At 63.2% G+C, this 56031-nt stretch carries 57 protein-coding genes and 1 tRNA gene (1 of these 58 only partly in view); 38 read left to right on the top strand and 20 right to left on the bottom strand.

Going from position 1 to position 56031, the window contains the following annotated elements:
* Together radC and map are read right to left on the bottom strand one after the other, a co-directional pair.
* A partial coding sequence (gene radC / locus CK228_RS29015; protein WP_095790040.1) for a DNA repair protein RadC occupies nt 1-728 on the bottom strand: 728 nt, incomplete at its 3' end.
* Nucleotides 729-786: 58 nt separating this feature from the next.
* Nucleotides 787-1614: a type I methionyl aminopeptidase gene (map, locus tag CK228_RS29020; RefSeq protein ID WP_095772828.1), complete on the bottom strand. Its 828-nt coding sequence runs from the start codon at nt 1612-1614 to the stop codon at nt 787-789.
* Nucleotides 1615-1655: 41 nt separating this feature from the next.
* Between map and CK228_RS35020 the strand changes: the two genes are divergently transcribed.
* From CK228_RS35020 to CK228_RS29045, 6 genes are all read left to right on the top strand, one after another.
* Nucleotides 1656-1850, top strand: coding sequence for a hypothetical protein (locus CK228_RS35020; protein WP_143750633.1), 195 nt, complete (start codon nt 1656-1658; stop codon nt 1848-1850).
* Between the two features lie 64 nt (nt 1851-1914).
* The gene (locus CK228_RS29025; protein ID WP_095772827.1) at nt 1915-2211 is read left to right on the top strand and encodes a DUF982 domain-containing protein; all 297 of its coding nucleotides are present in this window, start codon (nt 1915-1917) and stop codon (nt 2209-2211) included.
* Between the two features lie 210 nt (nt 2212-2421).
* Complete coding sequence (locus CK228_RS36090) at nt 2422-2685, top strand: DUF6074 family protein (RefSeq protein ID WP_095790041.1); 264 nt, start codon at nt 2422-2424, stop codon at nt 2683-2685.
* Nucleotides 2686-3266: 581 nt separating this feature from the next.
* Complete coding sequence (locus CK228_RS29035; RefSeq protein ID WP_179296078.1) at nt 3267-4493, top strand: pilus assembly protein TadG-related protein; 1227 nt, start codon at nt 3267-3269, stop codon at nt 4491-4493.
* A 5-nt stretch (nt 4494-4498) separates the two neighbouring features.
* Nucleotides 4499-4939, top strand: coding sequence for a TadE/TadG family type IV pilus assembly protein (locus CK228_RS29040; RefSeq protein WP_179296079.1), 441 nt, complete (start codon nt 4499-4501; stop codon nt 4937-4939).
* A gap of 166 nt (nt 4940-5105) precedes the next feature.
* Entirely contained in the window at nt 5106-5459 is a 354-nt protein-coding gene (locus tag CK228_RS29045) for a TadE/TadG family type IV pilus assembly protein (protein WP_095772824.1), read from the top strand.
* A gap of 32 nt (nt 5460-5491) precedes the next feature.
* Here CK228_RS29045 and CK228_RS29050 read toward each other — a convergent pair whose 3' ends face one another.
* Nucleotides 5492-6028 carry a J domain-containing protein gene (locus CK228_RS29050; RefSeq protein ID WP_019858477.1) on the bottom strand — a complete coding sequence of 179 codons (537 nt, stop codon included), beginning with the start codon at nt 6026-6028 and terminating at the stop codon, nt 5492-5494.
* Nucleotides 6029-6072: 44 nt separating this feature from the next.
* Between CK228_RS29050 and CK228_RS35505 the strand changes: the two genes are divergently transcribed.
* The 3 genes from CK228_RS35505 (at nt 6073) to CK228_RS29065 (ending at nt 7781) form a co-directional block, all read left to right on the top strand.
* Nucleotides 6073-6234 (top strand): hypothetical protein, encoded by a 162-nt coding sequence (locus tag CK228_RS35505; RefSeq protein ID WP_179296081.1) that lies wholly within the window; start codon nt 6073-6075, stop codon nt 6232-6234.
* An 873-nt stretch (nt 6235-7107) separates the two neighbouring features.
* Entirely contained in the window at nt 7108-7308 is a 201-nt protein-coding gene (locus tag CK228_RS36095; RefSeq protein ID WP_245318119.1) for a nuclear transport factor 2 family protein, read from the top strand.
* A 161-nt stretch (nt 7309-7469) separates the two neighbouring features.
* The gene (locus tag CK228_RS29065) at nt 7470-7781 is read left to right on the top strand and encodes a hypothetical protein (protein WP_095790043.1); all 312 of its coding nucleotides are present in this window, start codon (nt 7470-7472) and stop codon (nt 7779-7781) included.
* 69 nt (nt 7782-7850) lie between these two features.
* On the opposite strand, the gene CK228_RS29070 is transcribed toward CK228_RS29065, so the two are convergent.
* From CK228_RS29070 to phaC, 3 genes are all read right to left on the bottom strand, one after another.
* Nucleotides 7851-7925: transfer RNA gene (locus CK228_RS29070), tRNA-Glu, on the bottom strand.
* Between the two features lie 440 nt (nt 7926-8365).
* Nucleotides 8366-9622, bottom strand: a complete 1257-nt coding sequence (locus tag CK228_RS29075) for a YcbK family protein (protein ID WP_095790044.1) — start codon at nt 9620-9622, stop codon at nt 8366-8368.
* 216 nt (nt 9623-9838) lie between these two features.
* Entirely contained in the window at nt 9839-11674 is a 1836-nt protein-coding gene (phaC, locus tag CK228_RS29080) for a class I poly(R)-hydroxyalkanoic acid synthase (RefSeq protein ID WP_095790045.1), read from the bottom strand.
* Here phaC and CK228_RS29085 point away from each other — a divergent pair.
* The 8 genes from CK228_RS29085 (at nt 11662) to recJ (ending at nt 18964) form a co-directional block, all read left to right on the top strand.
* On the top strand, nt 11662-12168 hold the full coding sequence (locus CK228_RS29085) for a hypothetical protein (protein WP_179296082.1): 507 nt from the start codon (nt 11662-11664) through the stop codon (nt 12166-12168). The genes phaC and CK228_RS29085 overlap by 13 nt on opposite strands.
* 45 nt (nt 12169-12213) lie before the next feature.
* Nucleotides 12214-13431 (top strand): LL-diaminopimelate aminotransferase, encoded by a 1218-nt coding sequence (locus CK228_RS29090; protein ID WP_019858471.1) that lies wholly within the window; start codon nt 12214-12216, stop codon nt 13429-13431.
* Between the two features lie 38 nt (nt 13432-13469).
* A complete protein-coding gene (locus CK228_RS29095) occupies nt 13470-14783 on the top strand; it encodes a homoserine dehydrogenase (protein WP_095790046.1) in 1314 nt (437 codons plus the stop codon).
* A 125-nt stretch (nt 14784-14908) separates the two neighbouring features.
* Nucleotides 14909-15268, top strand: coding sequence for a hypothetical protein (locus tag CK228_RS29100; protein WP_095772817.1), 360 nt, complete (start codon nt 14909-14911; stop codon nt 15266-15268).
* 69 nt (nt 15269-15337) lie between these two features.
* Nucleotides 15338-15505 (top strand): Thivi_2564 family membrane protein, encoded by a 168-nt coding sequence (locus tag CK228_RS29105; protein ID WP_010909767.1) that lies wholly within the window; start codon nt 15338-15340, stop codon nt 15503-15505.
* A gap of 203 nt (nt 15506-15708) precedes the next feature.
* Nucleotides 15709-16692: a class II fructose-bisphosphatase gene (gene glpX / locus CK228_RS29110; RefSeq protein ID WP_095790047.1), complete on the top strand. Its 984-nt coding sequence runs from the start codon at nt 15709-15711 to the stop codon at nt 16690-16692.
* 73 nt (nt 16693-16765) lie between these two features.
* Nucleotides 16766-17002, top strand: a complete 237-nt coding sequence (locus tag CK228_RS29115) for a DUF6434 domain-containing protein (RefSeq protein ID WP_095790048.1) — start codon at nt 16766-16768, stop codon at nt 17000-17002.
* Nucleotides 17003-17182: 180 nt separating this feature from the next.
* Nucleotides 17183-18964 (top strand): single-stranded-DNA-specific exonuclease RecJ, encoded by a 1782-nt coding sequence (gene recJ, locus CK228_RS29120; protein WP_095790097.1) that lies wholly within the window; start codon nt 17183-17185, stop codon nt 18962-18964.
* A 12-nt stretch (nt 18965-18976) separates the two neighbouring features.
* Here the strand turns inward: recJ and CK228_RS29125 are convergent, their stop codons facing one another.
* From CK228_RS29125 to folE, 4 genes are all read right to left on the bottom strand, one after another.
* The gene (locus CK228_RS29125; protein ID WP_095790098.1) at nt 18977-19543 is read right to left on the bottom strand and encodes a dihydrofolate reductase family protein; all 567 of its coding nucleotides are present in this window, start codon (nt 19541-19543) and stop codon (nt 18977-18979) included.
* A gap of 159 nt (nt 19544-19702) precedes the next feature.
* Nucleotides 19703-20674, bottom strand: coding sequence for a patatin family protein (locus CK228_RS29130; RefSeq protein WP_095790099.1), 972 nt, complete (start codon nt 20672-20674; stop codon nt 19703-19705).
* A gap of 84 nt (nt 20675-20758) precedes the next feature.
* A complete protein-coding gene (hisI, locus tag CK228_RS29135; protein ID WP_095790100.1) occupies nt 20759-21220 on the bottom strand; it encodes a phosphoribosyl-AMP cyclohydrolase in 462 nt (153 codons plus the stop codon).
* Between the two features lie 90 nt (nt 21221-21310).
* On the bottom strand, nt 21311-21946 hold the full coding sequence (gene folE / locus CK228_RS29140; RefSeq protein WP_095772815.1) for a GTP cyclohydrolase I FolE: 636 nt from the start codon (nt 21944-21946) through the stop codon (nt 21311-21313).
* Nucleotides 21947-22186: 240 nt separating this feature from the next.
* Between folE and CK228_RS29145 the strand changes: the two genes are divergently transcribed.
* Both CK228_RS29145 and CK228_RS29150 read left to right on the top strand, forming a co-directional pair.
* The gene (locus CK228_RS29145) at nt 22187-22633 is read left to right on the top strand and encodes an iron-sulfur cluster assembly scaffold protein (RefSeq protein WP_095790049.1); all 447 of its coding nucleotides are present in this window, start codon (nt 22187-22189) and stop codon (nt 22631-22633) included.
* Between the two features lie 2 nt (nt 22634-22635).
* Nucleotides 22636-23130: a cell envelope integrity protein TolA gene (locus CK228_RS29150; RefSeq protein ID WP_142876303.1), complete on the top strand. Its 495-nt coding sequence runs from the start codon at nt 22636-22638 to the stop codon at nt 23128-23130.
* Between the two features lie 55 nt (nt 23131-23185).
* Here the strand turns inward: CK228_RS29150 and CK228_RS29155 are convergent, their stop codons facing one another.
* Nucleotides 23186-24073 (bottom strand): LysR substrate-binding domain-containing protein, encoded by an 888-nt coding sequence (locus CK228_RS29155; RefSeq protein ID WP_095790051.1) that lies wholly within the window; start codon nt 24071-24073, stop codon nt 23186-23188.
* A gap of 323 nt (nt 24074-24396) precedes the next feature.
* On the opposite strand from CK228_RS29155, the gene yidD reads away from it, so the two are divergent.
* A complete protein-coding gene (gene yidD / locus CK228_RS29165) occupies nt 24397-24771 on the top strand; it encodes a membrane protein insertion efficiency factor YidD (RefSeq protein ID WP_095772810.1) in 375 nt (124 codons plus the stop codon).
* Between the two features lie 150 nt (nt 24772-24921).
* Nucleotides 24922-25749 carry a class D beta-lactamase gene (gene blaOXA, locus CK228_RS29170; protein WP_095790053.1) on the top strand — a complete coding sequence of 276 codons (828 nt, stop codon included), beginning with the start codon at nt 24922-24924 and terminating at the stop codon, nt 25747-25749.
* Between the two features lie 5 nt (nt 25750-25754).
* Here blaOXA and CK228_RS29175 read toward each other — a convergent pair whose 3' ends face one another.
* Nucleotides 25755-26591 carry a class I SAM-dependent methyltransferase gene (locus CK228_RS29175; protein WP_095790054.1) on the bottom strand — a complete coding sequence of 279 codons (837 nt, stop codon included), beginning with the start codon at nt 26589-26591 and terminating at the stop codon, nt 25755-25757.
* Nucleotides 26592-26860: 269 nt separating this feature from the next.
* Between CK228_RS29175 and thrS the strand changes: the two genes are divergently transcribed.
* Nucleotides 26861-28837, top strand: a complete 1977-nt coding sequence (gene thrS, locus CK228_RS29180; RefSeq protein ID WP_095790055.1) for a threonine--tRNA ligase — start codon at nt 26861-26863, stop codon at nt 28835-28837.
* An 82-nt stretch (nt 28838-28919) separates the two neighbouring features.
* Nucleotides 28920-29858 (top strand): GNAT family N-acetyltransferase, encoded by a 939-nt coding sequence (locus CK228_RS29185; RefSeq protein ID WP_095790056.1) that lies wholly within the window; start codon nt 28920-28922, stop codon nt 29856-29858.
* A gap of 24 nt (nt 29859-29882) precedes the next feature.
* Here CK228_RS29185 and CK228_RS29190 read toward each other — a convergent pair whose 3' ends face one another.
* Complete coding sequence (locus CK228_RS29190) at nt 29883-30845, bottom strand: hypothetical protein (RefSeq protein ID WP_095790057.1); 963 nt, start codon at nt 30843-30845, stop codon at nt 29883-29885.
* A 154-nt stretch (nt 30846-30999) separates the two neighbouring features.
* Between CK228_RS29190 and CK228_RS29195 the strand changes: the two genes are divergently transcribed.
* Entirely contained in the window at nt 31000-31584 is a 585-nt protein-coding gene (locus tag CK228_RS29195) for a nitroreductase (RefSeq protein ID WP_095790058.1), read from the top strand.
* A complete protein-coding gene (locus tag CK228_RS29200; protein WP_095772803.1) occupies nt 31585-32193 on the top strand; it encodes a flavin reductase family protein in 609 nt (202 codons plus the stop codon).
* A gap of 18 nt (nt 32194-32211) precedes the next feature.
* Here CK228_RS29200 and CK228_RS29205 read toward each other — a convergent pair whose 3' ends face one another.
* Nucleotides 32212-32922 (bottom strand): TetR/AcrR family transcriptional regulator, encoded by a 711-nt coding sequence (locus CK228_RS29205; RefSeq protein ID WP_095772802.1) that lies wholly within the window; start codon nt 32920-32922, stop codon nt 32212-32214.
* 145 nt (nt 32923-33067) lie between these two features.
* Here CK228_RS29205 and CK228_RS29210 point away from each other — a divergent pair, with 145 nt between their 5' ends.
* Both CK228_RS29210 and CK228_RS29215 read left to right on the top strand, forming a co-directional pair.
* Nucleotides 33068-33742, top strand: a complete 675-nt coding sequence (locus CK228_RS29210; RefSeq protein WP_095790059.1) for an isoprenylcysteine carboxylmethyltransferase family protein — start codon at nt 33068-33070, stop codon at nt 33740-33742.
* 164 nt (nt 33743-33906) lie between these two features.
* Nucleotides 33907-35808 (top strand): hypothetical protein, encoded by a 1902-nt coding sequence (locus CK228_RS29215; protein WP_095790060.1) that lies wholly within the window; start codon nt 33907-33909, stop codon nt 35806-35808.
* A gap of 19 nt (nt 35809-35827) precedes the next feature.
* Here the strand turns inward: CK228_RS29215 and CK228_RS29220 are convergent, their stop codons facing one another.
* Both CK228_RS29220 and CK228_RS29225 read right to left on the bottom strand, forming a co-directional pair.
* Nucleotides 35828-36709, bottom strand: coding sequence for a CoA ester lyase (locus CK228_RS29220; RefSeq protein ID WP_095790061.1), 882 nt, complete (start codon nt 36707-36709; stop codon nt 35828-35830).
* Complete coding sequence (locus CK228_RS29225) at nt 36709-37161, bottom strand: MaoC family dehydratase (RefSeq protein WP_095790062.1); 453 nt, start codon at nt 37159-37161, stop codon at nt 36709-36711. Before CK228_RS29225 ends, CK228_RS29220 begins: the two co-directional genes overlap by 1 nt.
* Before the next feature lie 154 nt (nt 37162-37315).
* Between CK228_RS29225 and CK228_RS29230 the strand changes: the two genes are divergently transcribed.
* Entirely contained in the window at nt 37316-38440 is a 1125-nt protein-coding gene (locus tag CK228_RS29230; RefSeq protein WP_095772797.1) for a DUF2336 domain-containing protein, read from the top strand.
* Here the strand turns inward: CK228_RS29230 and CK228_RS29235 are convergent.
* Nucleotides 38437-40503, bottom strand: a complete 2067-nt coding sequence (locus CK228_RS29235) for an FUSC family protein (protein ID WP_095790063.1) — start codon at nt 40501-40503, stop codon at nt 38437-38439. The genes CK228_RS29230 and CK228_RS29235 overlap by 4 nt on opposite strands.
* 44 nt (nt 40504-40547) lie before the next feature.
* Nucleotides 40548-42605, bottom strand: coding sequence for a DNA topoisomerase IV subunit B (parE, locus tag CK228_RS29240; RefSeq protein ID WP_095790101.1), 2058 nt, complete (start codon nt 42603-42605; stop codon nt 40548-40550).
* Between the two features lie 239 nt (nt 42606-42844).
* Between parE and cpaB the strand changes: the two genes are divergently transcribed.
* From cpaB to CK228_RS29290, 10 genes are all read left to right on the top strand, one after another.
* Nucleotides 42845-43771, top strand: a complete 927-nt coding sequence (gene cpaB / locus CK228_RS29245) for a Flp pilus assembly protein CpaB (RefSeq protein ID WP_245438137.1) — start codon at nt 42845-42847, stop codon at nt 43769-43771.
* A gap of 90 nt (nt 43772-43861) precedes the next feature.
* Nucleotides 43862-45247, top strand: coding sequence for a type II and III secretion system protein family protein (locus CK228_RS29250; RefSeq protein WP_245318128.1), 1386 nt, complete (start codon nt 43862-43864; stop codon nt 45245-45247).
* Nucleotides 45248-45251: 4 nt separating this feature from the next.
* On the top strand, nt 45252-45521 hold the full coding sequence (locus tag CK228_RS29255) for a hypothetical protein (protein WP_095772793.1): 270 nt from the start codon (nt 45252-45254) through the stop codon (nt 45519-45521).
* 35 nt (nt 45522-45556) lie between these two features.
* Nucleotides 45557-46771 carry a response regulator/pilus assembly protein gene (locus CK228_RS29260; protein WP_095772792.1) on the top strand — a complete coding sequence of 405 codons (1215 nt, stop codon included), beginning with the start codon at nt 45557-45559 and terminating at the stop codon, nt 46769-46771.
* Nucleotides 46768-48189: a CpaF family protein gene (locus tag CK228_RS29265; RefSeq protein ID WP_095772791.1), complete on the top strand. Its 1422-nt coding sequence runs from the start codon at nt 46768-46770 to the stop codon at nt 48187-48189. The genes CK228_RS29260 and CK228_RS29265 overlap by 4 nt, the downstream gene beginning before the upstream one ends.
* Before the next feature lie 4 nt (nt 48190-48193).
* Nucleotides 48194-49159, top strand: a complete 966-nt coding sequence (locus tag CK228_RS29270) for a type II secretion system F family protein (RefSeq protein ID WP_095790065.1) — start codon at nt 48194-48196, stop codon at nt 49157-49159.
* Between the two features lies 1 nt (nt 49160).
* Nucleotides 49161-50126 (top strand): type II secretion system F family protein, encoded by a 966-nt coding sequence (locus tag CK228_RS29275; protein WP_095790066.1) that lies wholly within the window; start codon nt 49161-49163, stop codon nt 50124-50126.
* A 102-nt stretch (nt 50127-50228) separates the two neighbouring features.
* Entirely contained in the window at nt 50229-51053 is an 825-nt protein-coding gene (locus tag CK228_RS29280; RefSeq protein ID WP_095790067.1) for a hypothetical protein, read from the top strand.
* Between the two features lie 160 nt (nt 51054-51213).
* Nucleotides 51214-51687, top strand: a complete 474-nt coding sequence (locus CK228_RS29285) for a tetratricopeptide repeat protein (protein ID WP_095790068.1) — start codon at nt 51214-51216, stop codon at nt 51685-51687.
* 174 nt (nt 51688-51861) lie between these two features.
* A complete protein-coding gene (locus CK228_RS29290; RefSeq protein ID WP_095790069.1) occupies nt 51862-53037 on the top strand; it encodes a GGDEF domain-containing protein in 1176 nt (391 codons plus the stop codon).
* 5 nt (nt 53038-53042) lie between these two features.
* Here CK228_RS29290 and gcvP read toward each other — a convergent pair whose 3' ends face one another.
* The gene (gene gcvP / locus CK228_RS29295; protein ID WP_179296083.1) at nt 53043-55856 is read right to left on the bottom strand and encodes an aminomethyl-transferring glycine dehydrogenase; all 2814 of its coding nucleotides are present in this window, start codon (nt 55854-55856) and stop codon (nt 53043-53045) included.
* A gap of 15 nt (nt 55857-55871) precedes the next feature.
* On the bottom strand, nt 55872-56031 hold the end of the coding sequence (gene gcvH, locus CK228_RS29300) for a glycine cleavage system protein GcvH (RefSeq protein WP_095773081.1). Its footprint extends 209 nt past the window's final position; the window shows 160 of its 369 coding nt (coding positions 210-369); its start codon lies off the right edge, out of view; its stop codon occupies nt 55872-55874.

The following is a 56031-nucleotide window of genomic DNA, read 5'->3' on the forward strand; positions in this document are numbered from 1 at the left end:
CCCTTGCGCCCGATGATGATGTGGTCGTGCACGCCGATGCCCAGCCGTTTGCCCGCTTCGATGATCTCTTTCGTCATCTCGATGTCGGCGCGCGATGGCGTCGGATCGCCTGACGGGTGGTTGTGCACCAGGATGATCGCGGTGGCCGACAGGTCGAGGGCGCGCTTGACCACTTCCCTGGGATAGACGGGCGTGTGGTCGACAGTACCGGTCTGCTGCACCTCGTCGGCGATCAGCGCGTTCTTCTTGTCGAGGAACAGGATGCGGAATTGCTCGCGCGCCTCGAAGGCCATGGCCGAGCGGCAATAGGCGAGGAGCTGCGTCCAGGACGAAAGGACTTCACGGCCGTGCACCTCGCCATGCGCCATGCGTTGCGCTGTCGCGGCGACAACCTTCAGGTCGAACGCCACCGCCGGGCCGATGCCCTTGACCTCCTGCAGCAGGTTGACGGGCGCGCCAAGCACTTCGGCCAGCGTACCGAAGCGCGCCAGCAATGCCTTGGCGGCCGGTTTGGTGTCGGCGCGCGGGATCAGCCGGAAGAGCAAGAGCTCCAGAAGTTCATAGTCGGGCAGGGCGTCTGGACCCGCCGAGGCAAAGCGCTCGCGCAAACGGTCGCGGTGGCCGAGATATCCAGGCTTTTCAGCTGGAATGGGCCTCGCCTTCGCCGCGGGCCGAACCGGCACCTCGGCGAAGAAACTCCGCTCGTCGTCGTCGCTGGCCTTCCCCATCAGCCCCCGCATCCAGCCAATCAGTCGGGCAAGGCGGTCGCCCGACGTATTAAAAATATCAGGCCGGCAGGCCGGGCCGGTCGAGGTTCTTGGGCGAGAGCGTGAAAATCTCGCAGCCGGTGTCGGTCACGCCGATCGTGTGCTCGTACTGTGCCGACAGCGAACGGTCCCGCGTCACCGCCGTCCAGCCATCCGACAGCACCTTCACATGCGGCCGGCCGAGATTGATCATCGGCTCGATGGTGAAGATCATGCCGGGCCGCATCTCGACGCCCTCATTGGCGCTGCCATAGTGCAGGATGTTGGGGGCGTCGTGGAAGAGCTGGCCGACGCCATGGCCGCAGAAGTCGCGCACCACCGAGCAGCGCTCCGCTTCGGCAAAAGTCTGGATGGCGGCGCCGATGGCGCCGGTGCGGGCACCCGGCCGGACGGCGGCGATGCCGCGCATCAGGCATTCATGGGTGACCTCGAGCAGGCGTTCGGCCGCGCGCTTGATGGTGCCGACCGGATACATGCGCGAGGAATCGCCATGCCAGCCATCGAGAATATAGGTGACGTCGATGTTGACGATGTCGCCATCCTTCAGCGGCTTGTTGTCTGGAATGCCGTGGCAGACGACGTGGTTGATCGAGGTGCAGGACGATTTCGTGTAGCCGCGATAGTTGAGCGTCGCCGGCAGCGCGCCGTGATCCATGCCGAACTCGAAGACGAAACGATCGATGGCGTCCGTGGTGACGCCGGGCGCGACCATCGGCACCAGCGCGTCCAGGCAACGGGCGGTGAGGTCACATGCCTTGCGCATGCCGGCAAAACCGTCCTCGCCATAGAGGCGGATCTGGCCGGTGTTTCTGAGAGGGGCCGTGGCGGCGTCGAGATAGGTGACCATTTTGTCCGTATGGGAAGAGTGAGCGCTGCAGGAGTTCTGGCGTGGGTATTCCGCCAGATTTGGCACTTGAGGGCAAAAGGTTCAAGGAAGAACTGGCTGATGCGGCCTTGGCCGGCGGGATATTCGTCTCGTCGGGCCAATTTCTATCGGTTTTTGCACGGTTGCTTTCCTTTCCGGCCATCTTGCGCAGCAAAAACGGCCGTTTCCGCAGTGGCGACACATTTGCGTGGCACTGAGCGGGCATAGCAACTTTTGACGACGAACGGCGCTGCCTGGGCGACGGGTTCGGGAGATTTGCGGATGGATAGATTGCAATTCGAGGTGCCGGTGCGCATTGCGCAAGGCCCCGGCTTGCCCGTCGAGGAGATTTACAGCGTCGAGCAGGCGCTGGATTTCCTGCAGGACTGGCCGGCGCGCCGGCAGGGACCGGTTTATCAGAAAGCCTTCAATGCCTGCTTCGGCGCCACGGTGGACGTGGTCAAGACCGAGGATGCCTGCCGGGCGTTCATGGCGTTCTGCCGTGTCACCGGACTGATGGCCAGCGACATGATGGCGCCGCGCAAGCGTGGCGGCGAGGCAAGCCTGCAGCGGGCCTGAGGGCTGCTTCGCCTGTTCCGATCGACCAACTCCGTTTTCTCAACCAACTTGCCTTGAATGTGCGTGGTGATCTCGTGCCTCGATCATCATCTGCATTTCCTCGCACGATGATGCATCGACAGCGGCGTTAAGCTTCCGTTTCCACCTTGGCGGCTACGCCATTGCTTGTTCAGCAATGGTTGATTCGTTGCGTCAGTTCAGGTTTGGAAGATGTCCCCAGAAAAAGTCCGTGCATTCCCGATCGACCGTCAGCTGTTCTTGGTCAGGGAAGTTGCAGCCAGCCTAGACAATCTGCATGGCGAGCCTGCAGCCTCGTTCTGGAGGGCTAAAGCGGCCGAGTTGCTTGACCTGGTTGTCGGGTCGGGCAGGGACAGAGCAACCGCAAGTGATGAAGTGCGCAGGTTTTTCCTGGCCGTACAGAGAGAGCTTTCGGCTGGATTGGCGACTGAGTCGACTCCAGTTCTTTCCGCCTGAAGAAAATATTTCTTCCAGGCAGCATCAGGCTGCACCTTCGTTGTCCAGGGGCGGCCGAGGACGCGGTCACCGTCAACGGGCGGAGATGGCGTTCGATGACGCTGACATCGAAGCGACATTGCGCGACCTTGATACATCAAAGTTAAATGCGGAGAATTCGCTTCGCTGCTAATAATAAGGTGGCGGGGGCTGCTCGGGAGGAGCGCCCATGGAAATACGGGACCTCGTTGCCAAGATATCAGTTGGGCTGCTGAAGCGCCGTGGCAATGCCCTATCGCTGTCCATCAAGCCGAGACGCGCATCCTTGGCGGACATTCCCATTAAATCGCGGCAAAAGCCCGCGCATCGCCCACCGCCTCCGATTCGTCCAGCCAGCAACATGTAGTTCGAAGGCTTTTGCCCAGGCGCAAGGTGCCGAACCGTGCTGACGTTCCAGCGCCGTGAGTTTCTTGCTTATCGCGACGTCTGCATGCACTGATCAGCCGACGGCCCACTGTTTGAAGCCAATCGAAGCCCTCATCAAAAAATGAACCGAACTTTTTAGCCGTTCCTTCATATATGCATGCTTTCTAATTTAAGTTATGATTTTCAATTGCTTCGCCCGAATTCGGATCATGGCGACCGGTATACGCCGGAGCACACGGGCGAATGTTGCCACCATCTTCGCCCTCAGCCTGCCGATCGTCGTCGGCGCGGCCGGCTTTGGCGTGGAGACCTCCTACTGGTACTACAACAGCCTGAGACTACAGGCGACGGCCGATGCCGCGGCCTATGCCGGCGCGCTTGAACAGATCTCGGGTTCCGACAAGCCGACGATCGTCGCGGCCGCGACGCAGTCGGCAGCGACGAACGGGCTGGGCTCGGGCACGATCATCGTCAACACGCCGCCGGCGTCCGGGCCGAATACGGCGAAGAAGGCGGTCGAGGTCATCGTCTCTCAGAACCTCAACCGGATGTTCACCTCGATCTTCACGCAGAGCCAGGTTCCCGAACAGGCGAGGGCGGTGGCCCTCATCACTGATGCCTCGAAGGCCTGCATGACCGCGCTCGACCAGACCGCATCGCAGGCTGCATCGTTTTCAGGCAATACCACAGTGAAGGTCACCGGCTGCGTGGTGATGTCCAATTCGATCGCTCCGGACGCCATCAAGCTCCAGGGCTCGGCGAGCCTCCAGGTCGATTGCCTGATATCGGCGGGCGGCGTGTCTCTCAGCAATCCCGTCACCACGGTCTGCGCGGCCCCGATCACCCAGGCGCTGCCTGCGGCAGATCCATTTGCAGACCTGCCGGTTCCGGCGGCCTCGAACCCATGCCAGAACGACAACAAGGCGACGCTGAGCCCAGGCACCTATTGCAGCGGCATGACGCTGAAGGGCAATGTCGCCCTCTCGCCCGGCGTCTATGTCGTTCAGGGCGATCTCAAGATAAACGCCAACGCGATCATCACCGGCAGCGATGTGACCATCTTCATGTCGGGCAGTTCGACCGTCAGCATGAATGGCAACGCCTCCGTGAAGCTCAGCGCGCCGACCTCGGGTATCTATTCCGGTGTGCTGTTCTACGGCGACAGGGCCGGCAACAGTGCATCCAGCACATTCAATGGAACAGCGGATTCGCTGCTAACCGGGGCCATCTACTTCCCCAAACAGCAAGTGAATTATCTTGGCAATTTCTCGGGCAACAGCGGCTGCACCCAGGTCGTCGCCAATACGATTCAATGGTCCGGCAGCACGACCATCAACCAGGATTGCACGAGCCTCGGAATGCGCGACATTCCGGCGGCGCGGTCCGTGGCGCTGGTGGAGTAGCCTCCGTGGAGCCCCGATCTGTGCCGATCCTGAGCGATAAAACGGGCGTTGCAGCGGTCGAGTTCGCGATGGTCCTGCCTTTCCTGTGCGCGGCGCTGCTCGGTATCATCGACGGCTGGTCCTATGTGACGAGTTCGCTGTCGATGCGTGCCGGCGTCAAGACCGCCGCGAACCTGATTATGGAAGGCTCGACGAATGATACGGCGACGCAGGCCGTCGCCATTTCGAGCTGGGAGAAACGGCCGGCGGACGGCCAGGTCACGCTAAGCCGGATCTATATGTGCGGGACGACCGTGGTCGACGCCTCTACTCTGTGCAGCGGACCAAAGGTGCCGTCGGTCTATGTTCAGATCCAGGCATCGGCCACCTGGACGCCGCCCTTCACCTTCGGCGTCTTTTCCGCTTCCAGCGTCATCGGCCATCTGGAGGTGATCCGTGTTCGCTAGGGCGTCTCACCGTTTCGCGGAAATGGCGAAACGCCCTAGCTCTTTGTCGTCCCGCGATTCACAAGCGAAAGCGCTGCGCGCTTTTCCCCGGACAACCGGCTCACACCTTTCCTGGAATCGCGCCAGGCAAAGCGCCTTCCGGCAAGATCGATCGGGCGGGGCCGGGTTGGAGTTCGCGCTGATCGCACCGTTCCTCATCATATTGCTGTTCGGGATCTTCGCCTTGGGCTGGTCGATGCATTCGGTGTCCAGCGTTCGCTATACGCTGGAGACATCATCGCGCTCGCTGCAGCTTCAGAACACGCTGACCCAGGCCGACATCCAATCGATCGCCAGGCAGAAATTGCAGGCCTTGGGTTTGAAGGATGTGAACGTGACGATCGCCATCGACCCGGCAAGCGGCGGTTTCCGCATGGCGCATCTGACCGCCACCTATGCCTTCGTCGTCGATTTTCCTTACCTCGACACCTTTCCGATCAACTACGCCACCACCGTTACCGTACCGCTGGTCGGCGGTTAGTGAAATGCGGCGCTGACGCGAGCTTCCGCGTTTCAGCCGGCATGGTCCAGCAATCTTATCGTGGTGTCACGGCGATGTTCGGAATTGGCGCGATCGATGCCTTCCACGGTGATCGCGAAGGTTCCGTTCTCGATCCTTCCAATCCAGCCCTTGGCTTTTAGGTACCAGAGATGAAACTCAAGATGTTCTCGTGGACAGCCTGACAAACGTTCGATTTCTGTATCGCCAATGCCGGGATTGTTTACGTCTTGCCGGCGCTTGACGTAAAGCAGCGAGAGCAATTTCGCCTGAATAGCCACATCGCGTTCGATGGTTGTGTTGTTGCTGGCTTCCCCAATCAACTCCGTTCGCAGATTCAAATGGTCTTTGTGCTGGATGTCATACCGCGCGCGCTTCACAGGATCCTTGAGCACATTGTGGGCTTCCAGGATTTCGCTAAAGCGTGATTCATCGCCGGTGTCCTGATTGTCAGGATGGTAGCGCATGGCAAAATAGCGGAATACCCGTTCTATCGTTTCCGAGTTGGCGTTCGGGCTGATTTCCAGGAGTTCGTAGTAATCAACGAACAAGATGGCGCCCCCACAACTTCGCTATTGCGCACACCGTCGAGAGCATGACTGCTGAAGGCAAGGAACGACAGTCCTCAACTTGCGGCTTGGATCGGCGCGAACCGAAGCTGGTCGAGAGAATCCGCGCGGGACATTGCCATCAGTCGCGCAACGGCGAAGGCGGCCAGAATGATGAAAACAGCCGTGAGGTTAAGGAAGGCGAGTGATGTAAAAATGCTCCCGCCCGGATCATAGCAGCTCAGTTCCATGGCGCTCTACCCCTTCAGCGACCTGATGGTTTGGATAATGATCCGGCTTTGTGAGGAACACAAGCGCTTGCTAATAAGATGGTTGATGCGGTTGCTCCGGGACTCAAGGCAAGGGCGGCTGAGATATTCGGCAAACAGGGGGTGGAGTGCACGAAAGTCTGTACGCCGAAGGGGAATCGAACCCCTTGTTACCGCCGTGAAAAGGGCGGGCTTTGCTAGGCTCCCTGGAAGGAAGGCGCCGTCGGCCTTGAAATCGATCGCGCCTGGTGGGCGGCGCCTGAGCAGGCCGGACGATGCGGCCGCGCAACTTGCGGCGACCGGTTCTTCCGTCCAGTAATGGATCAATCGTCGCTGGCACAACAATTGCATTGTCAGCGATGCCGGCTGTTGGGACCGGCAATTGGGGCCGAGGTTGGGGCAGGCCTCGCCGCTTCGCAAATGGAGCGGCGGGGTTTCTGCGTTCAAGCAGATTGCAGGTGCATCCAGAGACACAGCGATTGGCCATGGGCGGGCGTCAGGACGCACGGGAAGCCTCTGCCGCGTAGGACAGCGCCAGCGAGGAACGCGCGCTGGTGCGCCCGCCAGGCGGCTTAACGCCTCACCTGAGGATGAAGTACAGCGGAACGAGTATCGAGAATGCCGCGATAGCGGTCAGAAAAATGTCTGTGGTCATGAGCCCCCGCTCGGAATTTCACGACCATCTCACATTCAATTAGCTAAAATGCAAATGAACTCGCGGCCGGCCTTTCGTGGGACAGCACCGGCGCGGCCGCCCGCGGCTGAGCAGGCCAACAGGCGCCCAAGGTTCCGTGGCCTTACCGGGAGGAAGTGATGTCGATCCGCGACGAACTGCAGGAGCTTTGGGACATCTACGTTGCGGCCTATCGGGCCGGCGATGCTGCCGGTTGCGCGGCGGTATTCACCTCTGACGCGGAATTGCATTCTCCCTATGCGCCGCCGGCTCGCGGCCGCGCGGCGATAGAGGCGCTGCATGGCGTCTGGACCCAATACGCCACCCCGACAAAACACTAGCCAGAGGCGGGGGCATCCGGGAAGCTGGCATGGTCTCTCGCGGCCTATTCGGAGGGTGAGGCGACCGGAAACGGAACTTCGCTCAGCGTTTTTGAGCGACAGGCTGCTGGCGGACGCTGGCTGATCCGCATGTGCAGCCTCAACAGCACCGATCCCGGCTAATGACCGACAAAGCCGGCCACAACCTGCTCGCCAGCGTCTTCGGCAAGGCGCACGTGCGCACTATCCTGACTACACAGGATGAGGGTGAAACCCAAGCGCCGGACAGGCGATGCTTCAGCATGGCGCGCGAGGGCTCGGGTCGAGGAGATCGCCCCGAAGCCGAAGGAGCGCTAAAGGGCTCGGCGCAGGCGGCGACATGTCCGGTGATGGAAGGGCGAATCTCCGAAAGGTCCGCCGCATCAGACATGCCGGATTCGGCGCGGGTGGTGACGTCCATCATGCACGCGAAATTGTTTGTGTTGCCATTTTGACCAATTCCCTGGAATCTGCCCAAAAATTGGACAGTAAGGACTGGGAGGTCGCTAAGTGTTTGAAAGGTCTGGTACGCCCAAGGGGAATCGAACCCCTGTTACCGCCGTGAAAGGGCGGTGTCCTAACCGCTAGACGATGGGCGCGCTCAGACGAAGCGGCTTATACTGACGTTGTGCGCAACCGGCAACCCGTCAGGTGCCGGCTTGGACAACTTTTTTCCGAGGCTTTGGAATCGGGGGCTTCATCACCCACTGCGCGGCTTGGTGACTAGCGAAAACGCCCATTGTTTCGTCATTCCAGGGCGGAGCAGGAAGCAAAGCGACGCGGCGCAGACCCCTGGAGCTGCTCCGCAGCCCAAGGAATCCATGCCGCGACTTCAAGGCGTTGCAACGGTGCGGAATTCTGCTCGGCCGCACTCTTCAACCAAGGTCACGGAATGGATCCTCGGGTCTTCGCGACGGAGCTTCGCTCCTGCTCCGCCCGTGGATGACGAAGTTGGGGCATGCTCGGGCCAATGTGGAAAGTCCGCTGGAACGATATTGATGGCACGACCTGGCCGCTCTGGCCCGTCAAATCGCGCCGTTCAGCCGTCACCACCACCGCTTCGCCTGCGGCAGCGCCAGTTCCAGTCGCGCTCGGGCCCTACGTCGACATGTACCGATTCGGTATGGCAATAGGTGCCGACGCCACCGCGGCCGGGCATGGTCCTGATGTAGTTCGCCAGCTCCCATTTGGAGACGCCGGGCACCTGGATGTCGGCGGCGGCGCAATACATGTGCAGCGAGTTCTTGGCGCCGTTGGCGCGGCGGTTGCGGGCAGGGTCGCGGTAACCTGACGTGACCATCATCTTGCGGCCGTAATGGCCTTCGATCGTCTTCAGCACGCGCACCAGAGACGGCTTCAGGCAGGCGACATCGACGCTTTCGTTCTGCTTCAGCAGGCCGTTTGGCGCGAGCCGGGCCATGCCGGCTGCGGACGCAACCTGATAGCTGCCGCCGATTGGACCCTCGTCCTCATTGAGGTCGACGTCGCTTTCGTCGTCGAGGCCGGATTTGCGCTTGATCTCGAACAGGGCGGTCTGGCGCACGCCAGGCAAGGCATCGCTGCCGGTGATATGACCTGCGTCGTCACCGGTCGATGCCAACTGTATCGGCTTTGCCGTGGAGTCGGCCGAGGCCAACGTGATGATCGGCTTTGCCGCCGCCGCAGGCGCGGGTTTGGCCTGTGCGGTCGGCTGTTCGCCCGATCGCGTGTTGATGAGCGGAGCCGGTGTGGCCGAAGCGGGCGTGGCGCCGAACATCGAGGCCAGGAAGCCACGTTTCTTTGGCGCCTCGGCTGGTGGCGCCTCACCTGCGGTCACATAGACCGGATTGTTCATCACCGGCGCCGCGGCCGGCTTTGGCGTTGTCACCGCGGCATCGGCGGCGGCGATCTTCTGGGCGACCGCGTCTGTCTGCTGCGCCGTCTGGGCCGGCTGCTGCAAGGCCTGCGGCGTTTGTCCCGCGATCGCTTCAGCGCCGGCCGGCGTTATCAGCGGAAAGGCTGCTTGCGGCTTGGCGATCGGTACGTAAGCGACTTTTTCGGGGAGTGCGGTGTCGCCTTCGCTCATCACGGTCGTTTGCGTGGCCGTTGTCTGCGATGTCGAATCGGCGGTGGCGATGGACTTGCCGGTGGCGGCCGCATTGATGTCAGAGGGGGAGGCATTGTAGCCGGGCATTCCGACCGACATTGTCGGGTCGCCGGCCGATGTGCAGGAGGCCAGGAGCACACAGCAGAGCGCTGCCAAGATGGCGCTGCGTTCTCCCTTTGCGAGGCTCCATCCTGCTGATTTCAAAGTCAAATTCCCCCTCGATGTCCGGTCGGTACGTCCTTGGCGCAGCACTGGAAGTCGCTGTCCAAGGTGACCTTTGTCTCCGATCCGGAAACGAGACCTGTGTCAAATCCGCAAGCCTGGAAGTATTTTTGCAGTGATTGCCGAATTACGGCTGCTTGATGGTTGACGACACCATTTCGCCCGCTTTTGACGGGCCGTCAACTCACCAGACATTACAGTCCGTTACACTCGCACCTTCACATAGCTGCCGGGAGCATCGCCCAAGGTTTTCATATGCTTGCCGGGTTTGCGGGCAGGCACACGGGTGTCGTCCTTGGCCTCGATCCAGCTTTGCCAGTGCGGCCACCACGACCCGGGATGCTCAGCGGCCCTGGCAATCCATTGGCCGAAATCGCCTTCCGGTTTGCCGCCGGTCCAATACTGGTACTTGCCGGAGGCGGGCGGATTGACGACACCGGCTATGTGGCCCGATCCCGCCATCACGTAGTCGACCTTGCCGCCGAAATATTTCGAGCCGAGGAAGACGGACAGCGCCGGCGCGATGTGATCTTCGCGCGAGGCGAGGTTGTAGATCGGAATGGTGATATCGCCGAGCGAGACCGTATGCCCCGCCAGTTCCATCTTGCCGCGCGAGAGGTTGTTCTCGAGATAGCAATTGCGCAGGTAGAAGGAATGGTTGGCCGCCGCCATGCGGGTCGAATCGGCATTCCAGTAGAGGAGGTCGAAGGGCAGGGGGTCCTTGCCTCGCATGTAGTTGTTGACGACATAGGGCCAGATCAGGTCGCCGGAGCGCAGCATGTTGAAGGCGGTCGCCATCTTGGTGCCGTCGAGATAGCCCTTCTCGTTCATTGACTTCTCCACCGCCGCGACCTGTTCCTCGTCGACGAAGACTTTCAGGTCGCCGGCATAGGTGAAGTCGACCTGCGTGGTGAAGAAGGTAGCCGACTTGATGCGGTCGTCGCCTTCCTGTGCCATCAGAGCCAGCGCCGCCGCCAGCAGCGTGCCGCCGACGCAGTAGCCGATCGTGTTGACGTCCCGCTCGCCGGTCGCCTCCTCGATCGTGTCGAGGCCATATTGCAGGCCTTCCCTGATATAGGCTTCCCATCCCTTCGCGCCGTGGCGCTCGTCCGGATTGATCCAGGAGATGACGAAGACGGTGTGGCCCTGCTCGATCGCCCAGCGGATGAAGGATTTCTGCGGGTTGAGGTCGAGTATGTAGAACTTGTTGATCCAGGGCGGGCAGATCAGCAACGGGCGTTTCAGTACCGTCTCGGTCGCCGGATCATACTGGATGATCTCGGCGACATCGCTGCGGCCGACGACCTTGCCGGTTGTGGTGGCGATGTTCCTGCCGATCTCGAAGGGCGAATAGTCGGCCTGGCGCAGTTTCAGGTCGCCCTTGCCGGCGGCGATGTCCTCGGCCAGCATCTTCATGCCGCGCACCAGGTTCTCGCCGTTGGAAGCGACGGTCTCGCGGAAAAGCTCGGGGTTGGTCAGGATGAAATTGGACGGCGAGATGGCATTGGACACCTGCTTGACGTAGAAGCTCGCCTTGTGGCGGGTGTGCTCGTCCAGACCTTCGGCGTGCTCGACCAGTTCGGACGCCCAGCGCGAGGTGACGAGATAGGCCTGCTTGAGGAAATCGAAGAAGGCGTTGCGGCCCCATTCCGGGTCCTGGAAACGCTTGTCGCCGCGCTCCGGCTTGACGGCGTCGTCGGGGCCTTCGGCGTTGGGGCTGACGCGTTGGATGGCGTTCGCCCACACGGTCATGTAGCCGGCGAACAGCCGCGTCTGCGCTTCGAGCGCGCGCTGGGGGTCGGCGAGCCAGTATTCGCTCAGCTTGGAAAACGTCTTGACCATGTCGACGACCGGCTCGGCGACGTGGTCGCGCACTTCGCCGCGCTCGCGCGGTTCGGCCCAGGCGGACGCCGCCTTGCCGGCCTGCTCGATCATGCGCGCCATGTTCAACGCGAAGCGCTCCGGATCCTTCACCAGATATTGCTCGACGGTCGAAGGCTCGTCATCTTCCGTTTTGCCCGAATCGGGTGTTTTGGACATGGTTCGCGGGGTTCCTCCCGAAGCGTTTTCTTGACATATTAACATGGGACATCCGACAGGGTCCAATCTCGCTCTACCTCGGCTGCCAAGGAAACAATATGACGATTAATATTGGCGAGACTGTTTTTTTTGATGCCGCACGCTTTTGCCGCATCGGCGCGGCGATCGTGCTTTTGGGGATCGCCGGGTGTTCGAGCACGAATACCAGCGCTCCGGTGCCGATGGCCGACAATGCAGGTCCAAAGGATACCGGCACCTTTCCGAACCTCAACATCCCGCCCAAAGTGGCGAACAAGCAGCTGACGCAGGCCGAGACGAACGCCAAGCTCGCCGAACTCAAGGCTGATGGCGGCGCACAGGGCGCCAAAAGCGGCGGCGGCGCTGCGGTCGCCAATCAGGCGGCGTTGGCGGACCTAGCCACGAAACATGGTCCGCAGACGCTGAAGCAGATCGAAGGCAAATGCGATCCCGCCCTCGACCCTACCTGCAAATGAGTATATAGCGCGCGCCCATAGCCCCTTTTGCTGTCTGGAACTGCCATGGAAGAGTTTCACAAGGTCCGCCGGCTTCCGCCTTACGTGTTCGAGCAGGTCAACCGGCTCAAGGCCAGTGCCCGTTCGCGCGGCGCCGACATCATCGACCTCGGCATGGGCAATCCGGACCTGCCGACGCCCAAGGCCATCGTCGACAAATTGTGCGAAGTGGTGCGCGATCCGCGCACCCATCGCTATTCCTCCTCGCGCGGCATTCCCGGCCTGCGCCGCGCCCAGGCGGCCTATTATCAGCGCCGCTTCGGCGTGAAGCTCAACCCCGACACGCAGGTGGTGGCCACGCTCGGCTCGAAGGAAGGCTTCGCCAACATGGCGCAGGCGATCACCGCGCCTGGCGACGTCATCCTGTGCCCGAACCCGACCTATCCGATCCATGCCTTCGGCTTCATCATGTCGGGCGGCGTCATCCGCTCGCTGCAGGTCGAGCCGGACGATGGGTTCATTCCAGCGCTGGAACGCGGCGTTCGCCACTCGATCCCGAAGCCGCTGGCGCTGATCCTCAACTATCCGTCGAACCCGACGGCGCTGGTCGCTTCGCTCGACTTCTACAAGGACGTGGTGGCGTTCGCGAAGAAGAACGACATCATCATCCTGTCCGACCTTGCCTATTCGGAGATCTATTTCGACGGCAACCCGCCGCCTTCGGTGCTGCAGGTGCCGGGCGCCATCGATGTCTGCGTCGAATTCACCTCAATGTCGAAGACTTTCTCCATGCCCGGCTGGCGCATGGGTTTTGCCGTCGGCAATGAGCGGCTGATCTCGGCGTTGACCCGGGTGAAGTCCTATCTCGACTACGGCGCCTTCACGCCGATCCAGGTGGCGGCGGCCCATGCGCTCAACGGCGACGGCGCCGATATCGCCGAGGTGCGCGAGGTCTACCACAAGCGCCGCGACGTCATGGTCGATTCCTTCGGGCGCGCCGGCTGGAACATTCCAGCTCCCGCCGCCTCGATGTTCGCCTGGGCGCCGATCCCCGAACCGTTCAAGCATCTCGGTTCGCTCGAATTCTCCAAGCTGCTCATCGAGCACGCCGATGTGGCGGTGGCGCCCGGTGTCGGCTTCGGCGAACATGGCGACGATTTTGTGCGCCTGGCGCTGGTCGAGAACGAGCACCGGATCCGCCAGGCGGCGCGCAACATCAAGCGCTTCCTGTCGACCAGCGCCAAGCAGCCCAACAATGTGGTGCCGCTGTCCGCCCACCGGTAAGCAAAAATTCGATCTGATTTTGAGGGACGTCGCCTTCCATGGCTGAAGCTCTGCGTGTTGGAATTGCCGGACTTGGTACGGTCGGCGCATCGGTGGCGCGGGTGCTGCGCGACAAGGCAGCGGAACTGACCCGGCAATGCGGGCGCGACATTGTCGTGTCGACGGTTTCGGCGCGTGACCCGAAACGCGACCGTGGCGTCGATGTCAGCGCCGCAAAATGGTTCGACGATCCGGTCAAGATGGCACAGATCGCCGACATCGACGTGTTCATCGAACTGATCGGCGGCGACGAGGGGCCAGCGCGCCTGTCGGTCAAGGCGGCGCTCGAAGCCGGCCGCCACGTCGTCACCGCCAACAAGGCGCTGCTCGCCAAGCATGGCGTGGCGCTGGCCGAGATCGCCGAGAAGAAGGGCGTGCTGCTCAACTACGAGGCGGCGGTGGCCGGCGGCATTCCGGTCATCAAGACGATGCGCGAGGCGATGGCCGGCAATTCGGTCAATCGCGTGTTCGGCATTCTCAACGGCACCTGCAACTACATCCTCACCCGCATGGAGGCCGAGGGCATTTCGTTCGACGCCTGCCTGAAGGACGCGCAGCGGCTGGGTTACGCCGAGGCTGATCCGACCTTCGACATCGAGGGCCACGACACCGCGCACAAGCTGTCGATCCTGACCAGCCTTGCCTTCGGCACCAGGATCGCCGCCAACGACATTTATATGGAAGGCATTTCCAACATCACCCAGGCCGACATCCGTGCGGCCGGCGATCTCGGCTACCGGATCAAGCTGCTTGGCGTTGCCCAGCGCACCGAAAGCGGCATCGAGCAGCGCGTGCATCCGACCATGGTGCCGACCGCTTCCGTCATCGCGCAGGTGCATGGCGTCACCAATGCGGTGGCGATCGAGACCGACATTCTTGGCGAATTGTTGCTTTCAGGCCCCGGCGCCGGCGGCAACGCCACTGCCTCGGCCGTCATCGGCGACATCGCCGACATCGCCAAGAGCCGGCCCGGCTTCCAGCATGGCCCGGTCTTCGGCCTGCCGGCGAAGGAGCTCAGGCCCTACAAGAAGGCGCAGATGCGCAGCCATGCCGGCGGCTACTTCATCCGGTTGACCGTGCATGATCGCATCGGCGTCTTCGCCGCGATCGCCAAGCGCATGGCCGACAACGATATTTCGCTGGAATCGATCGTCCAGCATGCGGTCAGCGGCGAGGCGGCGGCGCAGAAGACGGTGATCCTCGTCACCCACGAGACCACCGAGGCAGCCGTGCGCAAGGCCGTCGACGGCATCACCAAGGACGGTCACCTGACCGACAAGCCGCAGGTCATCCGCATCGAGCGGGCAGGGTAGTCGTCCCCCGGCGGGTAACGTCCTCGCCGGCGCCTGCGGTCGACAGATGGCGACCAGCCGCGCATTGGCCGGAACGAATTCGTTGCGGCGCCGTTCTCTTGGTCAGTAACCAAGGGAGCCGCTTCATGGCCGATACCAGCAAGTCCGACACCCCCTCCATCGACGATATCCAGAAAACGCTGGAAAAGCAGATCGCTGAACTGCGCAAGGAGATCACCAAGATCAACAAGAGCATTTCGGCAAGGGGCGCGGAAATGCTCGATGATGCCAGCGAACAGGCTTCGGATTTTTATGAGACGGCCGCGGCGCGTGCATCGCGCACAGCACAGCAGCTGCGCAGCCAGGCTCAGGCGGTTTCGGAAGTCGCGCGCGAAAACCCGGGCACGACGACAGCCGTGATCGGCGTCGTCGGCCTGCTTGGTTTTCTGGCCGGGATCGCCGTCGGCCAGTCGATGAACAACGACACGCCCCGCCGTTGGTATTGAGCGTGCCGGTAACGGGCTGGCAGTGCCGGCTCGTTTCCCGTTTCAGGAATTCATTTGAAGGAGGGCATCATGGCTTCATCCATGTTGATAGGCATACTGATCACATTCCTCGTCATCATTCTCGTTCTCTATCTCGTGCAGCGCCTGCCGCTCGACGCCAGGATGCGGCAGATCGTGCAGGTCATCGTTATCATCATCGGCATCATTTCGTTGCTCAGATATCTCGCGGTTTTCTAGATCGCGGCGGCAATCCTCAGTGCTTCTTCAAGGCGGCCCGGTCGTTTTCGACGGTCCGCAATCTTGTCGGAAATGCGGTTCAATCGATTGATATTGCTGGCTTTTCGATAAAACGTCCGGCCGGTCTTGCCGTTGTCATGCTCGTTTGACAAAACAGGCCCGCCTCCGGCGGGAGGCGCTACGCCAACGAGGATTTGCCGAACATGAATGTGGCCCAGAACATCGTCGCCGGCCTTGACCGGATACTCACCATGGAACTGGTGCGCGTCACCGAAAGGGCCGCCGTGGCGGCCGCCAGGCTGCGCGGCCGTGGCGATGAAAAGGCTGCCGACCAGGTCGCTGTCGATGCCATGCGACAGGAGCTCAACCGTCTTGCCATCAAAGGCACGGTGGTGATCGGCGAGGGCGAGCGCGACGAGGCGCCGATGCTCTATATCGGCGAAGAGGTCGGCACCGGCAAAGGACCGGCAGTCGACATCGCGCTCGATCCGCTCGAAGGCACGACGATCTGCGCCAAGAACCTGCCCAACGCGCTTGCTGTCATCGCCATTGCCGAGAAGGGTAGCCTGCTGTTCGCACCCGACGTCTATATGGACAAGATCGCCATTGGTCCGGGCTATGCCGAAGGCGTCATCGATATCGATGCTTCTCCGGCCGAGAACATCGCGAGCCTGGCGCGAGCCAAGGGCGTCGCGGTCTCGGACATCACCACCTGCATCCTCGACCGGCCGCGCCACGCCAAGCTGATCGATGCCGTGCGCGCCACGGGAGCCGCGATCCGGCTGATCGGCGACGGCGATGTCGCCGGCGTCATCCACACCACCGACCCGGAGGAGACCGGCATCGACCTCTATCTCGGCACCGGCGGCGCCCCGGAAGGCGTTCTGGCCGCGGCCGCATTGCGCTGCACCGGCGGCCAGATGCAGGGCCGGCTGATCCTCGATACGCCGGACAAGGTCGCGCGCGCCGCCAAGATGGGCATTTCCGATCCGAAGCGGATCTACCATGCGGAAGACATGGCGCGCGGCGACGTGCTGTTCGCGGCGACCGGCGTCACCGACGGCAACATGCTGGCCGGCGTCAAGTTCGGCCGCACCTATATCACCACCCACACCATCGTACTGCGCTCATCGTCGCGGACCGTGCGCGAGATCAAGGCGCGGCATCAGGATCTGGATAAGTTCTAGGCCTCCTTGCGAAGCCGCACCGCAGTTGCTAGCCCTTGGCTGCATCTGAACCCTGGCGGCGCAAGGATTGACGATGAATGTGTTCGACTGGCACGCGGATCCGATTTCGTGTGCCACGCCCATCACGAAATCCTATCGCAACACCCAGAATGTGCGCCGCTATTTCACCCGCGAATGCGGCGATACGTTCAGGTTCGATCGGCCTTTCATGGCCTGGCTAAAGGACGGTCGGGACAAGACAATGGGCGACGCCGCCGACGAATGGATCAGGCGCGCCTGGCTGAAAAGCGGAAAGCGTGGTTTGTCTTGAATTCTCCTGCGACGCCACCCGCCGCGAACCGCCTGGTTTTGCCCGTCTTTGGCCCTAAAGCGCGTCGCGTTCACGCGCAGCACTTTAGGCTGTTGTCCGCGCATGTCGTTAGCCCAAAACCGCTGCACATTTTTGCGCGACATGCTCTATCCTGCGGCCGACCATGAATTGGCAAAGCGCATAATGGGCGAAAGGCGCCTTTTCCTCGATGTCAGGCAGTCGGCGACCGGTCTCTCCTGGGAGCACCGGCTGACCGAACGGCAGGACATGGTCGCGCTTGCCATCGCGCAAGGTCATGGCGTGCCCGACATCGTCGCGCGCGTTCTGGCCGGACGCGGCGTTACCGCCGACGAGACCGAGCGCTTCCTCGATCCGACGATCCGCGACCTGTTGCCCAATCCGGTGTCGCTGACCGACATGGACAAGGCCGCAACCCGAATCGCGGCGGCGGTGATGGCGCGGGAAAAGGTAGCGATCTTCGGCGACTACGATGTCGATGGCGCCGCCTCGTCGGCCTTGCTGAAGCGGTTTCTGGCACATTTCTCCATACCGTCGGAAATCTATATTCCGGACCGTATCTTCGAGGGTTACGGTCCCAATCCCGATGCCATGCGCGAACTCGTGTCGCGCGGCGCGACGCTGATCGTCACCGTCGATTGCGGCACCAACAGTGCCATTTCCGTCGATGCCGCCAACGAAGCCGGCGCCGATGTCGTGGTGCTCGACCACCATCAGGTCGGCGGCGCGTTGCCGGCCGCGATTGCGGTGGTCAATCCAAACCGTGACGACGATCTTTCCGGGCAGGGGCATCTGTGTGCCGCCGGTGTCGTGTTCCTCGCCCTGGTGCAGACCGCGAAAATCCTGCGTGGCCTGAGCGATGTCGCGCCGCCAGACCTGCTTTCGCTGCTCGATCTCGTGGCGTTGGCGACCGTTTGCGATGTGGTGCCGCTCACCGGCGTCAACCGTGCCTTCGTCGTCAAAGGCCTGCAAATGGCGCGCCAGCAGAAGAATGAAGGCTTGGCCGCATTGGCGCGGGTATCGCGCATTGGCGAGCCGGTCAGCACCTTCCATCTCGCCTATCTGATCGGGCCACGCATCAATGCCGGCGGGCGCATCGGCGATGCGGCGCTTGGCAGCCGGCTGCTTGCGACCGACGATCCGGTCGAGGCGCGGACCATCGCCGAGACGCTCGACCGGCTGAACCAGGAGCGGCAGCTGATGGAGCAGGAGATGCTGGCCGCGGCGCGCGCCGAGGCCGATGCCGAGCTTGCCGGTGGCAGCGGCCCGGCGATCGTCGTCACCGCCAGCAACAACTGGCATCCCGGCATTGTCGGCCTGCTCGCCTCGAGGCTGAAGGATCATGCGCGCCGGCCGGCTTTCGCCATTGCCTTCAACGCTGTGGGCATCGGCACCGGTTCGGGCCGTTCTGTGTCGGGCTTCGACCTCGGCCGGCTGGTGCGCGAAGCCGCCGATGTCGGGCTGATCGTCAAGGGCGGTGGTCATGGCATGGCGGCCGGCATCACTGTGGAGCGCGCCAGGCTCGGCGAACTCAGGGCGTTCTTCGAGGAACGGGCGGCTGCCGACGTGTTTCGGCTACAGGACGAGGAGAGCCTGGCGATCGATGGCGCGCTTGCGGCCGAAGGCGCGACGCTCAGCCTGCTCGACGCGCTGGAAAAGGCCGGCCCCTTTGGCGCCGGCCACGTCGCGCCGGTCTTCGTGCTGCCGCGCCATCGGCTGGCCGACGCCAGGCCGGTCGGCACCAACCATATACGCTGTGAATTGCAGTCGGACAGCGGCGGCCGTATCCAGGCGATCGCCTTTCGTGCCGTCGATACGGTGCTTGGCGAATTCCTGTTCAAGAACCGTGGCAAGAGCGTGCATGTCGCCGGCTCGCTATCTGGTAATTACTGGAACGGCAACCGCACGGTGCAATTCCGCATTGTCGATGCGGCGCGAGCGTAGCCGCGTCAGTATCTATGCAGCTTGGTTGGCCGGCGCATAACGCATTAGCGTCACATCCTGGGGCAGGCTTTCCCTGCCAAGCGGTTTCAGCCTCAGCGACAGGCCGGACTGGAAGTACGGCTTGCCGCCCCCCAGCACGACCGGGTGCATGTACAGCCGGTATTCATCGATAAGCCCTGCTCGTGCCAGACCGGCGGCAAGGTCTGCGCCGCCGAGGATGACGAGGCCATCCGTCTTTGACTTGAGCGATCTCACCGCGGTCTCGGCATCGCCATTCACCAGCCGGGCATTGGGCCCGACCTGCCGAAGCGTGGTCGAGAAGACGATCTTCGGTGTCTCTCGCCATGCGCGGGCAAAGTCCCGCTCGACCTCGGTGGAGCCGGTCTCGCGCTCAGGGCTGTCCCAGAAGCGCATCGTCTCGTACATCCGCCGCCCGGCAAGCACTGCTGAGGCTAGCCTCATCATGTCATTGAAATGCTGATGCAATTCTGTCTCCGGCACTGGCAGTGCTATGTCCTCGTCCGATCGGGCGATATAGCCGTCCAAAGAGGTGAGCATGGAATAAACGAGCTTGGCCATTGGCGCCTCCGTATAAGCAGCACAGGCCAGCATAACCAATTGCGTTTTGCAATCAGTTTTTCACACAACAGGCAAATGAAAAGGCCGCCAACGCTTCAAGGGTGCAGCACCACTCCGTCGATGGGACGCAACGGACGGTGTTTCGGACGGCGGCTGGCCTCAGGCGAGAACGGTCTGCAGCCGGGTCAGTTCGCCGATCTGGGCCATCGTCGCCTGATAGCCGAGCTGGATCGCCTCGTCGGCGCGATGGAATTCGGTGAGGCCGATATGGCTGAGTTTGGGCTGCAGCGACATATCTGGCGGATCGCCCGCCAGCCTGGCGCGCGAGATGCGGTCCTGGATGATGTTGAAAGCCTCGACCATGACGCCGGTGATGCCGAGGCGGGTCTGATGCGACTGGTGCTCGGTGCCGACATGGCCGGGGCGCGGCGCGTCCTTTTCGACAACAAGTTCGCCGGCGCTGTGTTTGATCACGGCGGCGCGGCCGAACAGGTCGTAGTGAAGGTTGACCGCCACGACGAGCGGCTGCTCGTAGGCGCGGCAAACCGATACCGGCACCGGATTGACCAGCGCGCCGTCGACCAGCATGCGGCCGTTGCAATTCACCGGCTCGAACACGCCAGGCAATGCGTAGGACGCGCGCATGGCCGTGATCAGCGAGCCGTGCGACAGCCAGATCTCGTGGCCGGTGCGGATTTCCGATGCGACGCTGACGAAGGGTTTTGGCAGGTCTTCGAAACGGACGCCCGCCACATGCTCACGCAGACGGGCATCGAGTTTCAAGCCGCCGAACAGGCCGCTGCCGCGCAGATTGAGATCGAGCAGGCCGAAAATGCGCCGCTTCGTCAGGCTGCGGGCGAACTCTTCCAGCTCATCCAGTTTGCCGGCGAGATAACAGCCGCCGACCAGCGCGCCGATCGAGGTGCCGGCGATCATCGAAACTTCGATGCCGGCTTCATCGAGCGCGCGCAGCACGCCGATATGAGCCCAGCCTCTTGCGCAACCGCCGCCCAAAGCGAGCGAAATGGCTGTTTTCTTGGGAGATTTCGTTTCGGACGCGCCGCCGGAAGAGGTCAGGCCGTTGGCCTCCCTGACATCTGGTCTGTTACGCAATGACGCCCACTCGAGCATCATGATCTCCCTTGTCCCAAGACTAATATACGGACAGGCCGTATCGAAATGATGAATCTGTGTGGTTGGTGTGAGGCAGATGGTTCAAGACGATGGCTTCCGATACGTGAATTCCGCATCGAACAGCGGCTTGCTGCCGTCGTCAACAAGTGTCCCCTTGCCGTCGACGAGTCCCACCGTCCGATAAAAGCATGAACGCCGGCCGGTGTGACAGGTTGCGTCGTGGCCCAACACTTTGACGCGCAGCCACAATGCATCCTGATCGCAGTCGGTGCGCATCTCGACGACATGCTGGAAATTGCCCGAGGTTTCGCCCTTCTTCCAAAGCGCGTTGCGCGAGCGCGACCAGTAGTGGGCGATGCCGGTTTCCAGTGTCAGCGCCAAGGCTTGCGCATTCATATGCGCGACCATCAGCAGCATGCCGTCTTGGGCATCGGTGACGACGACGGTGACAAGGCTGGCGGCGTCGAAGCGCGGCGAAAACACCGCGCCTTCCTCCAGGGCTTTCTTGTCTGATGGAGTTTTGGGAAATTCCAGTGCCGACATCGCCGGTGTATCTTCCTGTTTGACCATGATCTTACCCGAAAACCGGTCCGCGTTTTTCAGGATCATGGCCTAGCGATATCGGCCTAGACGTTATGCCCCGCCGCCGCGAACCATGGTGACGAAACGAACCTGCTCCTCGGGCGTGTCCTTGAAAACGCCGGTGAAGGTGGAGGTGAGCGTGGTGGAGCCCTGCTTGCGGATGCCGCGCATGGCCATGCACATGTGCTCGGCCTCGATCATGACGGCGACGCCGCGCGGGTTGAGCACATCCTGGATGACGCCGGCGATCTGCGCGGTCAGCGCTTCCTGCGTCTGCAGGCGATGGGCGAAGATATCGACGACCCGCGCGATCTTGGACAGGCCGACGACCTTGCCATCCGGCAGATAGCCGACATGCGCCTTGCCGATGATCGGCACCATGTGGTGCTCGCAATGCGAATGGAACTGGATATCCTTGACGATGACGAGATCGTCGTAGCCGGCGACCTCCTCGAAGGTGCGGCCGAGTTCATCGGCCGGGCACATGTCGTAGCCGCCGAACATTTCGCGGTAGGCCTTGGCCACGCGCTTGGGTGTGTCGATCAGCCCCTCGCGGTCCGGATTGTCGCCGGTCCAGCGCAGCAATGTGCGCACGGCGGCCTCGACCTCGGCCTCGCTCGGCCGGTCGGTGACCGGCTTTTCCATGTAGACGGACTGGGGCATGAGTTTCTTGATGACGGCATCCATAAAAGGCGTCTCCCGTAGTTCCTCTCCAAGGAGGAACGAGTTGAACGGACCACGACCTTTCGGTGTCGGAAACTCGCCCCGTTTCCAGCCCCGTAAGCGGCGTGAACTTCCCGGCCAGGACAGCGGCGCTCATCGCCTTGTCGTTACCGGACTGCCAGCATTATATAAGGTCGTAGCGAGCGAAAGGAAGACGCAGCAGCGGCAATCGCTGTTCGCTTGGCGGCGACGGATTGGAAAATAATGATCAACGATGTCTACAACGCGAAAATTCTCGGTTTTGCCGGAAACATCGCCCGCATCGGCCGGCTCGAGCATCCGGACGCGACCGCCAAGGCGCATTCCAAGCTGTGCGGTTCGACCGTTACCGTCGATCTCAAGATGGAGGACGGCGTGGTCACCGACTTTGCCCATGACGTGAAGGCCTGCGCGCTCGGCCAGGCGTCGTCCTCGATCATGGCGCAGCATGTTGTCGGCGCGAGCGCCGAGGAATTGCGCACGGTGCGCGACGCCATGCTGAAGATGCTGAAAGAGAATGGCGCGCCGCCGGAAGGGCGCTTCGCCGACCTCAAATATTTGGAGCCGGTGCGCGACTACAAGGCACGGCACGCCTCGACCATGCTGACCTTTGACGCCGTGGTCGACGCCATCGGCCAAATCGAGAAGAAGCGCGCCGAACAGGCGGCCTGATCTTGCCATTTCCCGTTCTGACGATGCGCGGACTTCGCGGCAGCCCGCGACACCGACCCTTTCATGGCCTGGTGTTCGTCTGGAGCCTTGCCGGCGCACTCATGTCAGGCTGTGGCTCGAGCCGGGCCGACGTGGCAGTCACGCGGGATATCCACGACTATCTCATGAAGGCTATCCAGACCTGTTGGGCAGTGCCTGCAAATGCCACGAGTGTTGCGCGCGTCCGGATCAGCCTGAACAAGGACGGCTCTCTCGCCGGTCCGCCAAAAATCCTCGATCCTGTCACACCACAGCCGGACAAGGTCGCCGAGGCTGCCGTCCGGGCCATCAAGCGTTGTGCGCCGTTTCCCGGCCTGACGTCCTATGCGGCGCACTACGATCTGTGGCGCGAGGTCGTCCTCACATTCCACCCGGCACAGGACACGTCGGGCGGGCGTCCAGCAGTCGGGGTAAACGACATCGACAAGCTTCTCGATAAATACAAGAACGCAAAGTAGCGGGAGCCCCGGCCCGGAAACCGGCTTAGACCTTTGCTTCCAATGTCCGTCTGCTTTAGGCAAATTCACTTCGGATCCAGTCGGCGAACGCTGCGGCCGGCTCGGAAAGCTCCTTCAAGCTCCTGGCCACCAGCCAGTAGCCGCCGGACGCAACGTCGATGTCGAACGGCTTGACCAGCGCGCCGGTTTCGAGCTCGTTGCCGATCTGCAAGAGATCGCCCAACGCCACGCCATGTCCGAGCAGGGCGGCCTGCTTTGAAAGCGATATATCCGCCAGCATCGGCCCGCGCGCGGGCACGGCATCGGCCGGCACGCCGGCGGCTTCGAACCAGCGCGTCCAGCCCTGGCGATTCTCCTCATGCAAAAGTGTGTAGCGGGCAAGGTCGATCGGCTTTTCGAGGGGAGGGCCCGAGGCGAGCAGCGCCGGCGACAAAACCGGTGAATCGACTGTGGAGGCAAGCCGCTCCGCCTGGTTGCGCGGCCACGAGGTCGCCTTTGCGCTGAAGCGCAAGGCAAGCTCGGGCTGATCGCTGCGGAATTCGATCAGCCTGGCATCGACTTCGAGGGACACGTCGATATCGGGCCGCAACTGGCGAAACCGGTTGAGCCGAGGCACCAGCCAGACGGAGGCAAGCGACGGCTCGACGCTGACGCGAACCACGGATTGCGCGGGGGCGGCGACCAATTCCGAAAGCAGTTTGTCGATGTCGTCGAAACTCCTGACCAGTTGGGCGAGCAGCCGGCGGCCGGTGTCGGTCAGTTCGACGCGGCGATGGTGACGTTCGAACAAGGGCTGGCGCAGGAAGGTTTCAAGTTCGCGGATCTGGCGGCTGATCGCCGCCTGGGAAACGAAAAGCTCCTCTGCGGCCTTGCTGAAGCTCAGGTGCCGGCCCGCCGCCTCGAAACTTCTCAATGCAGTCAACGGCAGCCGCCCGCGCTTCATTCGCATAACCCAGGATTATCCGAAGTGGAAATTATACTCGTTTGAAGGCCAAGGCCAGCGGCGATCTAATCGCGTCAAAGGAGACCGACCATGATCCAGTTCCTGAGCATCCTTGGCGATGTCATGCGGATCGCAACATTCCAATGGCGTGACGAAAGCCACCATGCAAAGTGCGGCGAGGAGCCTGTCCGCAACGGCCGCTGGGCGCCTCCGGTTGACAGGCTGCCGTCTCGTCGCTCCCGCCCATGACAGCACGGGGAGGGATTGCGTTCTCCCGACGAAGCTCACATCTATCGCACGGGAAACGCGATACGGAGACTGCGGTGCACGACCCGCATGGGCATGCCCATACTGTCAGACCGCCGGGGCGAGGGCGCAACTGGCCCGGCCCGTGGCGCAAGACGCCTGGCCGTCTCGTCGGCACTTCGCTCGTGCGTCTCTACCAGCTGACGCTGTCCGGCTTTGTCGGCAATTCCTGCCGGCATCTGCCGACCTGTTCCGAATACGCGCATGAGGCGATCGCCCGCCACGGCCTGTGGGCCGGCGGCTGGATGGGATTTTTCCGGGTGCTGCGCTGCGGGCCGTTCGGCACGCACGGTGTCGACCTCGTGCCGGAGTTGCTGGCGGATCGCTACGTCTGGTTCATGCCGTGGCGATACTGGCGGATCGGCAAGAAGCGTGGCGAAGCAAAGGGCTGATCGCACCTGACGGGTTTTGCGCGGGCGTCTCGTTCTTTACGAACTGGTAGGGTTAACGCCAGCCTGCACAACAACTGCGCATTTGAGACAAAATCGAGACAAGAGACCTCGCTAAGCCCGCTCGCGAACACCCTTCTGGAGCGAGCATCAATGCGTAACATCGACCGTCTTCCCTTTATCCTGGCTGGAGTCCTCTTCCTGCTCGCCTGGTTGCTGGGGTTCCCGATGCGCGCGCAATCGGCGCCGCTTGGGGATGTGCAGTGCACCCTCATTGCCGATGCGGCGAGCGGCAAGGTGCTTTACCAGGACGGCACCTGCGACCAGCGGTTCAGCCCGGCCTCGACGTTCAAGGTGCCGCTTTCGCTGATCGGCTATGACGCCGGCATCCTGGGCGACGAGCACACGCCGAGCTGGGACTACAAGCCAGAGTTCGCGGCCGTGAAGCGGGACCAGAAGACAGTCGACCCGACGATCTGGGAGAAGGATTCGATCCTCTGGTATTCGCGTGAAATCACTCGCAAGCTTGGACCCGAGAGCTTTGCCGGCTATGTCTCGAAACTCGACTATGGCAACAAAGACGTTTCCGGCAATCCCGGCAAGAATGACGGGCTTACCCATTCCTGGGTCAACTCCTCGCTCAAGATCACGCCGGTTGAGCAGGTCGATTTCCTGCGCAAGCTGCTGGCGCGCAAATTGCCGGTCTCGGCCAAGGCCTACGACATGACGTCAGCCATCATCCCGACGTTCCAGGCCGGAGGCTGGACGGTGCAAGGCAAGACTGGCAGCACAAGGCTGGCCAATGATGCCGACAAGATCAGGGACAAGCGTTCGCTCGGCTGGTTCGTCGGCTGGGCGAAAAAGGACGGCCAGCAGATCGTCTTTGCCCGCCTTGTTGTCGATGCCACCCGCACCGATATGCCAAAAGGCCTCAAAACGCGGGCGGCGTTTCTGAAAGACCTGCCACTGCTGGTGAAATAGGTCGCTCAGATGCTCCTGCGCGCGCGGATGATGTGGCCGCCGGAATTGTTCGTCATTTCCTTCGGGGCCTCGGAAAAACGGGCGGCGATATCGCCGCTCTCGATATCTTCAATCTCGTCGAAGCCGAGCTCGCCCATGGATTTCGCCAGCTCGGCCGGCACGAAGAAGCTGATCCATGGCTCCCCGACAGACGCGACGCGGGCCGCATGGAAGGCCAGCGCCGCCTGTCCAGCCGCGCCGCGGTTCGCAGCCGGTTCGCTGTAGTCGAACACGACCTCCGAGCCGGGGACACTGGCTATCCAGAACAAGGTTTTGAAGATCGCTTCCTTCGTCAGGTAGGGAACGACCCCCAGCCAGATGAAGAAGCTCGGCGCGGTCGACTGCAAACCGGCCGCGGCCAGTTCCGCAGACAGGCTTTGCCGCTCGAAATCGACCGGCACGAATCTGGTGGCGGCTGGCTCGGCGAGACCGCTGTCGGCAATGCATTTGCGTTTCCAGGCTTGCGTGGCCGGGTGATCGACTTCGAACACGCTGAGGTCGGGATACGGATTGCGCAGCGAAAACGTATCGAGGCCAGCGCCAAGCACGACGAGTTGGCGGACACCGCGACGCACCGCCGCCGCCAGCCAGTCCTCGGCGAAGCGGGCGCGCGCTGCCACGAACAGGCGCATGCGCCGGCGGCGCTCGTCTTCCTGTTCAAGCTCGCGCGCCGCGGGAGCGGCTTCACCCAGAATCGCGATCGCGTAGGGATCGCGAAACAACCCTGCCTGCGGTGAAAATTGATGCAGAGCCCTCATGCGGGCGACGCCAAGGGCGGTTCGGCTGGGTGTTGCGTTTTCCATATCGGCAATTCCAGACGATTGCGGGGATGTTCGCAAGCCTGGGCGGAGGGCTGCGACATCACTGCCGACATTTCCTGACGGCCGGCCAGTCAGCACTCTTTACCTAGCCCGGCACTGCCTCTAAAACCCGCGCGCTGCCGTTTGTCCATGTGATTTGGCGCATCCGGCTTTATCTTGTGTATGTCGTAACCCCAGGACCATCATACATTTTTGGGTGACATGCATTTCAACCACCCGCGCTCGTTTGCGGGACTGGATAGGAGAACCATATGCTGAATTCCGTTTCCCTGACATTTCCCGATGGCTCCGTCCGCGACTACGACGCGGCGATGACCGGTGCCGGCCTTGCCGAATCGATCTCGAAGTCGCTGGCCAAGAAGGCCGTCGCCTACGCTATTGACGGCACCGTGCGTGACCTCAGCGACCCGCTCGGCAAGTCCGGCAAGGTCGAGATCATCACCCGCGACGATGCGCGCGCTCTCGAGCTTATCCGCCACGACACAGCGCACGTGCTGGCGGAGGCCGTGCAGGAATTGTGGCCGGGAACGCAGGTGACCATCGGTCCGGTGATCGAGAACGGATTCTATTACGACTTCGCCCGCAACGAGCCGTTCACACCGGACGACTTTCCGGTGATCGAGAAGAAGATGCGCGAGATCATCGCGCGCAACAAGCCGTTCACCAAGGAAGTCTGGTCGCGCGACAAGGCGAAAAAGGTCTTCGCCGACAAGGGCGAGCGCTACAAGCTGGAATTGATCGACGCCATTGCCGAGGATCAGGACCTCAAGATCTATGCCCAGGGCGACTGGTTCGATCTCTGCCGTGGCCCGCACATGGCCTCGACCGGCCAGATCGGCAACGCCTTCAAGCTGATGAAGGTGGCCGGTGCCTATTGGCGCGGCGATTCGAACAACCCGATGCTGACGCGCATCTACGGCACGGCCTGGGCCGACCAGGCGCAGCTCGAAGCCTACCAGACGATGCTGGAGGAGGCCGAGAAGCGCGACCACCGCAAGCTCGGGCGGGAGATGGACCTCTTCCATTTCCAGGAAGAGGGGCCGGGCGTTGTCTTCTGGCACGCCAAGGGCTGGAAGATGTTCCAGAACCTGGTCAATTACATGCGACGCCGCCTCGACGAGCAGGGCTATCAGGAGGTCAACGCGCCGCAGGTGCTCGACAAGAGCCTGTGGGAAACGTCGGGCCATTGGGGCTGGTATCGCGACGCCATGTTCAAGGTGACGGTTGCCGGCGACGATACCGACGACGACCGCGTCTTCGCGCTGAAGCCGATGAACTGCCCTGGCCACGTGCAGATTTTCAAGCATGGGTTGAAGTCTTATCGCGATCTGCCCGTAAAACTTGCGGAATTCGGCAATGTGCATCGCTACGAACCGTCGGGCGCGCTGCATGGGCTCATGCGTGTGCGCGGCTTCACGCAGGATGATGCGCATATCTTCTGCACCGAGGAGCAGCTGGCGTCGGAATGCCTGCGCATCAACGATTTGATCCTGTCGACCTATGCTGATTTCGGTTTCGACGAAATCAGCGTTAAGCTGTCGACGCGGCCGGACAAGCGCGTCGGCACCGACGAGGCCTGGGATCATGCCGAGGCGATCATGGGCAGCGTGCTGGAGACGATCAGGACGCGGTCCGGCAACCGGATCAAGACCTCGATCAATCCGGGCGAGGGCGCCTTCTATGGGCCGAAGTTCGAATATGTGTTGAAGGACGCCATCGGCCGCGAATGGCAATGCGGCACCACGCAGGTCGATTTCAACCTGCCGGAACGCTTTGGCGCCTTCTATATCGGCTCGGATTCGGAGAAGAAGCAGCCGGTCATGGTGCACCGCGCCATCTGCGGTTCGATGGAGCGCTTCCTCGGCATCCTGATCGAGAATTATTCCGGCCATTTCCCGCTGTGGTTCGCGCCGCTACAGGTGGTGGTGGCAACGATCACATCGGAGGCGGACAGCTACGCGACCGAGGTGGTGGCAAAGCTGAAGGCCGCCGGTCTGCTGGCGGAAGCCGATCTGCGCAACGAGAAGATCAACTACAAGGTCCGCGAACACTCGCTGGCCAAGGTGCCGGTCATCCTCGTGTGCGGCAAACGCGAGGCGGAGGAACAGACGGTCAACATCCGCCGGCTCGGCTCGCGTGACCAGGAATCGCTTGGCCTTGCCGAGGCGATCGCGCAACTGACCGAAGAGGCCGTTACGCCGGACCGCAGGCGCAAACGCGCGGCCTGATCCGATAGTTCCCAGGAATGGCGGTGGAGCGATCCATCGCCATTTTCATATCCCTGTCACGCCAACCTTGTAACGAGCCCTCATGCTCAAGCTGAAGACGCGCGAAAAACCGTTTCCCGAGCTTTCCTATGCCAATCCGCGACAGCCGGCGCTGACGCGCTGGGTCATCCATTCCATTGAAGGCCTGTCGGGCCGCGACCGCTATGCCGCGCTCTATGATTTCTGGCGCCGCCAGGTGGTGCCATCAGGCGAGCGCGTGTTCAGCCGCATGCTCGACCTGATCGACGTGCGGATCCGCACCACCGACCAATGGCCGCCCGCACCATTGCCGGACACACCGCTGGTGATCGTGGCCAACCATCCGTTCGGCATTGGCGACGGCATTGCCGTGCTGTCGCTGGCGGAGCAGTTGGGGCGGCCGTTCCGGGTGATGATCCACAAGGATCTGCTCAAGATCCGCGAGATGGAGCCCTATTCGCTGCCGATCGACTTTTCCGAGACCAAGGAAGCGCTGAAGAACAACATGGCCGTGCGCCACGAGGCGGTGCGGCTGCTGAAGGAGGGTGTCACCATCGTGGTGTTCCCCGCCGGTGGCGTCGCCACCGCGCCGAAAGGCTTTGGCCGGGCGCGCGACCTGCCATGGAAGATGTTCCCGGCGCGTCTGGTGCAGGATGCCAAGGCGTCCGTCATTCCGATGCATTTCTCCGGACAGAATGGCAGGCTGTTCCATCTGGTCAGCGGGCCGATGAACATGGCCGAGCGCGATGGCCGCGTGGCCAAATTCGTCGGCAAGGCTTCGCTGACGCTGCGCCTTTCGATGCTCATCCACGAATTCGCGCGGCTGTCCGGCAAGGCGATCGACGTGCGCGTCGGCGACGTTCTGAGCTGGAGCGAACTGGAGCCGCTGCGCGACCGCAAGGCTTTGCTCGACCGGCTTTACCGCGGTGTGTTCGACCTGGCACCGCAGGTGCCGCGCCGCCGGATTCCCTTCCTGCCCGCGCGGACCAAGCTGGCCGCCTGAAAGCTAGAGAATTCGCAGCGGAGGCTAGTCCGCGCCTTCTTCGGGGTCCATGGCCGCCGCTTCGGTCGCCAGAACCTCGATTTCCTGGTTCTGCCCGGCCACGACCGTGAAATCCTTCTGATAGATGCGGTCGCGGTTCTTGGCGATGATGGTGTAGTCGCCCTCGGCAAGCACCATCGAGGCGAAGGCACCGACGGTCTCCTTGATCGGATCGCCGGATTCGTTCAGCAGCGACCATGACGTGTCGGCGATGGCCTCGCCACCGGCTTCGCGCACCAGCTTCATGGTGATCTCGGCGGCATGATGCTCGACAGTGGCTTCCGTCAGCTTGCCGGCCTCGACGCGAATGTCGGAGCGGATCACCGCATTGACCGCACCGTAGGTCGAGACGACATGGTAGATGCCGGCATTGAGCCGCACGACGCTGTTGGGTTCGACATCGGGAATGATCAGCGCGCGGTCGCCATTGGCCTCGGCGGTGCCCTCATAGATCGAGAAGCGCAGTTTTTTCGGGGGAATGCGCACGCCGCCGGACAGGACCGCATCGAGCTTCAGGCCACCGGCGTCGAGCACCAGGCTTTCGCGCTTGGCTTCCTTGCCGACAGTGATGCGCTTGGTGGCGCCGGCGCGGCCATAGGAGGCATGGATCAGATAGCTGCCGGGTTCGAGCTGGAAGACGGCGCTGCCGCCATGCGCGGAGGCGACCATCGGCAATTTGCCGTTGACGGCTTCGGGCTTGAAGACACGCCAGACGAGGCCGCGGGTGATATCGGTGCCCTTGTCGGTCAGCTGCGCCGACAAAGTGATGGCGCCACCGCCGCCGAGCGCCAGCGGGGCTTCGCTCTTTGGCGTCGCGTAGCTCGAAATTCCGGGGAGTTTCAGGTCGCTGACGCCGTCCTTTTCCTGCCCAGCAGCCAGGGAGACCGGCAGCAGGAACAGCGCGGCGCAGAGCCAGACCAGGAAAAGACGCAGTCGCCCCTCAAACATGCCTTGCGTTGAAGCCCATGGCGGTGGCAATTTCAAGGCTTAAGAGTCCGATCGATAGACTCTTCAGCCGGCGCTTGCGCGCCTTTGCCCGAGCCGCCCGAATTCCCGATGGTGCGCTTCAGCTCAAAACAGAGTGTTCAGGAGACTTGCGCCCATGGCGTCGCCGATCATCGACTTCCTGCTGACCCGGAATTCAGCGCCGATTCCGGACCTCAAGGAGCCGGCGCCGAGCGACGCCGATATCGCAACGATGATCGCCGCCGCCACGCGCGTGCCTGACCATGGCCGGCTCGAGCCCTGGCGCTTCATCCTCTATCGCGGCGATGCCCGCATCGAGATCGGCAGGAAGCTGGCGACGCTTGCCGAACAGCGGGAAGGGCCGCTGCCCGAGGGCCGCCGCAACCAGGAACTGGCGCGCTTCTCCCGCGCGCCGCTGGTGATCGGCGTGGTGTCGGTGCCGAAAGAGAACCCCAAGATCCCGCAATGGGAGATGTTCCTGTCAGGCGGCATGGCGGCGATGAACCTTATGATCGCAGCCAATGCGCTGGGCTATGGCACCAACATGATCAGCAACTGGTATTCCGACGTGCCGGAGGGCAGGGCGATCCTCGGACTGGCGCCGCAGGAGCGCGTCGTCGGTTTCATCCATATCGGCTCCTATGCCGGCCCGGCGCCGGAGCGGCCACGGCCCGATCCGGCAAAGCTCTATGCCGACTACTCAGGAGCCTGGGCAGGCTGAATGTTCTACGAGCCGCCCAAGGGACACGGGCTGCCGCACGATCCGTCGAAGGCGATCGTGGCGCCGCGGCCGATCGGCTGGATATCGACGCTGAACGGGGCAGGCGAGATCAACCTGGCGCCATACTCCTTCTTCAATGCTGTTTCGACGCGGCCGTTCATCGTCTGGTTCTCCTCGGAGGGCGAGAAGGACAGCGCCACCTTTGCCCAGGAGACCGGCGAGTTCGTCGCCAATCTGGTCAGCCGCGATCTCGCGGAGAAGATGAATTATACGTCCGTCAACGCGCCGCGCGGCGTCAACGAGTTCGTCTATGCCGATCTCGCCATGGCGCCTTCGCGTCTCGTGAAGCCACCGCGCGTGGCGGCCGCGCCTGCCGCGCTAGAATGCCGGGTGACGGAGGTGTTTCGCCCGAAGGCGCTGGATGGAACGCCGACGAGCGCCGTCGTTGTCGCCGGTGAGGTGGTCGGCGTGCACATTGACGACGCCTTCCTGAAAGATGGCCTGTTCGACATCATCAAGGCTGGCAATGTGGCTCGGCTCGGCTACATGGACTACGCCTGCGTCAATGAGGTCTTCTCGATGCGCCGGCCACGCTGGAGCAAGGAGTAGGTTTCTGGACCTGGCAAGTCACCGCGCCTTGTCGGCTTTCCGTCGGGCCGTCATGACGGCTCTGATATAGCCGGGTTCCCCGATCCGAATGCTGCCGTCGGGAAGGCCGAGGATGCGGTCGAGAGCGATTTCGTAGAGCCTGACGCGTTGTTCCAGGACTTTGATCGCGACCTCCATATCGGCGTCGCTACCGCCGGCGATCGCCTTGGCGACGACATCGTGCGTGGCCAAGCCGAACTGCATGACGATATCGGCGACACCCTCCGGATCGAAGGTCCTGAAGGTGCCGTCTTCGACACCTTGCCGGATGATCTTGACCAGCAGGGGCGAAAACGACGCGTTGGCCGCCAGGTTGATGCGGTGGAAAAGCACCAGATTCTCCGGCCGGAACATCGTTTCGAAAAGAGCCCAGGCCTCTGCCGCGGTCTCGATCTTGGCCTGCCGCGACTGGCTGAGCAGGCTGTTCAGCCGGCCAAGTGGGTCGAGGCCGGGATCGTCGAGTATACCCTGGACCCCAGCCAGTGCCTGCCGCGCGAAACGGTCAGCCAAGGCTTCCAGAAGAGCCTCCTTGGAGGGGAAGTAGTGATAGAAGGCGCCCTTCGAGATGCCGGCGGAGGCAATCACGTCGTTGAGGCTCGCTCTGTCGTAGCCCTGCGTCAGGAACAGGGCCTGGGCATGGTCCAGAATGTCTTCTCGCCTGATCTCTGGATGCTTGATGACACGGGGCATGACGAAACCTTCTGCACGCGACGGTCGTTCCCGTCCAGCACGGATATCAGATAGTCCGCTTGAATTACAGACCAGTGGTCGGTATGATAGACCATTGGTCTGTTTCAGCCAATGCGGGCGAGGGGCATAACGTGGAAGGTCGATCATGATCGCGAAATTGGTGCTTCAGACATTCATCTGGTTCGGCGTCATGGGCGCCTTGCTCTTCCTGTCGGCCGGAACGCTGCATTGGCCGGGGGCGTGGGTCTATCTGGTGGTGATGGTGGGGCTCAGCCTCACCATGGGCGTGGCGCTGGCGCGGCGCGATCCGGGCCTGATGAACGAGCGGCTGAGCCCTCCCATCCAGAAGAATCAGACCGCGGCCGACAAGGTCCTGCTCTCCATACTTCTCATCGGCATCTTCGGCTGGCTGAGCTTCATGGGATTCGACTTCCGTTTCGGCTGGTCGGCGGTCCCCTTCTGGGCGCAGGCGGTCGGCGCGCTGGTCCTGCTGGTCGGAATCTGGATCTGCTACCTGACCATGCTGGAGAATAGTTTCGCGGCACCCGTGGTGAAGATCCAGGACGAACGTGGACAGCGCGTGATCACCACGGGACCCTACAGCTACGTTCGCCACCCGATGTATGCCGGCGCCATCCTCTTCTTCGCCGGCACCGCACTCCTGCTTGGCTCCTGGTGGGGGCTGGTATCCGTGCTCGTGTTCATCGTTCTCCTCGCCATGCGCACCTTCATCGAGGAGAAGACCCTGCGCACCGGCCTGCGCGGCTATGACGACTACGCAACCCAGGTCCGCTACCGCCTGATCCCGATGGTCTGGTAGCCACCGCACCAGACCGGCGCGTCAGGTTCGCCTCACGGCGGCTTCCTTGGCAGTGACCGCGAAAAACGATTCCCCTTCCTCCGAACACACGCTAAGAGAGCGGCTTCGGCGATGCGTTGGGGTTGGCGCATCGACCTTGGGGATAGTGCGGGGGCACCACTGGCATGAAGAGACGAGACACGCTGGAAACCCGGCTGCGCTACGGCTTTGACAAGAGCATGGCCGCCGGCCCGATCGCGCTGATCGGCTGGCTTGCAGTCGTTTCCCTGCTGATCATCATCGCCGCCGCGGCTTTCCTTGCCGTGACCCGCATCGCGCCGGAGGGTGGCGAGCCGCTGAATTTCTTCGAGGCGTTCTGGGAATCGCTGATGCGCACGCTCGATTCCGGGACGATGGGCGGCGACACAGGCTGGGCCTTCCGCCTCGTCATGCTGGCCGTCACGCTTGCCGGCATCTTCGTCGTATCGGCCCTCATCGGCGTGCTCAGCGCCGGCGTCGACGGCAAGCTCGACGAATTGCGCAAGGGCCGTTCTCGGGTGCTGGAGGCCGATCACACCATCATCCTCAACTGGTCGCCGTCGATCTTCGACGTCATCTCCGAACTCGTCATTGCCAATGCCAGCCGTCGCCGTCCGCGCATCGTCGTCATGGCCAATATGGACAAGGTCGCGATGGAGGATGAGATCGCGGCCAAGGTCGGCAAACTGGGCAACACGCGCATCATCTGCCGCAGCGGCGATCCGACCGATCTCTATGATCTCGCCATCGTCAATCCGCAGACCTCGCGGTCGGTCATCGTGCTGTCGCCGGACGGTGACGATCCGGATTCGCAGGTCATCAAGACGGTGCTGGCGCTGGTCAACGACCCAAGCCGGCGCACCGACCCCTACAACATCGCCGCCGAGATCCGCGACGGCAAGAATGCCGAGGTCGCCCGCGTCGTCGGCGGGTCCGAGGTGCAGCTCGTGCTGGCCGATCAGCTGATCTCGCGCATCGTCGTGCATTCGAGCCGGCAGTCGGGCCTCAGCGGCGTCTATTCGGAGCTGCTCGATTTCGACGGCTGCGAGATCTACACGACCGCGCAGCCGGAACTCACCGGCAAGACGTTCGGCGAGGCGGTAATGGCCTATGAGCATTGCGCGCTGATCGGGCTTTGCGACCAAAAGGGGCGCGTCAATCTCAACCCGCCGTCGGATACGGTGATCGGCAAGGACATGCGCGCCATCATCATCGCCGAGGACGATGCCGCGATCAGGCTCGGCAGCACCGGGATCAAGATCAATGCGGCGGCGATCCGCGGCCCACGGCCCGTCGAGGCGAAGCCGGAGCGCACGCTGGTCCTCGGCTGGAACCGGCGCGGTCCGATCATCACCTATGAACTGTCGCGCTATGTCGCGCCTGGTTCGATCCTGACCATCGCCGCCGATACGCCTGGCCTCGAGCAGGAAGTTGCCGGACTGCCGGTCGCCGGCGACAATCTGGAGGTTTCCTGCCGCATCACCGACACGTCGAGCAGCACGGCACTTTCAAGCCTAGACGTGCCTTCCTACGACCACGTGCTGGTCCTCGGCTACAGCGAAACCATGGCCGCGCAGCCGGCCGACACGCGCACGCTGGTGACACTGCTGCATCTGCGCAAGATCGCCGATGATGCCGGCCTGCACATCTCCATCGTCAGCGAGATGATCGACGTGCGCAACCGCGAGCTTGCGGCGGTGACCAAGGCCGAAGATTTCGTCGTCAGCAACCGGTTGGTCAGCCTGATGCTGGCGCAGGCGTCCGAGAACCAATATCTCGCCGCGATCTTCGATGATCTGCTCGACGAGCAGGGCTCCGAAATCTACATGCGGCCGGTCGCCGACTATGTCGCCATCGACCAGCCCTTGACCTTCTGGACGATCGCGGAATCGGCGCGGCTGCGCGGCGAGATCGCGATAGGCTACCGGCGCATCCGCGCCGGAGTTGCCGACCAGCGGGCGCTGGGCGGCGTCACCGTCAATCCCCTGAGATCGGAAGCGCTGGCCTATCTGCCGGAGGACCGGATCATCGTGCTGGCGCGGGACTGACGAGCAAAGGCTCGCCAGACTAAGCGGAGAGCCCGGCTGCCTTGGCGCGTGCCAGCAGCCGTTCGGCCAGCCGCAGATGCGGGCGGTCGAACATCTTGCCGTCAATGCCGACGACGCCGGGATTCCCGGCCGCCTCGAACGCCGCGACGATCGCCGCCGACTGCTTCACCGCCTCGGCCGAGGGCGTGAAGGCGGCGTTGATCACGGGCACCTGATCGGGGTGGATGGCCATCTTGCCGGTGAAGCCGTCGCGCTCGGCCTCCGCGCATTCCGCCGCGAAGGTCGCCATGTCGCGAAAATTCGGGAATACGGTGTCGATCGCCGCGACCTCCGCGGCTGCGGCCGCCAGGATGGTCGTCAGGCGAGCGTGGCGGAACACGTCGGTGTAGCGTCCGTGCTCGTCGCGGGCCGTGCGCGCCCCGACCGCCGCAGACAGGTCTTCCGCGCCCCAGGTGAGACCGGCGAGCCGCGCGCTTGCGCCGGCGTAGGTCGCGGCGGCGAGCACACCCGCCGGGGTTTCGGTTATGATCGGTACAATCTTGATGGCGCCGTCGGCCAAGCCGTTCTCGGCCTCGCGCACCCTGAGTTTTGCCGAGAGCTGCTGCACATCCTGGCCGCTGTTGGACTTCGGCAGCATGATGCCGTCCGGCTTCGCCGGTACGAGCGCGGCAAGATCGTCATCCGTCAATCCGGTCGACAGGTCGTTGACCCTGATATAGATGGCCGAGCTGGTTTGCCCCCTGCGTTCGGCGATAAAGCGTGCCGCAATGTCTCGCGCCGTCGCCTTGTTCTGCGGCGCCACGGAATCCTCGAGGTCGACGATCACGACGTCGGCGCCGGCGCCGAATCCTTTTTCCAGCTTTCGCTCGGAATCGCCGGGGACAAACAGCAGCGAGCGCATCAGGCGATCTTCTTCAGCATCATCGCTTGCCTGGTGCACTTGGCGACCAGGTCGCCATGCTGGTTGTAGGCGCGGTGCTCGAATTCGACGATGCCGCGATCCGGCTTCGATTTCGATTCCCGTACCGAGATGACAGTGCTCTCGACGCGGATGGTGTCGCCGTGGAAAACCGGATGCGGAAAGGTGGTTTCCTTCATGCCGAGATTGGCGACCGTCGTGCCGACCGTGATGTCATTGACCGAAATGCCGATCATCAGGCCGAGCGTGAACAGCGAGTTGACCAGCGGCTTGCCCCATTCGCTCCTGGCGGCGAAATCGAAGTCGATATGCAGCGGCTGTGGGTTCAGCGTCATCACCGAAAACAGCATGTTGTCGCTCTCGGTCACGGTCTTGCGCAGCGTGTGCCGGAAGACATGGCCGACGACGAACTCTTCGAGGTATAAGCCGGCCATTTTTCAGTCTCCTGCGCTGATTGACGGTTGATAGGCGCTGCATCCGGTGGTCGCAAGCCAGTTAATGAACATGGTGAACCGTTCGTAAACCATTTCTGCCTACCGTCTTCAGCGGGGCCGGAAACCTTCCGGCAAGGGGCGTAAGCAGACGGGCATGGTTGTTGTTTCGCATTTCCTGAAATGGATCTACACGGCAAGAGTGTCCGAGCGCGCAGCCGCGGCCAATGCGCTGGCCCGGGCCTATGTCAATTCCGAATTGCCGTTCGAGGACCGCTGCGCCGCCGAGGCGGCGCTGACGCTGCTGCTCGACGATGCCTCGTCGAAAGTGCGGCTGGCGATGGCCGAAGCGCTCTCCATGAGCCACCACGCGCCGCTGCAGATCATCAGTGCGCTGGCGTCCGACCAGCCGGAAGTCGCCGGTGTGGTGCTGGCGCGCTCACCGCTGCTCACCGATGCCGATCTGATCAACCGCGTGGCGGCGAGCCAAAAGGCGACGCAGAAGCTGATCGCCGACCGGCCTGTCGTCTCGATGGCGCTGGCGGCGGCAATCGCCGAGATCGGCGAATCGGAAGCCTGCGCGGTGCTGCTCGCCAATAGCGGCGCCGACATCGCGTCGCTGAGCTTCCGCCGCATGGCCGAACGCCATGGGCATCTGCCGCTGGTGCGCGAGGCGCTGATTTCGGACGCCCGTCTTCCGGCCGACTGCCGCCACATGCTGCTCATAAAGCTCGGCGAGACATTGAAGACTTCACCGCTGGTCATGGCATTGATGGGCGCCGCGCGGGCCGATCGCGTCCTGCGGGACGCCTGCGTCAAGGCCTCGGTGACGCTGATCGAGGGCACGCGCCAGGAAGAACATGCCGCGCTGATCGAGCATCTCAGGCTGCGTGGCGATCTCACCGCGAGCTTCCTCATCCGCACCATAGCGCATGGCAAGGTCGATTTCTTCGGCTCCACGCTGGTGGCACTCGGCCAGCAGTCCGAACCGCGGGTGAGGGCGCTGCTGGCCGGCGGCCACGATGTGGCCTTGCAGGCATTGTTCCGCGGCGCGGGCCTGGCTGCGGCAACGCATACGATCATCCTGCGTGCGCTGAAAATCTGGCGCGAGGTCGCCAATGGCAAGCGCGTCGCCGGCGTGCAGGAAGTCAGCTGGCTGATGCTCAAGGAGTTGGGCGGGCAATCCGCGGAAGGCGATCTCGCCGCCCTGGTCAAGTCGATCCATCTCGACGCGCTGCGCGAAAACGCACGCGGCCATGCGTTGGCGATAGCGGCGGCTTAGCCTCGGTCTTTCGCGAAGAAATCCGGAAAATCCTCCATCGCTGCGGCAATGATGCGCAGGGATGCCGCGATCTGCAGCATGTCGCCGGTGGCGTTGCGATGGGCGATGCTCGCCGCATACTGCCGGGCGACAGCGACGGTCGCTGTCTGCGGATCACCCGGAGCGCGGAACAGCAGCTCGCGCGCCAGCCCTCTCAGGAAATTGGCGATCGAAAGTGCGGTTTCGGACGGGATGGCATGGTTTTGGTTTGTGCCGCGCAGCCTCAGGATCTCCAGGCCGACCGTCACGGCAGCAACGCCGCCGCCCAACACCGCCTCGCCCTTCCTGCCGGAGTTCTGCACCAGCGGCATCAGCTGGTTGACGCGGTCATAGGCGAGGCTTTCGAAGGCTGAACGCCTCGGCACGCGCTCGTGCAGGCAAAGCCGTGCCAAATCCTCGCGCATGGCCCGCACGATGCGGTTTGCCGCGAGCCACGGATCGGCGGGCAGCACGGCAATGAAGACGCCGATGGCCAGCAGGATACCAACCAGCACGGACGCCGAGCCGGCGAAGAACGGGCCAGGATCGTAGGTCATCGCCTGATGCGGACTGAGGAAAGCGAGGAAGTTGATGGCGAAGGCCGTGGCCACGCCGACATAGCGCGGATTGGCCATGCCCAGCGCCGTCGGCACCAGGATCGGCACGACAAACAGGACGAACCAGCCGAAGCCGGGCAGGGCGGGCAACGCTATCTGGCCTATGAGAAAGGCAAAGGGCAGGGCAAGCAGCGTTCCCTTGAAGAAGCCCCAGGACACCTGCACCGGATCGGGGCGAGCGGCGAAAAGGCTGGATACGACGGCAACGAGAATGACCGTACCCGCTGCCTCGGACCATTTCGTCGTCAGCCAGAAGGCCGCGACCAGCAAGGTGGCAAGGGCAGCGCGCACGGCATTGCGCGATGCGCCGGGGTAGTCGCGGTGCACCACCAGCGCAGGCTGCCTGCTGGCGCGGCCGGTACGTGTGACCGGCGCGCGCAAGGCATCGAGCCCGCGCAGCACCTGCTTGAGCGCCTCGGCAAAATCGGCGGCGATGGTGAGGCGCGTGATGGTGCCGACCCTGTCGTCGCCCTGGTCGACCGAGGCATCGGGCAGTTGCCGGGCCTTGGCCGAGATCGCGTCGAGCCGTTCCACCCAGGGTGCCGTATCGTCCAGTGCGCCGGGCTTTGCCGCCAGATCGCCGACAAGGGCCTGCAATTCCGAACGCACCGGGATGAGGGCGGCGTTTTTCGGCGCGGCGTGAGAATGCAGCGCGCGTGCCGCCGACAGGGCCGAGAGCAATTGTCCGATGGTGCGCCGAACCGGGTGGGCACGCGGCGCGAAGCTCGGCGCTTCCAGCCTGGCATAGGCGCGCATTTCGCCAAGTGTCTGGGTGTCCGCGACGAGTTTGCGATGGAGTGCGGAAAGTGTCGCTGTATCACCTCCCGAGAAGGCCCCTGCGGCATAGGTGGCAAGGTCAAGAATGCAGCGCTTCAGCCGCGATATGATGGCATCGCTGGCCAGTTTCGGCAGGATCAGCCTGCTGGTCACGCCGGCGCAGACGGTGCCAAGCACGATTTCCGCGCAACGGGCGACAGCGAGATCGACGACCAGATGCGGCTGTCCGAAGGCAGGCAGGCCGATGATCATCGCCGTGTAGCCGGCAAGTGCCGCACCATAGGCCTCGGGATTGCGCAGCAGTGAGGAAACGAAGGTGCAGATGCCGATCCAGACGGCGAGCACCGTCACCAGAACCCATGGGTTGGTGCCGAAGACAGTGGTGATACCGATCGCCGCCAGCCCGCCGGCCAGCGTGCCGAGCAACCGGTAGAAGCCCTTCGCCAGCACCATGCCCGCGACCGGCTGGGCGACGATGAACACCGTCATCATCGCCCATTGCGGGTGGTCGAGCTTGAGGGCATAGGCGGCGAGCAGCGCAATCAGGCCGGCCGAAACGGTGCGCAGGGCGAAAATCCAGTCCGAGCGCGTCGGCTGCGTCAACCCGGCCAGGCTCGTCTCGAAATAGGCTTTCAGCCGCGCCCAGGTCACATGCCGGTCTCCATATCGGGAGCGCAAGCTAAACTGGCCAGCGGCTAGATATCCAGCACTTCCGTCTCGGCGAATTCGGCACGTTCCTGGATGAAGCGGAAGCGGGCTTCCGGCTTGGTGCCCATCAGAGCGTCGACCGCGTCCTTCGTCGCTGCCTCGGCGTCGATCACATCGACCCGCAGAAGCGTGCGCTTCCTCGGATCCATTGTGGTCTCCTTGAGCTGCGAGGCCATCATCTCGCCCAGGCCCTTGAAGCGGCCAAGTTCGACCTTGCCGCGCCCGGTGAATTCGGTGCGCAGGAGCTCGTCCTTGTGTGCGTCGTCGCGGGCGTAGGCGACCTTGCCGCCTTGCCGGATCGAGTAAAGCGGCGGCACCGCCAGATAGAGATGGCCGCCACGCACCAGCGCGGGCATTTCCTGGTAGAAGAAGGTGATCAGCAGCGAAGCGATATGGGCGCCGTCGACGTCGGCGTCGGTCATGATGATGACGCGGTCGTAGCGCAAATCCTCGTCGCGGTACTTTGATCGCGTGCCGCAGCCGAGCGCCTGGATCAGGTCCGATATCTGCTGGTTGGCGGCCAGCTTGTCATTGCCGGCGCTGGCCACGTTGAGGATTTTTCCGCGCAATGGCAGTACTGCCTGGCTGGCGCGGTCGCGCGCCTGCTTGGCCGAGCCGCCGGCGGAATCACCTTCGACGATGAACAGTTCGGCACCGGCCGCCGCGTTCTGCGTGCAGTCGGCGAGCTTGCCCGGCAGGCGCAATTTGCGCACCGCACTCTTGCGCGACACTTCCTTTTCCTGGCGCCGGCGCACCCGCTCGTCGGCGCGCGCGATCACCCATTCCAGCAGTTTCGAGGCTTCCTGCGGATTGTCGGCCAGCCAATGGTCGAACGGATCGCGGATCGCGGTCTCGACAATTCGAATTGCCTCGATCGTCGCCAGCCTGTCCTTGGTCTGGCCGACGAATTCGGGTTCGCGGATGAACACGGACAGCATGCCGGCCGCCGAGATCATGACGTCTTCCGAGGTGACGATCGAGGCGCGCTTGTTGCCGACGAGATCGGCATAGGCCCGCAAGCCGCGCGTCAGCACGTTGCGGAAGCCGGCCTCATGGGTGCCGCCTTCGCCGGTCGGGATGGTGTTGCAGTAGGAATTGATGAAGCCGTCGCCGCCGAACCAGGTCACCGCCCATTCGAGCGAGCCATGGCCGCCTTGCTTTTCGCTTTTTCCCGCGAAAATTTCCCGCGTCACCTGGAAGTCGTCGCCGAGCGACGCCTTGAGATAGTCCTTCAGGCCGCCAGGGAAATGGAACTCCGCCTTGGCTGGCGTCTGGTCCTTTTCCTTGATCAGCGAGGGATCGCAGGTCCAGCGGATTTCGACACCGCCGAACAGATAGGCTTTCGACCGCGTCATGCGGTAGAGCCGCGCCGGTTCGAAGGCCGCGCCCTTGCCGAAGATCTGCTCGTCGGGATGGAAGCGGATTTTCGTTCCGCGCCGGTTGTGGACTTCGCCAAGCTGCTCCAGGCCGCTTACCGGAATGCCGCGCGAAAAGCGTTGGCGATAGAGCTGGCGGCCACGCGCGACCTCGACCTCGAGATGATCCGACAGCGCGTTGACGACGGAAACGCCGACGCCGTGCAGGCCGCCGGAGGTTTCATAGACCTTGGAGTCGAACTTGCCGCCCGAATGCAGCGTCGTCATGATGACTTCGAGCGCCGGCTTCTTGAATTTCGGATGCGGATCGACCGGGATGCCGCGGCCATTGTCGGTAACGGTCAGAAACCCGTCGGCCGAAAGCTCGACATCGATGAAGGTGGCATGGCCGGCAACCGCCTCATCCATCGAATTGTCGATGACCTCGGCGAACAGATGGTGCATCGCCTTGTCGTCGGTGCCGCCAATATACATGCCTGGCCGGCGGCGCACCGGCTCCAGGCCTTCCAGCACCTCGATGTCGGCGGCGCTATAGCCCTCGCTGCCATCCTTGGTCGCGGCCGGGCGCTTGGCTGCTGCCTGCACAAGCGGGTCGGCCGGGCGCGCCGTTGTCCGAACCGGCTGCGGCTGCTTGTCCATATTGCCGAAGAGATCGTTATTGTCGTCCATGCCTGCCATAGGGGTCCGGTGCTGCGAATCACCCGTCGATACTGCCACGCTTTTCAGCGCCAAGCGACGGAGGTTCCTGTTACGTTCGGGGATTTGACCCGTCTTATCCTAAAACCATTCGATAACCAAGCGGGCGGAAATAGGTCGAATGCCGCCTTTCAAAATTCCTGTTTCTTTAACAAACCCGCCTAGCGTGAGCCCCAACAAAACAAGAAACGACGGGCATCAGGGGTTTCGGCGTGAGGGGCAAGGCCATAACGATGATCGGCATCGCCGCCGTTTTCGGCGCGATCTCGATCTTTGCCGCGGATTTCTGGGTCAAGAGCCAGGCCAAGGCCGATGCCGAAGAGAAGACGGCGTCGATCGCCGCTCCGGTAGCGCCCAGGATCGAATTCAAGACCATCGTGGTGGCGAAAGCGCCGCTGCGCTACGGCCAGGAACTCGACCGCGCCAAGCTGATCGAGATCCCCTGGCCGCAGGATTCGCTGCCGCAAGGCGCCTTTGCCACCATCGACGGATTGCTCGGCGAGGGCAATCGCATCGTGCTGTCGCCGATCGAGGTCAACGAACCGGTGCTGCTGACCAAGCTGTCGGGGCCGAACGGCCGCGCCACGCTCTCCAACATGCTGACGCCCGGAATGCGAGCGGTGACCATCCGCACCGACGAGATCGCCGGTGTCGGCGGCTTCGTCACGCCGGGCGACCGCGTCGATGTCGTGCTGACGCGCGATGCCGGCGAAATCCAGGAAGTCGCCAAAAACGCGCAAGGCGCGGCCGGTTCGACCGTCACCTCCGAGATCGTCGTTGCCGACGCCAAGGTGCTGAGTGTCGGCCAGGGTGCGGACGAGCGCCAGACGACGCCGCAGATCACGAATTCCGTGACCATCGAAGTGACGACCGAAGGCGCGCAGAAAGTGGCGCTTGCCCGCACCGTCGGCACGCTGTCGCTGTCGCTGCGCTCCGCCAGCGAAGGCGGCGACGGCAAGAACGGCGTCACCACCATCTCGTCCTTTGGCGGATCGGTGGCGGCCAAGGCTCAGGCCGCGGCCGGCTCGCTGTTCGACGCAGTGACCAAGGAGCCGGAGAAGCCGAAATTCAAGACGGTCATCGTGACGCGCGGCACGAAGGCAGAGGAATATCAGGTTCCTGAGCGGGACCAGAAGTAAAAGCCGGTGGGGACCGGACGGGACAGGGCAATGTTGATGCGTACCCTATATCGAATGATGGACCGATCGCGCTTTGCGCGCGCCTTGGCGATGGCTGCTGCGCTGGTTGCCGGCGGGATGCTCGCCTTGCCCGGCCTGGCCAAGGCGGACAATGACATCGTCTATGTCTCGGCGACCAAGAATGCGTCGATCAAGGTCGCCAAGGGCAAGCCCAAGACGATCGTGACGAGTGCCGCCTTCTACCAGATCGTCATCGGCGATCCTGAGATCGCCAACGTCAATCCGCTGACCGACAAATCCTTCTATGTGCTCGGCAACAATCTCGGCACAACCGGCATTGCGCTGTTCGACGAGAAGAAGCAGCTCGTCGGCACCGTCGACATCGAAGTGACGCTCGACACGGATCAACTGGCCAGCACCATCCGCGCCAGCGTGCCGGACGCCAAGATCAAGGTCGGCTCGGCCAATGGCCGTGTCGTGCTATCGGGCGAGGCGGATGATGCGGTCGCCGCCGAAAAGGCGAACAAGATCGCAACGCGCTTTTCCGGCACCGAGGAAGTGATCAACTCGGTCAACATCTCGTCGTCGCAGCAGGTTCAGCTCAACGTACGCTTCGTCGAGATCAACCGCCAGGCGGGGCAGGATCTGGGTGCCAAATACGCTGCCAATTTCGCCTACGGTTTCGGCGGGCGCGATGTTTCGCTCGACCCAGGAACCGTGCCGACGGCCGGAACCGGTGAAATCATCGGCCGGCTGCTATCGAACGGCGTGTCGATCGACATCGCCATCAAGGCCTTGGAAGAGCGCGGCCTCGCCCGCCGGCTGGCCGAACCGAACCTGATCGCCCGCTCGGGCGAGACGGCGAGCTTCCTGGCCGGCGGCGAATTCCCGATCCCGGTCTCTGAAGACAACGGCAAGATCTCCGTCAGCTACAAGAAATACGGCGTCAGCTTGGACTTCACGCCGACCGTCCTCAAGGATGGGCTGGTCAGCCTCGACATCGCGCCGGAAGTCTCCTCGATCGATGCGTCGTCCTCCTACAACATCGGCACCATCTCGGTGCCGGGATTCATCGTGCGCCGCGCCAGGACCTCGGTCGATCTCAAGAACGGCCAGAGCTTCATGATCGCCGGACTGCTGCAGTCGCAAAACGACATCACCACGTCGCGCATTCCCGGCCTCGGAAAGATGCCGGTGCTCGGGGCGCTGTTCTCGTCGAAATCCTATCAGCGGCGCGAGACCGATCTGGTCATCATCGTCACGCCCTACCTGGTCAAGCCGGTCGATCCGTCGAAGAAAATGGTCGAGCCGACCGACGGCACGCGGCCGGCCAGCAATGTCGACTATTTCCTCAACAACACCGAGGAGGTGAAGGCGTCGGACACTGGCCGGGCGCTGGCACTGGCCGATGGCAGCGCCGCACGGACCGCTCCCGCCACCACGGTCGGGCACTTCCTCGACCTGCCGAAGGACTGAAGCCATGCGTGTGGCCTTGAAATCGAGTGTCGCCTTGCTTCTTGCCGGCTTGGCCGGCGGCTGCACCAGCGACGATTACATACGCACCGAAGGGGTGACGCCGGGCTCCGGCGACGCCCAGGCCGCCAACACCGTCATGCAGATGGTCGATCCCTGGAAGTACGGCGTCCAGAACACAAGGCTTCTCGTGCCTGCCAAGCGCGGCGACGCCGTGCCGGTCACGCCGGATCAGGCCGCCGCTACGAAGGCTTCGCAACAGACCACGGGCAACTGACCCCAAAGGGCGATCGCGCTCACAGGCTGACAAAAATGGCAAACGGCATCAAGACCAAGAAGATCCTGCTCGTATCGACGGACAGGACCTTCGTGCAGGACACGCGGACCGCATTCGCCGCCTCCGAGATCATCCAGCTCTCGACAGTGGAAAAGAATGTCACCGAACTGCGCGGCGAGATCCAAGAAGCGGACTTCGGCGCCATCATCGTCGACATGGACGCGGCGAGACTGGAGGAGGTCGAGTCGCTGCAGCGCGTCATGCGCCGGCTGGAGGGCAAGGCGCCGGTGGTCGTGGTCACCCAGGAGTTCAACGCCGCTGCCGTCCGCATCCTGGTGCAGCTCAAGGTCGCGGACTTCCTGGTCAAGCCGATCACCACGGCCGATCTGGTGCGCTCGGTGGTGCGGGCCCTGCAAGGGCCGGGGCGTGAGGAAAACACCGAGTCGCAGATCTACACCTTCATGCCGGCCGCCGGCGGCGTCGGCACCACGACGCTGGCGCTGCAGACTGCGTTCCAGCTGCATCACTCGGTGACGCGCGGCGCCTCGACCTGCGTGGTCGACCTCAATTTCCAGCAGGGCGCCTGTGCCGAATATCTCGACCTCGAGCCGCGTTTCGACATCACCGAGATCGAAAACCAGCCCGAACGCCTCGACCGGCAATTGCTCGACGTGATGCTGTCCAAGCATGCCAGCGGGCTTTGCGTTTTGGCCGCACCGACGCATCCGGCGGAGATGCGCTCGTTCAAGACCGACGTCGTGGTGCGCATGCTGGACCTCGTCTCGGCCTATTTCGACAATGTCGTCATCGACATGCCGCGCACGTGGTTTCCCTGGACGGAGACCGTGCTGCTTGGATCCAACAAGCTCTATATCGTCGCCGAAATGACGGTGCCGTGCCTGCGCCACACGCAAAGGCTGATCCAGGCGGTCTATGAGACCGCCGGCAAGGAAGTGAAGCCGAATGTCATCGTCAACCGTTTCGAGCAGAAGATGTTCGACAACGGCATCAAGCAGGCGGATGTCCAGGAGATCCTTGGCGAGCATTTCGTCGGCGGCATCGCCAACAATTACCGGCTGGTGCGCGAGGCGGTCGACCGCGGCGTGCCGCTGCACGAGATCGATCCCAATGCCAATGTCGTCAACGATCTGAAGAAGATCATCCTGCCGGAGGAGGCGGTCGCGACCGGAGCCAAATCGAAGTCGCTGTTCGGTCTCGGCAAGGGCTTCTTGAAGAGGAAGGCCGGATGACCAGCCGTTTTTCCACCCTGCAGAACCGCGATGCGCGTCCGCAGCGCCCGGCGGAGTCGACGCCGGTCGCGCATCATGCGGTCGTCATCCCGACCAGCCGGAAGGCTTTGCCGGCAAAGCCCGATGTCGCGCCGGCAAAGAACGCCAACAAGGTGCTCGATGCACGCGTGCGCATTCATCGCATGCTGCTCGAGGAAATCAACCTGGTGGCGCTGGAGCGCTTGCCCAAGGAGGAGATGCGCCGTCAGGTGCATGATTTCGTTTCGGAAAAAACCCGCCAGGAGCGGATGGCGATCAACACCGCCGAACTCGAAGCGCTGGTCGACGATATCGTCGACGAGATGGTCGGCCTTGGTCCGCTCGAGCCCTTGCTCAAGGATCCCGACATCAATGACATCCTGATCAACGGCCACCAGAACTGCTTCATCGAAAAGAAGGGCAAGCTGCAGCAGGTCCATATCCCGTTCAAGGATGAGGCGCATCTGCTTAGAATTATTAACAAAATCGTCGCTGCGGTTGGCCGCCGCGTCGACGAATCGCAGCCGATGGTCGATGCCCGCATGCTGGACGGCTCGCGCTTCAACGCGGCCATCCGCCCGGTGGGCGTCGACGGGCCGCTGGTGTCGATCCGCAAATTCTCCAAGAACAAGCTCGGCCTGCACAAGCTCGTCGAATTCGGCGCCATCACCCAGAACATGGCCGAGGTGCTGGCGGCGGCCGTCCACGCACGCAAGACGACGATCATTTCGGGCGGCACCGGCACCGGCAAGACGACGATGCTCAACGCGCTGTCGGCCTTCATTCCCGAAGACGAGCGGTTGATCACCATCGAGGATGCGGCCGAACTTCAGCTCCAGCAGCCGCATGTCGCGCGCATGGAGACGCGCCCCGCCAACATCGAGGGCCATGGTGAACTCAAGCAGCGCGATCTCGTCAAGAACGCGCTGCGCATGCGCCCCGACCGCGTCATCCTCGGCGAGTGCCGTGGCGAGGAGGCCTTCGACATGCTGCAGGCGATGAACACCGGCCATGAAGGGTCGATGGCGACGATCCACGCCAACACGCCGCGCGATGCCATTTCGCGCCTCGAGCAGATGCTGGGCATGACCGGCATGCCGATGACGGTGCAGTCGATCCGCAGCCAGATCGCCAGCGCCATCGACATCATCGTGCAACTGACCCGGCTTTCCGACGGCAAGCGCAAGGTGACGAGCGTCGCCGAAGTGACCGGCATGGAAGGCGACGTCATCCAGATGCAGGAGATCTTCCGCTTCGTACGCACCGGCATGGATGCCGATGGCGGCATCCTCGGCTATTTCGAGGCGACCGGCATCCGGCCGCGCTTCCTTGAGGATCTGCGCGCCATGGGCATCGAGTTTCCCGGACGGTACTTCGAACCCGGCCGGCCGCAGGAGTAGCCAGGTGTTCGACGGGCTGAGCGCAATCTATGTCGTCTATGCCGGGGCTGCACTTACCGGCATCATGATCGCCGAGGCCTGCTATCTCCTCTATGCCGGACGCAGCGACAAACGCACCGCCATCAACCGGCGCATGAAGCTGCAGGAAAGCAAGATCAGCCAGGAGCAGGTGCTGATCCAGCTGCGCAAGGAGCGCGGCCTCGACGCCGGCACCTCGCTGTTCTCGCCGGACCGGTTCCGCGCGCTGCGCACGCAGTCGGGCATGATCATGCCGCTGTCGAAATTCCTGATGATCACCTCGGGCGTGGCGATGGCCGTGGCCCTGGTCGCCATCTGGCATGGCTTGCCGCTGCTGATGGGGCTTCTCCTGTTCGTCGTGCTGATGCCGCTGGTGCCGGTGATGGTGATGCGCTCCAAGCGCAAGCGTCGGCTCAAGCGCTTTGGCATGCAGCTGCCCGAGGCACTGGAGCTGATCACGCGCGGCCTCAAGGCCGGTCACCCCGTGCCGGTGGCCATCGCCATGGTGTCGCGCGAAATGCCCGATCCGATCGGTACCGAGTTCGGCGTCATCGCCGATGAGGTGACCTATGGTTCCGACCTGGTCTCGGCGTTGAATTCGCTGTTCGACAGGGTCGGCCATGAGGATCTGCCGCTGTTCATCACCGCCGTGTCCATCCAGTCCAGTTCGGGCGGCAACCTGCGCGAAATTCTTGACGGCCTGGCGCTGACGATCCGCGAGCGCGGCAAGCTTCGCCGCAAGGTGCGCGCCATCTCGACCGAAGGCCGCATGTCGGCCTACATCCTGACGGCGATACCGGCGCTGCTGTTTGCCGCGATCATGGCGCTGATGCCGGGCTTCTACCGTGATGTCTGGGACGAGCCGAAAACCTGGTACCTGATCGGCGGATCGGTGACCTGGCTGATGCTGGGCAATCTGATGATGTTCAAGATGTCGAATTTCAGGTTCTGACATGCAGGGCTTCATCGAATTCCTCGCCTCGCTCGCACCGACCTCCCTGATGCCGGTGGCGATCCTGCTTCTGGCCTTGGGCAGTGTCGCCGTCGCCTGGCCGATGGTGGCGGCGAAGGGCGACCGCAACGACGTCAAGCGCCGGCTCAAGGTCGACCATGGCGCCCTAGCCGCGAAGCCCGAGCCGCTGCAGAAGAAGAACGCCAATGTCGTGCGCGAAAAGGCGGTGAAGCGGGCGCAGGAATTCTACGCCAAGAGCGATCCGGAAAATGTCGCCCGGTTGCGCATGAAGCTGATCCAGGCCGGCTACATGGAGCCGCGCGCCGTCGGCACGTTCTTCATCATACGGTTCTCGGCGCTGGTCGGCGGCGCGATCGGCGCCTTTGTCCTCAACCAGTGGCTGGCCAGCGCCGAAGCGACGATGACCAGCCGCTGGGCTTTCGTCATCCTGTCGGGCGTGGCAGGCTATTTCCTGCCCGGCCTGGTGCTGACCCAGCAGGTGCGGGAGAAGATGCGCGAGTACCGCAACGGCTTTCCCGACTTCATGGATCTGATGATCGTCTGTTCGGATGCCGGCATGAGCATGGAAGCCGGTATTGAGCGCGTCTCGAAGGAACTCGCCAAGACCTATCCGGCGCTCAGCCAGAATTTGCAGCTTGTGTCGCTGGAACTGAGGGCAGGGCGCAGCCTCGACGATGCGCTGAAGGCGCTCGCCGACCGCCTCAGCCTGGACGAGGTTCGCTCCTTCGCCACGCTGCTGCAGCAGTCGAAGGAACTCGGCACCAGCCTGTCGGGCGCGCTGCGCGTCTTCTCCGACGAAATGCGCCACAAGCGCATGTCGCTGGCCGAGGAAAAGGCACATGCCTTGCCGGCCAAGATGTCGATACCGGTGACGGTGTGCATCCTGCCCGTTGTACTGATGATCGCTGTCATCCCGATCATCGTCAAGATGACGGGCAGCCACTAGGCGACATCGATGTTCAGCGGCCAGCCTGGCACATGCGGCTTGCGGGGCTTAATGCCAAGCTGGGCCGACAGCCCGAACTCGGCCCTTCAACATGAGGATCCCATGCGAATACTGTTATGTGCCGCCGCTCTCGCCGCCAGCCTGTGGCCCGCCCTGGCCGCCGCCGACGATTGCGGCGATGCCGCCGCACTGTTGCGGCAGGCTTATCCCAAGCTTCAAAAGAGCGCCGACGGCCGCTCTTTCACGCTCGAACCGCATACCAGCATCCCGCTCGCGGTTCCTCAGGACGGTATTCCGGGCCTGGTCTGCAAGGTCTGGCCCGCCCATGACGATCTTCTGCTGGCCGCGGTGCCGCTGATCGACAGCGCCCAATCCGTCGACGGCCAGCATGTTGGCGACATCGAGCTTCTGGTCGTCGACAGGAAAACCCTGCAGGTACGCCAGCGACTGCTCCAGCCCAGGCAGATGAACGACGATGCCGTCGCCATCCGGGGCATCGAATTCGATACCGCTCGCTATGGGCTGGCGCCCGGTGTCACGGCCTTCGGCCTGCGCATCGACATGGCCAATCATTCACAGCCCAATCCCTTCAACGAAACCGACCTGCGGCTCTACGCCATATCAGGCAACGCGCTACGTGCGGTGCTCGACGGGCTTGCCGTAGCCGGCTATGGCGGCGAAGGCGACGCCAGTTGCGCGGGGTCCTTTCATTCCAGCCAGGTCAGCCTGGCGATGAGCCCGACGATCCATCGCGGCTATCATGACATCATCGCGGTCGAGCGGCAGGATACCGACGAGCCGTTGCCCGACAAGGATGGCGAGTGCCAGTCCCACCCCGGCAAGTCGGTGAGCCGGACCCACCGGCTGCGCTATGACGGCAGCCGCTATCCAGTTCCGGCGGCGCTCAAGGCCATCGATCCGCCGTGAGAGAACCTCCTGCGTCCGCCTGAGGCGTTGGGGCCCAGTGGTTAATGGCTGGTATTGCGGAACCCAAATCTTAGCTGCATTTCGGCACCGAAGCTTAATCGATTTGCTCTAAAGTCTTTACCTGAAGAACGACCCGGCAAATCGGGCGACGGGGCAGGGCATGCGTCAGACACAATTTGCGGCGGTGGCCACGATGGCGGCCGTCCTTGTTATCACCGGGTGTACGACGAACAACAACGTCGACACGACCAAGACGACCGCGATCCAGCCGGCGGCGAAGGATGTCGACACATCCGACCTGGCGCAGGGCAAGGCGCAGTTTCGCGACGCCAATTATGGTCTCGCCGAACAGCATTTCCGCAAGGCCGTCGAGCTGAAGGCCGACAATGCGGAGGCCTGGATGGGGCTGGCCGCCTCCTATGACGAGCTCGGCCGCTTCGACTTCGCCGACCGCGCCTATGGCCAACTCCTGAAGGTCGCAGGCCGCAAACCGCAGATCGTCAACAATATGGGCTATTCGCAACTGCTGCGCGGCAACAAGAAGAAGGCCAGGGCGCTGCTGCTCGAGGCGAAGGCCGGCATGGCCGACCCGACGGTCGTCAACGCCAATCTCGCTTTGCTGAACAAGGGCTGATGCGCGTTCGATCCTCGCGCCGGCCAAGGGTCCGATTTCCGGCCAGGCACTGTCGACGCTTTGTAAACCCTAACCGCAGCTTGGGTCGAAAGACCGGCTGAAAACCATGTTCGAGGGCTGCCGCTGACCTAGAATGCGGCGTAACCGCCGACGCTGGAGAGGCTCCCGCCCGATATGCTGGATTTCAGTTCGCTCCTGCTCGCGGCCGCGCTGTCGGGCACATGCCTGGCCGTCACCATGTTTGCCATCTGGCTCACCGCGCCGCGGGCGCGTTTCGTGTTTACGGTGGCGTGCGGCATTATCGTGCTTGTCGCGCATGTGATCCTGTTCTGGCGCTACACCAAGGAACCCGATCCTCTGCTTTGCCAGATAGCGCTGGCGCTGCTCAGCCTGGGCTTCCTGATCATCTGCCTTTCGGCCATGCAGTATCTCGGCATGCCGGACCACAGGCGTGCGATCGTGCCGACACTTGCCGCCATGGCGGTCTGCGCGGCCTTCACCTTTCTCGGTCTTGATGGTGTCGGCTTCATTGTCACCTACACGACGGTGACCGTGTTACTGGCGACGATCGGAGCCATGTTCTGGGTCAATGGCAGCCACGATCGCCGGATCCTGCTGGTGGTTTCCTTCCTGAGCGGCACCTGCGCGGTGTCGTTTGCCCTTTGTGGCGTGGTTCTGACGGCCAAGGGGCAATGGGCGCTCGGGGCGGCGCCCGACAACTGGGCCGAACGTCTGAATTCCGTCGTGGCGGTGGCTTGCATGACGGGTCTGGGTGCCTTGACGCTCTCGCTGCATCATCTGCAGGCGCAGATCGAGCTGAAGGCCGAGACGATGACCGATCCATTGACCGGGCTGATGAACCGTCGCGGGTTGATGTCCCTCCACGGCGACCGGCCGTTCGGTCCGTTCATGGCGGTCGTCATGTTCGACCTCGATCATTTCAAGGGGACGAACGACATCTACGGTCACCCGGTCGGGGACCAGGTGCTGTGCCGCTTCGCCGCCGTCATCCGGAAATATGCCAGGACCGGCGTCGACGCCTTTCGCCTGGGCGGCGAGGAGTTCGCCATCGTCATGTCGCGGATGACGGAAGAGCGGGCCCATGATCTCGCCAGCAGGATCGGCGTGGCCTTCGGCACCGAAATCGTTCCTACCGCGCTCGGTCCGCTGCGCAGCACGGTCAGCGGCGGCATCGGCTTTGGAGGCGCCGACGGCAGCAGCCTCGACGAGGTGCTGGCCGAGGCGGACGCCGCGCTCTACGCGGCCAAGCGCGCCGGCCGAAACTGCGTCATCAGCCGCAAAAGAATGGGCAAGGCCGAACCGGTCAAGCCGGCCTTGCGCTCTGCGTAGGACTGCTACTCAGCCGCTCCGAGATAATCCGACAGCGGCGGGCAGGAGCAGACCAGATTGCGGTCGCCGGCGACATTGTCGATGCGCGACACCGGCGGCCAGTACTTGGCCGCTGTATCGGCGTCGCCGGCGGGATAGGCTGCTTCCAGGCGCGAGTAAGGGTGGGTCCACTGGCCGGCCAGCGTCTCGGCGGCGGTGTGCGGCGCGTTGACCAGCGGGTTGTCGGCCAACGGCCAGTCGCCCCTGGCGACTTTCGCGGCTTCGCCGGCAATGGCGATCATCGCCTCGCAGAAGCGGTCGAGTTCGCGCTTCGGCTCCGATTCCGTCGGCTCGACCATCAGCGTGCCGGCGACCGGAAACGACATGGTCGGGGCGTGAAAGCCGTAGTCGATCAGGCGTTTGGCAATGTCGTCGACGCTGATGCCTGCGCTCTCCTTGAGTACGCGGGTGTCGAGGATGCATTCATGCGCGATGCGATCGTGCCGGCCCTTGTAGAGCAGCGGGAAGTGCGGCGCGAGCCGTGTCGCCACGTAGTTGGCCGAGATGATGGCGGTCTCCGTCGCCTGCTTCAGTCCGGCGGCGCCCATCATGCGGATATACATCCAGGTGATCGGCAGGATGGAAGCGCTGCCGAAGGGGGCCGCCGACACGGCATGCGCCGAGCCTTCGGTGACATGGCCCGGCAGATAGGGCTTCAGATGCGCCTTGACGCCGATCGGGCCGACGCCGGGGCCGCCCCCGCCATGCGGGATGCAGAAGGTCTTGTGCAGGTTCATATGGCAGACATCGGCGCCGATATCGGCGGGCCGGGCGAGCGCGACCAGCGCGTTGAGGTTGGCGCCGTCGAAATAGACCTGGCCGCCATGCTCGTGGATGAGGGCGCAGAGATGGCGGGCGCCTTCTTCATAGACGCCATGCGTCGAGGGATAGGTGAACATCAGCGCGGCGAGATTTTTGGAATGCTCGTTGGCCTTGGCCCGCATATCGTCCATGTCGATATTGCCGTCTTCCAGGCAGCGCACGACGACGACGCTCATGCCGGCCATCGCCGCGCTCGCCGGATTGGTGCCATGCGCGGAGGAGGGGATCAGGCAGATCGTGCGATGGCCTTCGCCGCGCGAGCGGTGATAGGCGCGGATGGCGAGCAGGCCGGCATATTCGCCCTGGCTGCCGGCATTGGGCTGCAGGCTGACCGCGTCGAAGCCGGTGATTTCGGATAGCCAGCCTTCCAGCTCGCCGATCATGGCGCGATAGCCGGCCGAATGGCTGGCCGGTGCGAAGGGATGCAGATTGGCGATGCTTGGCCAGCTCACCGGCATCATTTCGGCCGCCGCGTTGAGCTTCATGGTGCAGGATCCGAGCGGAATCATGGAGCGGTCGAGCGCCAGATCCCTGTCGGCCAACCGGCGCAGCAGGCGCATCATGTCGGTCTCCGACTTGTTCTCGTTGAAGACCGGCTGGGTCAGAAACTCCTTTCCACGCGGCTTGCCGGGAACGGTGCTGTCGGCAGAAGGGGCAGCCTTGGCGCCGAACAGGGAAGCGATCGCATCGAGATCGGCATCTGTCGAAGTCTCGTCGAAGGCGATGCCGACATGGTCGGCGTCGAGGACGCGCAGCAGCCGGCCGGTCTTCTCGACGGCTTCGGCGATTTGCGCGGCCTTGCCTTTCGCCTCAACCGTCACCGTGTCGAAGCGGCTGGCGCCGAGCACCGAAACGCCCGCCGCCTTGAGGCCGCTCGCCAGGCGGTTGGCCAGAGCGTGGATACGTCCGGCGATCGCCTGCAGCCCGGCGGGGCCGTGCCAGATGGCATAGGCCGTCGCCATGTTGGCGAGCAGCGCCTGCGCGGTGCAGATGTTGGAGGTCGCCTTGTCGCGGCGGATATGCTGTTCGCGCGTCTGCAGGGCCAGGCGGTATCCGGGCCGGCCCTTGCTGTCGGTCGACTGGCCGACGAGGCGGCCGGGCATCAGGCGCGTCAGTTTATCGGAGACGGCGCAGTAAGCGGCGTGCGGGCCGCCGAAGCCCATCGGCACGCCAAAGCGCTGCATCGGGCCGACGGCTATGTCGGCACCGAGCTTCGCCGGCGCTTCGGTGAGCGTCAGGCCAAGCGGATCGGCGATGAAGACGACCAGCGCGCCAGCGGCGCGGGCCTTGTCGATCGCCGCCTTATGGTCGCCATAGACGCCAAGGGTGTCGGGCCAGGAGACGAGCAAGGCAGCGGTGTTGTCGTCGATCGTCTCGCCGTCGATCTCGATGCCGAGCGGTTCGGCGCGGGTGCGCACCACATCCAGCGTCTGCGGATGCGGCGTGCCGGCGAACGCCACCTTGGTGCGCTTGTCGCGGTGGTGGCGCAGCGCAATGCCGACCGCTTCGGCGACAGCGGTTGCCTCGTCCAGCAGCGAGGCAGACGCCACCGGCAGTCCGGTCAGTTCGGTGACCAGTGTCTGGAAATTGAACAGCATTTCGAGCCGGCCCTGGCTGATCTCGGCCTGATAGGGCGTGTAGGCCGTGTACCAGGCCGGATTCTCGAACAGATTGCGCTGGATGACCGGCGGCACGTGGACGCCGTGATAGCCGGCGCCGATGAAGCTTTTCAGCACCGTGTTCTTCGCCATGATGGCCGACAATTCGGCCAGCGCTTCGGCCTCGCTGGCCGGCGCGGGCAAGGTCAGCGGCAGATCGAGGCGAATCGACTGCGGTACGGCCTGGCTGATCAGCGTCTCGACGGAGGGAACGCCGATAACGGCAAGCATGGCCCTGACATCGTTGACGCCAGGACCGATATGGCGGGCCGAGAAGGGGGTAAGTGCTGCGGTCATCATCTCTGTGTCCTGATTTCAGGCGATATGGGCTTTGTAGGCGGCCTCATCCATGAGGCCGGCGAGCTGACTTTCGTCGGCAAGCTTCATCTTCCACAGCCAGCCGGCGCCGGTTGCCGCCGAGTTGACCAGCGACGGGTCGGAAGACAGCGTGCCGTTGGCCTCGGTGATCTCGCCG

It is taken from the genome of Mesorhizobium sp. WSM4312, from assembly GCF_002294875.1.
GTDB lineage: Bacteria > Pseudomonadota > Alphaproteobacteria > Rhizobiales > Rhizobiaceae > Mesorhizobium.

What these genes read in the sequence shown, in the direction of transcription:
- CK228_RS29230 (WP_095772797.1), top strand. Translation starts at nt 37,316, where the DNA reads ATGGTTGTTGTTTCGCATTTCCTGAAATGGATCTACACGGCAAGAGTG.
- CK228_RS29265 (WP_095772791.1), top strand. Translation starts at nt 46,768, where the DNA reads ATGACCAGCCGTTTTTCCACCCTGCAGAACCGCGATGCGCGTCCGCAG.
- phaC (WP_095790045.1), bottom strand. Translation starts at nt 11,674, where the DNA reads ATGTCCAAAACACCCGATTCGGGCAAAACGGAAGATGACGAGCCTTCG.
- CK228_RS29175 (WP_095790054.1), bottom strand. Translation starts at nt 26,591, where the DNA reads ATGGAAAACGCAACACCCAGCCGAACCGCCCTTGGCGTCGCCCGCATG.
- CK228_RS29155 (WP_095790051.1), bottom strand. Translation starts at nt 24,073, where the DNA reads ATGAAGCGCGGGCGGCTGCCGTTGACTGCATTGAGAAGTTTCGAGGCG.
- glpX (WP_095790047.1), top strand. Translation starts at nt 15,709, where the DNA reads ATGAATGTGGCCCAGAACATCGTCGCCGGCCTTGACCGGATACTCACC.
- folE (WP_095772815.1), bottom strand. Translation starts at nt 21,946, where the DNA reads ATGGATGCCGTCATCAAGAAACTCATGCCCCAGTCCGTCTACATGGAA.
- CK228_RS29130 (WP_095790099.1), bottom strand. Translation starts at nt 20,674, where the DNA reads ATGCTCGAGTGGGCGTCATTGCGTAACAGACCAGATGTCAGGGAGGCC.
- CK228_RS29205 (WP_095772802.1), bottom strand. Translation starts at nt 32,922, where the DNA reads ATGCCCCGTGTCATCAAGCATCCAGAGATCAGGCGAGAAGACATTCTG.
- CK228_RS29145 (WP_095790049.1), top strand. Translation starts at nt 22,187, where the DNA reads ATGATCAACGATGTCTACAACGCGAAAATTCTCGGTTTTGCCGGAAAC.
- blaOXA (WP_095790053.1), top strand. Translation starts at nt 24,922, where the DNA reads ATGCGTAACATCGACCGTCTTCCCTTTATCCTGGCTGGAGTCCTCTTC.
- CK228_RS36095 (WP_245318119.1), top strand. Translation starts at nt 7,108, where the DNA reads ATGTCGATCCGCGACGAACTGCAGGAGCTTTGGGACATCTACGTTGCG.
- CK228_RS36090 (WP_095790041.1), top strand. Translation starts at nt 2,422, where the DNA reads ATGTCCCCAGAAAAAGTCCGTGCATTCCCGATCGACCGTCAGCTGTTC.
- CK228_RS35505 (WP_179296081.1), top strand. Translation starts at nt 6,073, where the DNA reads ATGACTGCTGAAGGCAAGGAACGACAGTCCTCAACTTGCGGCTTGGAT.
- gcvP (WP_179296083.1), bottom strand. Translation starts at nt 55,856, where the DNA reads ATGATGACCGCAGCACTTACCCCCTTCTCGGCCCGCCATATCGGTCCT.
- CK228_RS29035 (WP_179296078.1), top strand. Translation starts at nt 3,267, where the DNA reads ATGATTTTCAATTGCTTCGCCCGAATTCGGATCATGGCGACCGGTATA.
- CK228_RS29280 (WP_095790067.1), top strand. Translation starts at nt 50,229, where the DNA reads ATGCGAATACTGTTATGTGCCGCCGCTCTCGCCGCCAGCCTGTGGCCC.
- CK228_RS29255 (WP_095772793.1), top strand. Translation starts at nt 45,252, where the DNA reads ATGCGTGTGGCCTTGAAATCGAGTGTCGCCTTGCTTCTTGCCGGCTTG.
- CK228_RS29290 (WP_095790069.1), top strand. Translation starts at nt 51,862, where the DNA reads ATGCTGGATTTCAGTTCGCTCCTGCTCGCGGCCGCGCTGTCGGGCACA.
- CK228_RS29285 (WP_095790068.1), top strand. Translation starts at nt 51,214, where the DNA reads ATGCGTCAGACACAATTTGCGGCGGTGGCCACGATGGCGGCCGTCCTT.
- CK228_RS29260 (WP_095772792.1), top strand. Translation starts at nt 45,557, where the DNA reads ATGGCAAACGGCATCAAGACCAAGAAGATCCTGCTCGTATCGACGGAC.
- CK228_RS29025 (WP_095772827.1), top strand. Translation starts at nt 1,915, where the DNA reads ATGGATAGATTGCAATTCGAGGTGCCGGTGCGCATTGCGCAAGGCCCC.
- parE (WP_095790101.1), bottom strand. Translation starts at nt 42,605, where the DNA reads ATGGACGACAATAACGATCTCTTCGGCAATATGGACAAGCAGCCGCAG.
- CK228_RS29090 (WP_019858471.1), top strand. Translation starts at nt 12,214, where the DNA reads ATGGAAGAGTTTCACAAGGTCCGCCGGCTTCCGCCTTACGTGTTCGAG.
- CK228_RS29190 (WP_095790057.1), bottom strand. Translation starts at nt 30,845, where the DNA reads ATGTTTGAGGGGCGACTGCGTCTTTTCCTGGTCTGGCTCTGCGCCGCG.
- map (WP_095772828.1), bottom strand. Translation starts at nt 1,614, where the DNA reads ATGGTCACCTATCTCGACGCCGCCACGGCCCCTCTCAGAAACACCGGC.
- CK228_RS29215 (WP_095790060.1), top strand. Translation starts at nt 33,907, where the DNA reads ATGAAGAGACGAGACACGCTGGAAACCCGGCTGCGCTACGGCTTTGAC.
- thrS (WP_095790055.1), top strand. Translation starts at nt 26,861, where the DNA reads ATGCTGAATTCCGTTTCCCTGACATTTCCCGATGGCTCCGTCCGCGAC.
- hisI (WP_095790100.1), bottom strand. Translation starts at nt 21,220, where the DNA reads ATGTCGGCACTGGAATTTCCCAAAACTCCATCAGACAAGAAAGCCCTG.
- CK228_RS29115 (WP_095790048.1), top strand. Translation starts at nt 16,766, where the DNA reads ATGAATGTGTTCGACTGGCACGCGGATCCGATTTCGTGTGCCACGCCC.
- CK228_RS29100 (WP_095772817.1), top strand. Translation starts at nt 14,909, where the DNA reads ATGGCCGATACCAGCAAGTCCGACACCCCCTCCATCGACGATATCCAG.
- CK228_RS29185 (WP_095790056.1), top strand. Translation starts at nt 28,920, where the DNA reads ATGCTCAAGCTGAAGACGCGCGAAAAACCGTTTCCCGAGCTTTCCTAT.
- CK228_RS29105 (WP_010909767.1), top strand. Translation starts at nt 15,338, where the DNA reads ATGGCTTCATCCATGTTGATAGGCATACTGATCACATTCCTCGTCATC.
- CK228_RS29095 (WP_095790046.1), top strand. Translation starts at nt 13,470, where the DNA reads ATGGCTGAAGCTCTGCGTGTTGGAATTGCCGGACTTGGTACGGTCGGC.
- CK228_RS29210 (WP_095790059.1), top strand. Translation starts at nt 33,068, where the DNA reads ATGATCGCGAAATTGGTGCTTCAGACATTCATCTGGTTCGGCGTCATG.
- CK228_RS29200 (WP_095772803.1), top strand. Translation starts at nt 31,585, where the DNA reads ATGTTCTACGAGCCGCCCAAGGGACACGGGCTGCCGCACGATCCGTCG.
- CK228_RS29220 (WP_095790061.1), bottom strand. Translation starts at nt 36,709, where the DNA reads ATGCGCTCGCTGCTGTTTGTCCCCGGCGATTCCGAGCGAAAGCTGGAA.
- CK228_RS29195 (WP_095790058.1), top strand. Translation starts at nt 31,000, where the DNA reads ATGGCGTCGCCGATCATCGACTTCCTGCTGACCCGGAATTCAGCGCCG.
- CK228_RS29225 (WP_095790062.1), bottom strand. Translation starts at nt 37,161, where the DNA reads ATGGCCGGCTTATACCTCGAAGAGTTCGTCGTCGGCCATGTCTTCCGG.
- CK228_RS29065 (WP_095790043.1), top strand. Translation starts at nt 7,470, where the DNA reads ATGACCGACAAAGCCGGCCACAACCTGCTCGCCAGCGTCTTCGGCAAG.
- CK228_RS29250 (WP_245318128.1), top strand. Translation starts at nt 43,862, where the DNA reads ATGGCTGCTGCGCTGGTTGCCGGCGGGATGCTCGCCTTGCCCGGCCTG.
- CK228_RS29125 (WP_095790098.1), bottom strand. Translation starts at nt 19,543, where the DNA reads ATGGCCAAGCTCGTTTATTCCATGCTCACCTCTTTGGACGGCTATATC.
- CK228_RS29275 (WP_095790066.1), top strand. Translation starts at nt 49,161, where the DNA reads ATGCAGGGCTTCATCGAATTCCTCGCCTCGCTCGCACCGACCTCCCTG.